The following is a 56,981-nucleotide window of genomic DNA, read 5'->3' on the forward strand; positions in this document are numbered from 1 at the left end:
CGCTTCATAGCTACGACAAATCGTAACCTGGAGTCTCTTGTTAACGCAAAGCAGTTCCGGGAAGATCTTTACTACCGTCTGTGTGTTTTTCCCATTTACTTGCCCCCGCTGCGGGAACGAAAGGAAGATATTCCCCTTCTGGTAAATCACTTTGTCAAGCAAAAGGGATTGCTGCTCGGCAAGCCCTTTGTGGAGGTCCCCGTTGACGTTCTGAGGGCATTCTATAATTACCACTGGCCTGGCAATGTTAGGGAGCTCGAAAACCTTATTGAGTATGCAGTAAGCATTACTACCACACCCTTCATAAGCCTTCAGTCTGTTTTGCACCGCCTCCGTTTTCGAACTGAACTAAACCCTCTTGAGAGCACTGGCAATCTCCGTCAATTGAATGCCAGCCAGGATTCCATCCTGATCCAAGCCCTGGAAAAATACGGGTCTACAGTAGAAGGAAAGAAGAGAGCGGCAAGGGAATTGGGCATAAGCCTTCCAACTCTATATCGAAGGCTTCGGAAAATGCGGGGTAATCCTGGCCAGGAGGCTACGGAGTAAGCGCCTAAGCGCTTCTCACAATTATCACTTTTATCACATTAATTTCTCAAATGATAAAAATTGATTTAAGTTCGGCGGTTGATGGGCGGCTGAACCTTACCGGTAAAAGCTTTCTCCTTTGTTAACAGGGGAAACTCTATGGCATCATTCTTGCTTGCTATGAGTTGTTAGGGGGGGTGAGCTCTATTCCTGAGCCCGGAAGTCTTTTCTGGAGCGAGAGCAAAGAGGCGATCCCTGCTGATGAGCTCAGGAAGCTTGAGTTTTGGAAACTGCGCCAACTGTTGAGCTATGTCACGGAAACTTCTCCGTTCTATCGCCGGATGTGGGATCGAAGCGGTTTTAATCCTGACCAGGTCAGAACGATTGAAGATCTAGCCCGGATCCCCTTAATTACAAAGAATGATCTAAGAAAAAGCCAGGCAGAAGGAGGCAGGTTGGGAGGTCATTGCTGCGCACCCCTTAGCGATGTTGTCCGAGTCCAGGGTACAAGTGGAACAACGGGACAACTCGTATATACGGGCCTGACCAAGCGGGATGCCGAAGTCTGGGCGGAGCTTTTTGCCAGGCACGCGTGGATTGGAGGGTTGCGACCTGGAGACTCCATTATAAACCCGTTCAATTTCGCCTTATCTGTGGGAGGGTTATCCGAGTGTATATCTGCGGAAAAGATGGGTCTCACCGTCATTCCGGTACCTTTTTCCTCGGTATCCATAGAGAAACTGATCCAGATAGTCAAGGATTTGAAGCCAGTTGTTCTGTGCGCTACTCCATCATTGGCAATATTTTTGCAAGAACAGATAGGGGCTTATCTTGGAGTTGAGCCCATTGAGCTGGGTTTTAAAAAGGGCTTCATAACTGGGGAGGTTTTCTCCGAACAGGACCGCAGGAAAATTGAAAATGCATGGGGGATAGATGCACGCAACTACTACGGGCTAACCGAGGTTGCTCCCGACTTAGCTGCTGAATGCCACGAAAAAAGCGGTATGCATTTCGTTGGACAGGGCTATGTACTGTTAGAGCTAATAGATTGGGAAACCGGTTCGCCGAAATCTTTAGAAGATGGAGTAATAGGAGAGCTCGTATTTACTACTCTAGACCGTGAATGTTGTCCGGTAATCCGCTACCGCACGGGGGATGTTGCTCAGGTTTGGACCTCCCCATGCAAGTGCGGCAGAAACACCCCTAGGGTAAAGATCATTGGACGGACTGACGACGTGGTGAAAATTGGCGATATCCAAGTGTTCCCCTCTGCTATTCAAGAAATAGTAGCCTCGTTCGGACCTGAGACTACGGGCGAAATGAGGATAGTTTTAGATAAAAACCCAGTTCATCGGAATACAAGTCGTACTCTGAAAGTTAAGGTTGAATACGGGCAAGGGGTGAGCAAGAACAGGCTACTTGCGTTGGAGAGTGAGATAAGAGAAAAGGTTGAGACGGCATTGGGTTTAGAGACGAGCGTTTTCTTGGTCCCTCCATATTCCCTTCCGCGCTCAAATTTTAAAGGGCGTTACTATGAATGAATTGATTCGACTCGTGAAGTAAGACGGCTGCGTAGAGAAGAGAGAATCGAGAATAGTGGGGTGTGCCGCTGTCACAATAGAAAGCGGTTTTGAAATGTAGTCTGTTTTAGGGTGGAAAGGAGGTATGAAAATAGAACCGATACTGCGGCTTTTCAGTGTATTATGAAAGCTTGATTGGAGGTCATCTGTAAATGAAACTTGAAATGATGGCAGGAAAGGTAACGTGGGACGGGCTGAAGCAAGAGCTAATGGAACTGGCGAAGGAGAAGCTTATCGAACTCATTGACATGTGGGTCAGGAACTATTGGACCAACCAGAACTATTGGATGACGCTGGTGGAGCGGGATTTTGGATTTGACCAGGCAGCGCGGCTTGACGGCGAAGTTTGGGAAAACACTGCCAGAGCTCAGGCCTATCGGTTAAAAAGAATATTAGATCTGGGTAGTGACACTCAGGCGCTAGCGACGGTACTCAAGTTTTGCGCTGCGCAATGGGTAAATGCTGGCTTCGAATGGGAATTCCTGGAGGTCGGGCGTGACAGGCTGGTCATGAGGGTGGGTAAGTGCCCGATGGGAACCTACCGAACCGAAAAGAATCTTCCGCTTCTGCCGTGCAAGTTCGGTTCTCCTCCGCTGTACACTGCGCTGGCCAAGGCAATTAATGACAGCTTTCAGGTCAGGTGCCTTCATGCGCACCCCGACCCACCTAGGGAAGGAGTTATGTGCGAGTGGGAGTTTGTATTGGAAGGAGAAAGCGAGGGGGCAGTGCCGTGAATGACTTAAAGCCTCTATCAGGAGTAAGAGTGTTAGACCTTACATGGGTTTATGCAGGGCCTTTTGCGACCATGCTGCTGCGGGACTTGGGAGCGGATGTGGTAAAGGTTGAAGGTCCTCCTGTTGGTGACTATACCCGTACTTTCCCCCCGATGCGCAATAGTTGGAGCGGGTATTTCTATATGCTGAACAGGGGCAAGAAGTCGGTGGCTCTCAACCTCAAGAACGCGAGGGGCAAGCAGGTATTCCTCGAAATGGTTAAGCATTTCGATGTAGTGGCAGAGAATTTCGTTGCCGGGACAATGGATAGATTGGGTCTTGGTTATGATGCCATCAAGCAGGCAAACCCGAGAATAATCTATGCTTCTATTAGTGGTTTTGGTAGTTTTGGACCATACTCTAATCTTCCTTGTGTAGACCCGGTTGCTCAGGCGATGGGAGGCCTCATGAGCATGACAGGCTACCCCGATATGCCACCGTTGAAGACAGGCCCAGCCATTGCCGATTCGCTTGCTGGACTATACCTGGCGGTTGGAATACTAGCAGCGTTGCGTTCCAGGGAACAAACTGGGGAGGGACATAAGCTCGAGGTCTCGATGATGGACAGCGTTTTCTCGGTGCTTGAAGAAAGCGTTATCAGGGCTAGCATGACAGGGAATGCCCTTCCGGCAAGGGGTAATACTGATCCTCTTGGTGCGCCCTGGGATGCTTTCCCGACGAAAGACGGTAAGTGGCTTATGGTATGCGTGTTGGGGAGCGATAAGTTCGACAAGATCTTTAGGCATATCGGGCGACATGATATAGCAGATAAATACAAGGGGGATGAGGAGGAAATTATAGAGGCGCGCTCGCGAGATTTGTTGCTTATTAATCAGGCATTTGCTGAATGGACAAAGACTCAAGATAGCAGAGAGCTGAGAAACTTCCTTCTCGAGTTAAGAATTCCATGCGGAGAAGTGAAGGATGTGGTAGAGCTGCTAGATGATCCGCACCTGAGGGCAAGGAATATGGTTGTCGATATAGACCATCCCGCCCTGGGTCGGGTGAAGACTTTCAATCTGCCGATTAGGTTCTTCACCAGTAATGTTGGGATATCCCCCCAAGATAAGCCCATGGATCCTGATATTGGCCAACACAGTTACGAAGTCCTCCACGACCTCTTGGGCTTAGAGGACAAGGACATTGAGGTCCTAAGAAGCGAGGGGGCTATCTGGGCTTAGATGTAGAATTTCTGATCGAGAAAGGAGTGTGCCGTATGAGTGGTGAGCCGCGAAACGCCACAGGTGCAAAGAGGGTGCTATCACGGTGGGATCTATTATCGATTGGCCTTGGTGCCGTAGTTGGATGGTCGTGGATCCTCTACGCAGGGTTGTGGTCGTCGACCCCAGGGACGGTTGGCGGAGTAATTGCTTGGGTAGTAGTGGGTTTATTGTGCACACTTGTAGGACTTGTTTACGCTGAACTCTCTTCGGCCTTTCCCAGGGCTGGGGGAGAAGTTGTCTTCGCTTTCGAAGGCCTCGGAGAGAGGGCAATGTTTGCAGCTGCTTGGTGCATTCTGCTCGCCTGGGGATCCCTTCTTCTCTTTGAGACAATAACGTTTCCGATAATACTGGAAGGACTGGGATTCCGCGTTCCCCACGTGGGATACCTATATACCGTTGCAGGTCAACCTGTATTCATCAGTACCTTTCTGATCTCACTTTTGGGAAATGCAGCGTTTGCCTACCTAAACTACATCGGGGTGCGGTTCAGCGCCATTTTCCAAACACTTGCAGTAGCAATTCTTTTCGTTGCAGCTGCATTTTTCTGCCTCAGCGGCATATGCCTGGGCACCCCGGCAAATGCAAAGCCCTTGTTTACCAGCCCAAGTGGCTTTTTTGCAGTACTTCTCATGCTACCCGGATTCATGTCAGGGTTTAACGCCATTCCCCAGGCAGCTGAGGAAACATATGTCCAACCTAGCGTCCTTGGGAAATCCGTGGTATACACTGTTTGGGGATCGGTTCTGTTCTACGCGCTAATCGTGGTTGGGTTATCGTTGGGCGCCCCCCTGGGCATCCGTTCAGGTGAAGGCCTAGTAGTTGTGAAGGCGGTCGACCTCATGTTTGGCGGTTCACCCTACGCGAGGTTTCTCGTACTACTTGCCTCACTCTTGGGGATGCTGACTACGTGGAATGCTGTTTATGTAGCTTGCAGCCGACTGCTGTTTGCGCTGGGAAGGGCAAAGATTATACCGAGTTCTGTGGCAGCGTTACACCCTAAACATGCCACGCCCCACCGTGCAATTCTACTTCTCTTCGGGGTAACTAGTCTCTGCTGCTTACTGGGTACCAGTAAGACTATCTACGTGGGCATAGTGAATGTCTTTTCATTCTTCCTAGTTGTTCTTTGGTTGCTGGTCTCTGTTTCCTTTATTAGATTAAGGTCTGCTCGCCCTGACCTAGAAAGGCCGTACAGGGCACCAGCGGGAAAGGTGGTTGGCTTTGGCGCGGTCTTGTTCTCGGCAGCATACCTTCTAGTATACACGCCTGTCACTCCGTCAGGCCTAGCGCCAGGTGAATGGCTAGCAGTGGCTTTACTTGTGCTCGTAGCCGTGGTTTTGTACTCTCTATGGTATAGAGGAGCAGGTTATCTACCTGCAAGCGAGAGGAAACGGTTCCTTAGTGGGAATTAAATGGTGAGAGAAGCAAGAATATGGTGTTTGGCTGAGATTTGGCAGGTGGGCACTACCATACGTACCTGGACACTATTAAATCATATTGCTGTCAACGCGCTTTATACATAGTACTGGAAGTCTGGAAGTGATTGGCCGATGAATCATTAGCTTGATGACACTGAAGTCTATTCCAAGAGTAAGGCGAATCCTCCTTTTGAAGAGTTAACATGCCCAAATAATTTTAAGGGGGATTCGCATTATTTCTGGGCGTTATTAAGGTTACGGCCCTGTTGCCAAACCCATCGACAAGCCGCGCCAATACACGTATACTGGTACCGTAGATTAGAAAGCGGCTTGAGGTGGCTTAATTTCTCATGATGGACAGGAAAACCCCCTCTAGAAAGCTATTTTACCAGTTTTCGCTGGAAGAACGGGTACCAGAGGATCACTTTTTGCGGCTGGTGGATCAAGCAATTGATTTCCGTTTCGTCTATGACCTGGCCGCACCCTTCTACAGCCACACAGGCGCCCCCTCAATAGATCCGGTGGTGATCTTCAAGATGGCCCTCATCGGCTATTTATACAACATTACCAGCGAGCGAAGGCTGGCCGAAAAGGTACGGCTCAACCTCGCCTTCATGTGGTTTATAGGCTATGACATCGGTGAACGTCCCCCGGACCACAGCATCCTTTCCAAGGCAAGGCGGAGGTTCGGCAAACAGGTTTACGAGCAGTTTTTCTCAAGGGTAGTTGAAGCTTGCCGGAGGGCTGGCCTGATCGAAGGTGATAAAGTCTACCTGGACGCCACCCTGGTACGGGCCAACGCCTCGCTTGATTCATTGACCGAACGGGAGAAACTTTTAGATGCCGGGGAATACGTTGAGCGGTTATGGCAAGATAACCCGGAAGAAGATGACGCCACATTAAAGGCAAGGACGAGCCTTAAGCCTGGCACCGGCGGCCGGCAACCCAAAACCAACGAGAAGTGGGTTAGCACCACCGATCCCGACGCTGCCTTAGGCACCGCATCATCACTGCCGTTTGCACCACCGCCGGTGACTATCCCGAACACAGGATGTTACCTTACCTTGTCGGGCAGCATACCTTCCATGCCCGCAGGAAACCAAAGGAGGTTGTAGCTTTTGCCTCCTATGGAACTCTGGACACCTATAGCTTTCTTGTGGGTCAGGATATGCTTCCTGCTATTCCGAGACGTACCACTTGGAAGCAAACCAGGAAACGCCGCGACCAGCTCGGGTTTGTTTACGACCAGGAGAGGGACATTTACATCTGCCGCCGGGGCAAAAAACTTTACCGGGAAAAGAGCGAGGATGCTTCTTGGGGGATACGCCACCACACCCACGCCTATGCCTACCGGGGCTGCGATCTCAAGGGGGTATGCGCCAAAGGCGAGCGGTGCACCATCAGGTGCAGCGGTAGTGAAGATTTGCTGGGCAAGATACGAAACCACCTTGAAAGCGCGGGCAAAAGAAAATCTTAAGAAACGGAAGTGCTGGGTGGAAACGGTAAATGCCGATCTGAAAAACAATCATAGCCCTTAGCCGGGCTAGATACCGGGGCAACCCGGCCGTGCATATCCAAGCCTTGATGGCCGCCTGTGCTCGTAACGTCTGCCAGCTGGTAAAACACCTTAAAACGTTAACGAAACACCCGCCGACTCTAGCCCAATTGAAACGAGAAGAGCTAAGGATGTGCTTCGTGGGGTAGTGGGAAGGAGGTATAGCAGCCCGTCCATGGGGTAGCCATGCCTTTATTAACTACTGGCACACTAAGAAAAACAGGGTTTGGCAACAGGCCCGCAACCAAAAAGGGGACTACTGTGGTAACGAGGATGTCACTTAACAGCCGCCGTGAGTATCTGAACACCATATGTCAACGCTACCAGCAAGCCTCTTCTCGCAAGGAGAAGTCAGCGATCATCGATGAGGTGGTGCGAGTATTGAACTATCACCGCAAGTATGCCATTCAGGTCTTGAACGGCCCTGTACCGGCAACCAAAGGCCTTGTAGCAAACGGAGCTGGCCCCTTCAGTATCTTGAGGCACTCTCCACCATCCAGACGGTCTGGGAAGCCATGGATTACCCCGGTGCGGAACGCCCCCACCCGGTACTCCTGCCTACCGCTGAACTGCTGGCCTTACATGGCGAACTCACCTTGACGCCAAAGATCCGTTGCCAGCTGGCCAAAATCAGCCGGCCTACCCTGGCCCGGTGGCGTTCGCCCAGGGCTAGCCGTACCTTGCCCCTTCCCAAGGTGAAAAGCCACCTCACCTCCCAAACCCTATCGACCGCTACCAATGGAACGAGGACCGGCCGGAGCCTTGGAGGTGGATTTGGTGGAACATAATGGCGGATCTTCTTTAGGCCACTTCGCCTGCACCCTTACGGCGGTAGATGTGGTTTCTGGCTACAGCCGCCGCCGGGCGGTCCTGGGGCGGTATATTCTGCGAGTTGGAGACTATCTTCGCCGAGTGGCCCTCAGGCGTTTGGGGCCTCCATTCCGATAACGGCAGGGAGGTTATTAACGACCAGCTATCCCGCTACTGTCAGCGTCTTCTGAAGTCCTAAGTTCAGATTAGATGTTTTGCCATAAAGGGAATTTTTTCCTGCAACTAGAGAAACATCCCGAAGTCGTCATCGCGATTTAAGGACCGTTCCATTGTGGTTAGCAATTTGTAGAATTCATACAGATGAAATAGCGGGACCCAGAGAATGCTGCCGCCCTGACCTCAGGTAACTTCGCTTCCTTCCCGGCCCGGAACCCAGTCGGCAGCCATATTCAGGAGTGCGTCCTTCGCGCCCCACAGCCGAGCACCGGGTAGGCGTCCCGCATCCTGGTCAGATTGAGGTAGGCGTCAGGCCCGTCGCCGAAGGCGCCGTCCTTCTTGAGGTAGACCGCGTAGCGGAGCCCGTCGGTGACGATGAGCCTGCTACAGGACCCGCGGGCCGGCTGCTCGGCGTAGGACTGCGTCTGGAGGAATAGGGGAGGCTTTTGACCCCCCCAAAGGGCACCAGTCAGCCAATTTGATTTCTGACCAATCCACGGGTTGCCGCGCTCTCAACGGGCCAGCAACTCCTCAGCAATCTCAATTAGCATTTCCTGGTTCTTGATGTCAGTCAGGCGTCTTATCTTAAACTCGGCTCGGTTGCACCAGTAGTCTCCCACTGAGGGATCGGTCTCAAATACAAGTTCTTCGTTGAAGCGATAACACGGACTACAATTCATTTTCTGCAGAATCTGGTCTGGGAGCAGCTTCAGGATGTGGTGAGGCCATGCGCGGCGGACGTTTAGATCACGGCGAAGGTAATCTTCGTCACGGGGCTGGTAGGCTCCTGTGATAAACAGCAGGGGAAAATAGGGATCAACCCCCAACTCGTTACAGACAGCGTAATAGTCGCGGCTCTTGAAGGCCACTCTACTGTCCTCGTTGACTTTTACCAGCATGAAGGCAAATTTGTACTTCCCGAGATGCTCGAACAAGAAGTTTCCCAGGTGTTGGGAGGCTCCATTATGCCATACGGAGTATCCTTTCTCCCACCAAACGAAAGCGTTGTCTGGGATACGACTCCTCACATATGACACAAAATCATCGAACAATAGACAGCATGTCTTATGAAAGTTATCGACCTCCCGCAGAGCCTGGACCAAGTTCGCACTCACCGAATCTTCCCTCCTTAAATGATACCCAGTTGGGTCTCAAATAGCCTCCTACCTAGGGCTTATAGAAAACTGCCGCGATGGCTTCCACGGCCCCCGGAACTTGCTGTACGTATGTTCTGCAGTATGCTGGGTGTAAACAGCCTGACAACCCTAGATTCAGAGTGTAAAGCCTTTGGTACCATAACCACCGTAACTCTGTGACGATCCCCGACATTGCGGGCTGGGGCCAACCGCTGAACCTCGCGTAGCCCTTGAAACGCAAGTAAGTTTCCAGTAGTTGTAGGATCTTGCATTCTGCCGTCCGCGTGGGATACTTCCCGCTGCGCAGAGCTTCAGCAACAAAATCGTAGACGCTGTGCCAACCCAGCCAGAAAAGGCGCGCCTCGCCACCTGCAGCTCTCGAGCTCGTTTCGAGATCCTTCCGGGGCAGGATGCGGTGGCCCGTAAGGAAAACAACCGCCTTTCTACAGTTGGGGTACTGCTGAGCGAGACTTTCCCAATACCTGTAGAGTTGGTCCACCTCACGGTTTTGGATCACGCCGTCCTCGACTTCCTCGGCACTGCCACTCTTTCCAGAGCGATGCTTGACCTCAATGACAATCGCAGCACAGACGCCGGCTTCGCCCTCCAGCCTTAGAAAAACGTCTGGAATCCCGTACAAGAAACCAGTCTTCCAAAACTCAATGGCTTCAACCCGTGTGCAGGTGCCTATGTGCTTTTCCAAGCATTCGCCATCAATGCTTCTCGCCCTACCGATAAAGCGGATAAACTCTTCGTCCGGCAGTAAAGAGAGCAACCCGATTGCCGTTGATGTTAAAATGTCTTCTTCGAAGCCCAGCCTTCCGGCGATTTCCGCGTAAATCATCTAGTTCCCTCCGTCTTTATCAAAGCTCCTCTCACAGTAGCTTCATCACGGAGCATTCCCCTTAACTAAATGCACACCCTTACCTGTGAAGCAACTACTGCATTAAACCTACCGCGGAGGGCTTAAGCCCACTCGGCAGCCATGTAAAGGAGCGCGTCCTTCGCGCCCCGGCAGTCGAGAACCGGATAGGCGTCCCGCATCCTGGTCAGGTTGAGGTAGGCATCAGGCCTGTTGCCGAAGATACCATCTTTCTTAAGGTACACACCGTACAGCCACCCGTTGGTAACGATGAGCCTGGAGCAGGTCTCTTCTCCCACCAGCCCGGCATGGGTCTTCGCCTCGCTCGAACGCATAACGAGGAAGAATTCGTCGTACGGCTTTACTTCGACCACGGCCGCGAGGTTTCCTTCCTCCCGTGGCAGGGAGGCGAACAGGGCCACGTCTGCGCCCTCCCAGTTCACGGCCGTCTTCTCGGGCGTCCACCCCAGGGCGCGCAGAAGCGGCACCACCAGGTGGGCGGTGGCCTCGACCTCCGAAGGGTAGCGGTTGCGCCCATACCACTGCACCAGCCGAAGCACCTCGCCGACCCGTTCCGGCAGGCGCTCTACCACCGCGCCGTCCACCCCGCGCTTGAGAAGGTACCCTGAAATCTCGTCCAGTTCGAGGTCTCTCGAGGGTGCGGGCAAGTCCCGCAGCGGCCGCCGCCACGCTTCCGGGTCAACGGACAGGCTCTCGAGCCATTCCAGCACGGGTTTTGCGTCCATAACCTGTACGGTATCGCCGGGCCTTAAGGTATGGCGGGCAAAGCGCCGGGGAGCGTCCCCGTACCTCCACAGCCAGCGCACCCGCCTCACATGCCCGTAGTCCCAGCCGTCGATGTCGCGGAACTCCTCGTGCCAGATGTAGCCGCCGGCCACGACCCCCACGCCGTAAACGTCGCTCGTGCCAGCCCGCAGTACGACGATGTCGCCGTCCTGCACCTCCTCGCAGAAGCGGTGCAGGTCGGAAAGTTTGCGTTCGGCGAATTCCCTGGGTAAGCGCAGGGTTTCCAGGGCGGAACGCAGGGGTTCCAGGCAGCCGGGCCACGGCCCTTCCGAGCCCGGGCCGTTCAGGATTACGTCCCACTCCAGGCACAGGTCCGCCCAGTGGCGGTCCTCGTCACCCGCGCTAACATGCCAGATTCTCCTGCCGGAGACGTCCATGAATCGCCCACCTCGCTCAATTATGGATTCTTATGCCCCCGCATGCGTTACGGGCGCAATTGCGACCGCGCCTCCGGGCCGGCGATCCCCAGGTAATTCCTGCCCCCAAAGTCCCGGCCCGCCAGCTACGCCGTCCTGGGTCTGGGTTCCTCGAGCCTCACCCCATACTCGGGCCGCCAGGGCCTCCAGTTTCTGCACGTAGTGGCGCTCGGCGGCGTTGCTGCCGGAAAGGAGCTTGTTGGCCGGGGTGATTTTGGAGAAGTCGCTGGCGTCGATGGCCGCCACCTGATCAAATCTTCATGCACGTCCCTCAGGTCTTTGCCAATCCCCACTTACAGGTCCTCAGCCCTTTCCGCCAGGTCGCGGGTCTTCGGCATCAACTCGTCCACCACCCGCGTGCCGAACTCCAGGTCGCTGATGCGGCGTCATGGCTTCCTGCTGCAGGTCGTCCCAGCGCCTGGAGAGTTTCATCACCTCGACGAGAACGGGCAGTTCAGGTGGAAGAAATCTATAACCGCACTCTATGTGATCAGTAGTGGTTACCAGATTTGGATCCCAACCGTTGCAAATATCTTTTTCATTTGCTCCACGGCCTCGCTCATACCGTATAGATCATTCTCTTTGAGGGCCTGATCCAGCAGATCAATAGGCTTATCCAGGAGGGTGAAAAACTTCTTCCCAGTATCAAAATATTCCCGGTCTCTCGGGTAAACCTTGAAACCATCATTGTTGTAAATATATCTCATCATCTTGTGGTATTCGGAAATGAAGTCCTGGATTTTTTTCCGGTCTTCATTTTTTAAGGGATGGCCGGCGATCATGAGATCTACTGCCCCGCTAATAATACTTATTTGAATTGAGTAACCGTCTATCGCCTGTTGTAAGTACGATCCAAAGCCGTCTGTTTTGATTATCTCCTGTGCTTTCTGCACGTAGGCCTCCCTTTCAGCATTCTCCAGCTTTTGCGCTGATAGAGCCCCTGCTGATGGGTTCGCTTCAACTGCCCGGACAGGCTCCCCCTGGTCTCTGGAACCAGAAGCGTCAGGGACGGTCTTGGCTAGCTTGGATTGGCTGACCGAGGCGTTGTATTCTGCTTCAGTTTGAGGAGGACTATTTGCTGGAGGCAGGATTGCACCGCCTATCACCATAAGTATAAAGCTACCGGCCAGAACTCCCGCTGCTGTCTTTCTGGTATGTATTCGCAGAAACCGCAGCGGCTTGATCAGGCTGATGATTCCGGCCAACATGCCTCCCAAGCCTACAAGAATGAAAAAGCCAGCCATTCTAATTCCCCCTTTTCACCGGGTCAAATTGGCCTGCACTAGGTTACTTCACCCGCCGCAGGTGTGCGGCGTGGCCGGTTCTTTCCGGCGGCTTCTCTGCCGCTTCTACTGCCAGGTCCGCACATTCCTCGACAACAGCTTCCGCGGCTTCCGCAGCATCTTGGCCGGAGTACAGGCCATAGAGGCCCGGGCCGCCGCCTTTTAAGCCTAGGCTTGACACCATTCCCCCCAGGTGCTCTTCCAGAGACAGCCTATCGCCCTGTAACTGCATATAGTAAGGGCCGAAGGAAGGATCGTTTAAAGGTGAGTGGGCGATACGGAGTGACAGCACCAGCAGCCGCAGGCAGTTAGAAGCAAAATGCACTTCGGCCCCGGCCCCGGCCAGGACCAGAGGAAGGAATACGGGGTAGAGAAAGGGAAGCTCCCTGCCCTTCTTCAGGTCGCGGCAGCCGCACCAGGACCGGTGGAGCGGGATAAAGCCATCTTCCGGCAGCCCTTCGCCGGCCGCCATGCTCTTAAGGACCCTGGCCTCCAGCATGCCGGCCAGTTTGGCCGCGGCCGCCGGGCAAACCAGCCGGTCGCCCGCGGCCAGGGCCAGGCCTCGACCGCGCAGCCGGGAGAGGGGTACGAAGGCCGGGCAGTCCCTGAGGAAGCTGCGTAGCCAGGCCAGGAAACTTGCTAATGAGTGGCGGGGCAGGGGCTTGGTTACGACCACGGCATCTTCATTGTTCCTGATGATTAAGGGCAGCATCAGGTACCAGACGGCACATTCCAAGCGCTCCTCCACGGGCGGGTCGTAGAGCAAGGGCATCTGCGCATGCAGGTGGGACATAAGGTCCGGGTCGGCTGCCGCCTCCAGGGCCCAGCGTCCGTGCCACTGCCTCGGGTCGCCTGGCAGGGACTGGCTGGCCAGCCACCGTTCAAAACAGGGCTCCAGGAAGGGCACATGAACCACCCGGGCCGGACGGCTTTCGTACCCTGGCATCTTCCTGAGCTGTCCCTGCCTGAGAAGGAGAAAATCTTTAAAGTCCTCCACGGTGCCACCGAACAACCTCTGGAAGGTCTCCGGGGTATACTCCACCACCGCTACTACGCTTCCGCGGCGGGCTATCGTATGCTCAACGTTCATGGCATCGCCCTCCTTTCCCCGGCCTGCCGGCAGCAGCCGCCAGGTCCTTGCTGGGTAAGGTTCAGTTCCATACCCAGGGCCATGGTAGCAGAGGTAAAGGGACACCCTGGTGTCCCTTTGCGGTGAGGGAGAAAAATCTTTTGATCATGGCTTGGGTCTCTGCCAGGGGCCAAACCTACTTCACCCTCTTCAGGTGACTGTGCCGGCGGGAGGATCCCGGCGGTGTCGGGGTCAACTGCTCTTTGATGGTGGCCGCGAGGCCGCCGGCCATCAAGGCGATCACGAAGCCATCTCCCATCTCCCGGTGGAAGTTGATCCCATGGGCGGCGAAGAAGGATTCCCACCTTTCCACCGGTAGTTCGTCCACATCGGCGGCGTAGGCCCGGGCCATGCCGGTATCCACGTCCTCCGCACCGCCCAGGAGCAGGATGGGCAGTCCGAGGATCTCCGTCCAGGGGTAGAGCCGGCCGGACGGAGGAAGGATGCGGTGGCGGGCGGCGACGGCGAAGTACTCGGGTGTTTCTTTCCCAACCCGGGCGGTAAACCGCTCCACGGCGGGCAAGAGCCGTCTAGCCCGGGCGGCAACCACCAGCCGGTCGCCCGGTACAACGGCCAGGCCCCGCGCCCGCCTGGCGGAAAGGCGCTCGAAGGGCGGGGCGTGGTGCCATACGCCTCTAAAGAGGCTACGCCGGATGTCCTGCAGCAATTTCAGGGGCAGGGGGGCGAGGAGGCACCGTGCTGCGGCGGGTTCGGGCACGGTTACCGGCAGGCACCACACCAGGGTCTCCGCCTTGAGGATCTCCTCGCGGGGGACGAAGTGCTCGAAGGGGTGGCGGGAGCGGATGGCTGCCAGGCGCTCCGGCCGCCGCGCAACCCACACCGCCCACTCGCGGTGGGCGTCGGCGCAGAGGGCACGGCGCGGGTCCTCCTCCACCCAGGCCAGGTAGTCCTCCAGGTCGAACGGTACCCGCACGGGCCAGAACAGGCAAAGGTCGTCGCGCTCCCAGGCCAGCTCCTCCTGCCTGGCCACCAGGAAGTCCCGGTAGTCGTCGGGTGTGCCGCCCCAGAGGCGGAAGAATTCCTCCGGTCCGTAGGTGAGGTAGATGAACCGGTCGCCGTCGCAGGCAAAACCCGCCTTTCTCCTTTCCGGGCCCTTCATGGCAGCTGCCCTCCTTGAGGGTCCAGGCAGGAAGCCCCCGCGCTTTTCCGGTAGAGACCCAGGGTTTCCTCGAGAACGTCCGCCAGTGCCTCCCTCAACCAGCCCGGCTCCAGGACTTCAAGGGAGGCACCCCAGCCCAAGAGCCAGGGGATCATCTCTTCCGCGCCGCTCACCCTGAAGCGCACCTCCAGGCCCCCGCCGGGCAGTTCCGTTACGGTCTGGCTCTCGTGGTACCTGGTGACGCGGAACTTGTGGGCCAGCCCCGGACCCACCCGCAGGCGGACCGTTTCCGGCGGACCCTGATCTTCTTCCGTCCAGACGCCCCACGCGTGGGCATAGGCGTCCCGGAGCGAGAAGCCTTCGGGGATGGTATAGGTGCTGTTTTCGACCAGGTCAAGGCGCTCTATGTGGTCGAGGCGGAAGACCCGCCTCTCCCCGGCGGTTAGGCAGCGGCCCGCCAGGTACCACACCCCGTGCCGGCAAAGGAGGCCGTACGGCTCGACTTCCCGCTCGGTTACCCGCCCGTCGTAGGCGCGGTGGTAGGTGAAGCGGACCCGCTTGGCCAGGCGGATGGCTTGGAGTATCCTTTCCACCAGGCGTGCGTTCCGGTGCGGGCTGGCCGGGCCGTATCCCGACACGTAGACGTAGCGCTCCATCTCCTGCTTCAGCCTCTGCCACTCCGCCATCCGCTGCAGCACGTTTTCGAACACGAGCTTCATCAGCACCTCGAACTGATCCGGCAAGAGGTGCCGCTGTTGCGGGTACAGGCTTAAAGCGAGAAGGAGCGCCAGTCCCGGGTCCAGGCGGGGCGCAGCCAGGTCCCGGGTGAAGACGTAAGTGTGACGGCCGTTCTTTTCCCGGACTTCGATGGCACGGTGCTCCCGCGGGAGGTCTGCTTCGTCCTCGTCCCGGTCGTAGGCTAAAGGATCGAAAAGGAGGTTCAGGCGCCGGATGATACGCCGGATGGTCCTCTCGCTGGGTTCCCGGTCCTTCACTTCCCGGTATGCCTCCTTGAGTTCCTCCATGGTGGCCCCGCCTGCAGGAGTCTTTTCGATCACCGTGAGCAGGACCTTGATAACTGCCTCCGGGTAGTCGCGGTTTGGCGGGTAAGGCATGTTGGGCGACCTCCTTTCCTTGGTAAACCGTACCCAGCCGGGGGATTTTCTCACTTCTTGGCAACCACATCCTACTGCCTTGTCTGGGCCTTCCCTTGCCGAGAATATCACCGGGTGGGGACACTAGTGTGTCCTGTAAAATAAGATCCAAGCCCGACTCTGCACTAGCCATTTCCTGACATAGCACAATTAAGCGGTGGGTCAGCAAGTCCCCCGATGCTGAAGCAGTACCAGTGGTCCGGATATTCGAGAAGCTTCTCTTCCTGCTTCCCCTTCACCAATTCATACCTCTCAAATGATAACTCGCTTCCTCGTTTACCGAATAGCATCTTCTTAAACTCTCCGATGCCCGCTATAGGCGACTTGTTATTGGGTACTCAACTACCTCGTTGATATGAGACTTCAACTGGTCAGTGTCCTTCTAAAAGGAAGGACCTTTACGGAGGGCTTCAAGATCATCAGGTAGAAGTTGCACCGGAATTTGAGGCCTTCACCTTCCTTTTTAATAATTCCATTTGTTTTATTTGCGGTTGAAATTTCGAGGATGTAAACGTTTTTACCTCCCGTCTGCAGCAATTAAATTACTTGTGATGGCATGCCAGTTCGGGGTTATTGATTTTGCCAAGTCCGAAGACTTTTGACCAGTATCCGCAGGAGTTGGGTCTTTCCACCTTTCTTTAGCACCTGCTACTCTCGAGGAGGAACCGGCAGGAGGAACAGGTGGTTGAGGCAGACCAGAAAGAAGAAATAACCCGTAGGACGGCGAGCAGGCCATCTCCGTAGCCAGGAAGGAGATCAAGGATTACATAAACGCCCTGGACCCTTACGAGTTTCAGGACTTGGTGGCGGCCCTCCTGCGTGGAATGGGCTACTACACACCCTTCATCTTGCCCCAGGGCAAAGACGGTGGCTTTGACTCCTGGCCTACCGGGACCCTTTCGGCAGCACCACTCCCAGGATCAAGGTACAGGTTAAGCACCGGAGCCAGAAGGTCACTGTAAAAGAAGTGCGGGAGCTGATGAGTTTGCTTAACAAAGAAGGCGAAATGGGGCTGGTAGTCTCCTCCGGCGGCTTCACCTCCGACGCTGAGGCGGAATCCGCCAGTCCGCCCGTCACCATCCTTTCCGCGCCGGATGCTCCTGCCCTTCAGGCATGGAGAGGAAGGCGCGGTTGATCCTTCCAGAACCTTTTGCTAGACTCGAAGCATGAAACGAACCAACGTCGTCCGCCTTATCCCCGACCAGGAAGCAAGGTCTGTGCTGAGAACCCTTGGCGACCGGTGCGCAGCTTTATGGAACAGCGCCCAGTACCGGATGCGCCAGGCCTTCTTCTCCGGTCTTCCGGTCCCGTCCTATGCCCGGCTGTGCAAGGAGTTCCAGGACCACGACGCCTACAGGGCCCTGCCCTCCGACATGGCGCAGGAGATTCTTAAAAAAGCCAGGCAGTCCTGGAACGCTTTCTTCGCCTGCCTGCGGCTGTACCGGGACGGCAGGCTGGACAGCAGGCCGCGCGTGGCCGGCTACTGGAAGGACCGGAGATCCGGACAGCGGCTTCTCAGGGTTATACCCGTCAAGTCTCCCCGATCTTACTCCCTAACGGCAAATACCCTTTCCGTGACCCTTCCCGCCGACCTGCGCTCGGGCGGCAGGCTGGCCATCCCCACCAGGGGCATCCTCCGGTTCTCCGGGGCACCCAGAACCCTGGAACTCAGCTACGACCCGGCCAGAAGACGCTGGTATGCCTCCCAGGTGGTGGAGATGCCGGAACCCGAGAGAAACCCCAGGCCAACCCAGGCCGCCGGGATCGACCTGGGGGCGAGGACCCTGGTAGCCCTCGCCGTCGAAGGGGTGGAGCGCCAGGTCCTCTTCTCCGGCAGGGAAGTCTGGAAGGACTTCCTCTACTGGACCAGGAAGATCTCGGCCGAGCAGTCCCGGCTGGCCGGGGCCGGGAGGAGGACTTCCTGGAGGCTCAAGCTCCTCTACCGCAGGCGGGCCAGGAGGCTCGCTCACGCCTTCCGGGCCCTGGCGAAGGAACTCGCAAGGACCCTCAGGGCCAGCCGGGTGGGCACGCTCTATCTGGAGGACCTGACCGGCATCCGGAAGGATATGGACTTCGGGCCGGGAAACCTCCTGGTCCACAACTTCTGGGCCTTCCGGATGCTGAGGAAGGCCGTGGAGGCGGCCTGCTTAAGAGCGGGGATAGAAGTGGTCCCCGTGGAGGCAGACGGCACCTCCTCGCGCTGCTCCGCGTGCAGCGGAGCCGTACAGAGGCCGAAAAGGAACAGGGCATACTGCCCGCGCTGCGGCCTGGCGTGGCACGCCGACGCCAACGCCGCCTTGAATATCATGTCTAAGGGCTCCTCGAAGGGGCACGGGGCGAAGGCCAAAGCCCCCGCGCCGGCAGCCCTCCGGTGGAACCGCCACCGCTGGGTCGCCCGCGCCAAACCTGCGGCCGGCATGTCTCGTAAGACAGCGAGCCGCAACCTCGCAGCTTAGCTGCAGGAATCCCCTAGCTTTAGCTGTGGGGAGGAGGAGTCAGATCGAGAAAATGGATTTGAACAGCCTGATTGAGCTGTGGGAAACATACTACGACAAGATGAGCGAAGAAGACAGGGCCTAGATGCCTCTGCGCCGGGTGGCATTTCTGGCGCCGCCCAAGGAGTAATTGAACACCTGAGTCAGTCTCCGTGAGGCGGCCTAGGTGTTTTTCTTACTCGTATACTGGTTTCCCTGTGCCAAGGCTATTAGGCCTGCGTTGGCCCCACGGCTGGAACCGGTAGCGCAGGAAGTCCCAAAAACTGGGCTACCGGCGCCCTAAAGTTGCAAAGGGATTACGGGACCTGATCTCGCGCATTACTCCTTCCTAAGAGCAAGGAGGCTGTTGTCTGGGTTCAGGTTTGGGGACAGCCGAGAATTCGTGCAGCAGCCGGGCTTCCATCTCCGCAATTCTTGCCTCGACCGTCCCCAGGGCGTCCTCGGTGAAGTAGGTAGCTCCGTGCTTTTCCACCAGGACCTTTATCCCTTCGTACTGGGGAAGCTTCATCTCCCTTTCGGGCGGCACCGGGCAGAACACCGGCCGCCCGTACCTCTTGGCAAACAGGGCAGTGTGCATGGTGCCGCTGTTTATGCCGGCCTGGACGGCTATCACGCCCAGGCTGAGCCCGGCCTGGATGCGGTCCCTCCTGATGAAGTCTGCCTTGGTTGCCGGGTTTCCCAGAGGCTTTTCGGAGAGAAGGCAGCCGCCTCGCTCAAGCGCCTCCATCATGAGATGCCGGTTCTCGGCCGGATGGAGCTTATCCAGGGGGCCGCCGAGCACTCCCACGGTGATGCCGCCCGCCTCGATGGCCCCCCGGTGGGCAGCAGTATCAATGCCTTTGGCAAAGCCGCTCACCACCACGTAGCCCTTGGCGGCAAAATAGGAGGCCATCATCGGTGCCCTGGCCCTGCCGGTGGGGGTGGGCTCCCTGGTTCCCACTACGGCTACGTTTCTTGTGCTTTTTAGACACTCGGACCTGCCGCGCACGAAGAGGATAGGGGGGAAGTCCGGTATGAGAGAGAGCAGCCGGGGGTAGCGGGCATCATAGAACGGAACCTCTTCGATGCCCAGCTCCCTGTCCCTGGAGAGCACTTCATGGGCTGACCTATGGGCCTTGTCGAGCGTGGATGGGTCCGTTACAACTGCCATTACATCGGTTCTGCCTCCCGGGGGGATGAGCGTCCTCACCAGCGCAGGACCGGCAGCCCGAAGCGCATCGACGGAATCAAACGCCTTCATAAGCCTGGCTATGGAAACGGGGCCGAGGACTCCCATCTGGAGGAGCGTAACCCCCAGGACCAGCCTGCCGTCGGCAGTTTCCTGCATGCTGCATTCCCTCCCGTAAATAGGCACGGCTATAGTATACAGGCAACGCAAAGGCATTGTCCACGGCGGCAGAACTGCGGTGTGCAGGTGATTCCCCGCTGGCTATGCCTTGCGGCTCGGGCTAGCCGCCCATGATCTCCCAGTATTTCCTGGCCAAGTAATCCCGGGTTTTCTCGGCTTCTTTCCAGCCGCCGAAGAGGATGTGCCAGCGGAGGACGTCCAGGAAGTTGTGGGCCCTGCGGAAAATGCTCTCAAGTCGGTCCTCAAGCTTGATAAGGAGCCTTACCGGCCAGAGGTGCCTTCCGGCCAGGCGGTCGGCAGCCCGGCCTACAAGTCCGGCCAGGCTGGATATCCCGGGATTCAGGAAATTGGCCACCCGGATCCGGGTAACGGTGGTGTGCTTCACCACGTGGTCGGCTACGAACCTGTGCCATTCCTGCTCCCAGGCCAGCTCCCGCAGGCGCCTCTGCTCTTCGGTTTCCGGCTCTTCCTCGTCCACGGACAGCATCTCCTTGACCCGCTCTTCCAGCCGGAGGTCCTGTGCTACCGGGGCCGGGAGGTCTACCCTCTGGAGGAGCTCCATCAGGTAGTCGTCTTCATCCAGGCAGAAGTCCAGCGCCCGGATAAGCTTCTCATACCTCTCGCGGTAATCCTCCTCTTTCTGCCCCAGCGACCGCAGGGCCTGTCTCAGAAACTGATTTCTCTCCCGCAGGCTGGAGTTGTGCTTCTCCAGGACCAGGATCCTTTCCTTCAGGTCATCGACATCACGGTTCATGGCTGTACCCCCTTAAGCGTAGAAGTGGGCAAACCAGCGGGCATTGGGAACCCTGCCAAGCCGGCGGGCAGGTCCCGTTCCCGCAAAAAAGCCCCCCATAAATAGACTCCCCAAAAGCCCTTCAAGCCTTGGGCGCCAGTGGCTCCAGCGATCGCAAACGGCCGCCCCAGTACCCACCCGGGCTGGCAATCCCGGGTGGTTTCACGGTCAAAGGCAGGCAGGGTTCAGCTTCTGATGCTATTGGGCGGATGTGTAGCTGTAGCAACCCATATGCATAACCATAATAAATAAATTTTTCTAGGCGGGCACGTGAACTAGGACGGGGCTTAGGAGCGATAGGCATCGGTGTTACCAATTTATAGTCAGATCCATAATCCTTTCGGTCAGGCGGGCAATTACCGGGCCAGTGCAGGCTGCTGATTGTTGCTATCAAGGACAGCCAGCTTTCTCGGTAGGCCTAGAGGCAGAACTAGGCTCAAAAAGTTTCCCGGCGACCGTCTGTGTCGTTCTGCTGGGTTATAATGGTTCATGTGAGAAGGAAAGTCGGAAGGTTCGGCATTCAACCAGCGGCGGCATTGTAACGATACGGCTGGCCGAAGGGGAGGGAAAAGGAATGGGCCGCAGGAAGAGCAGGAAGCCCCGTGATGAGGTCGTGAATCTGGACGAATGCATAGAAAACGCTGACTGGACAAAGCGAACCTGGGATCTGCATGGGATAAACTCCAAAGAGGACCTGTACCGGTGGCTGGGGGAGGGGCAAGAGGGTTTCGAGGAAAGGCTGGAGAACTTCAAGCGCCTGCCAGTCTATAGGTGGAATAAAGATAAGCCGGGGTTCGAGTGGTTGAAAGATGTCTGACCCGATTCTTCGGAGGTTGCCGGAAACCGGAAGAAGCTGCCCAGCGGGATGAAGAAGTGCTGTTACTGCGCTGAAATCATCAGAGGCGGGGCAGAAGTGTGGTCGAAAAAGTATGGTTGTTTGGCTCTTTATTGGAGGAAGGCTTTACGAAGAGGCCGAGCATTGACTTGTTTGGTCAAAAGCTCGTCCAGCCAGCCAACGTTACTGGCAGGCCTGTCATGAGGTGGAACAGACTGCATCTTCTATCCCGGTAAGCCTGGTACAGTATGAGGTAGCGGCACCAAATCTGAAACAGGAAGTGGCACCAGAGGGGATAAAGCTGTAGTTTTGCCGGCAATAGTTGGGGACGAGGGAGAGCCGGCCAAAAGCAAGGGAGCTTGAAGTTGCCGGAAAGACACAAGTCTCTCAGCGATATCCGTATACAAACCAGGGGTTAAAGTCCGGCTTTGCCGAGATAGACATCACTGCACACCGTCAGGCGGTGCAGCGATTTACTCGGATGCGATGGAATACGATTAATCTCGGTACAGGGTCATCACATCTCGGGAGAGCAGCAGTAAACGCCCTCAGGGTTTCCAAATCCCTGCGAGGAGGGTGCGGAAAGTCGAAAAGAAGTATTGATTTATAGCGACGTCTCGGTAGGAGGTGAGTTGGGATGAATCTGGACAGGCTGAAAGAACAACTGAAGACTTTCGAGGGTAAGTTTGTAGCAGTTACTCTGGCAGTAACGCTTATCATGATGGGGATTGTGGGTTTCTTGGCTCTTACCGAAGACCAGGAAACCACAAAGGCAGGTTTGGTGAACGGTGCTCGTACTTCCGATTCCGAGATTGCGGTTAATTCTCCAAAATCTAAATCGGAACAATACCAGGAAGGAATTAGACTGCTTGAGCAAGGTGAGTGGGAAAAGGCCATTTATGCCTTTGCCGGCCTGAATCACGAAGCTTCTGAAATACTTTACAACTATGCTTGTGCCGAGGATAGCTTTAGCAACGAAAACTATTATAGTGCCGAGGTGTATTTGCAGGAGATCCCCGAGACTTATAAGGGTCCACTGTCAGAGAAAGTCCTGGCCAGGAAACACCAGTTGTTAAGCCAATTACCGGCCTTAAAAAAAGAACAATTAAAGAAGGAATCAGATCTAGAGGTCCTTAGCTGGAAATGGTACAGATCAAGTAACCACTTCGTGGAAGCAGTAGGGGAAGTCAAAAACATTAGCGGTAGGCCGCTGGAGAACGTCACTGCAGTAGTAAGTTTCTATGCTGGCGACGGAACCTTTATTACCTCGTCCCATGCGCTAATTGAGTATAATCCAATTCTTCCTGGTCAGGTGTCTCCATTTCGTGTAATTGAAACGTACAACCCGGAAATGAAAAAAGCAAACCTTCAATTCAAGTTTTTGTTTGGTGGTACGATAGCAAGCTTTCAGCAGTAGGTAATGTCCTAATGGCAGTGTAAGAATTAAGAGGCCCGAGCGAAGTTTGGAACTGGGAAAAACAAATAATTTCAAAAAGGGGCTCAGCCCCTTGAAATAAGGTACCACCAGTAGAGTCCAGTACAGTGGTGTAAAATCAGTGACCTTGCAAGAAGGAAAGGCCACTGCCCCTCTGGTATTGGACAAGTACCCGTACTAACCAAATTGGAAGGATGTACAGTGGCCCAATACCAGATTGTTGCAGACAGCGAGATTCTGCAGCAGTCATTTATGCGAGGTCAGGGTCTTGCGCATCTTGTGAAAGAGATACTGAATCAGGTGCTTGAAGGTCAGGCCACCGAACAGGTAGGAACAAAACCGTATGAACGTACCGAAGAGCGCAAAGGGTACAGTAACGGTCACTCACGCAAGGCCGCTTAAATCACGCGTAGGCGAATTAAGGCTGCAGGTTCCCCGGTCATGGAACGGCAGCTTCTCAACCGACTTGTTTGAACGGTACCAGCGCAGTGAACAGGCGCTTCTTCTGGCTATGATCGAGATGGTCGTCAACGGCGTCTTTACCTGAAAGGTCAGAGCTGTTGCGGAAGAACTGTGTACCCAAGCCGAGGCTAATGCAGGAATACAAATGGAACGGAAAGACATTTAAGCTTAGCGGTCAGCACGTTAAACCTATTATCAGCAGGGTCCCTGCCGCAGGCAAGTCATGGGATGCCAGCAGCGCACCGGCGGCATGGTGGTAATGGCTGCGTAAGCCTCAGGCCTTTAAAACCCGTGGAGAGGGAGATGTACCTTGAGGGAGCAGTACGTCGACTTGGGTAACCCGCAATTCTGGAGGACCTTGAGGGCGGTGCTGAGAGGGTTAGCAGCCGTGAGGAGGCTCCAGCATAAGAAATACCCCAACGAGTTTCCGAAGGAGCTCCGGATCGTCGTAACGAGAAAGCGGGAAGAAGAGAAATACTAAGGACACACTTCCAAGAGCACGAAGGTGGCAGGCCCGGTAAAAAACTACGGCATCCCTGATGCAAACCCCTTCCTAGAACTACAGCCTTGGCTAAAAGATTCGCGGGGGTTTCTTGTCGAGGACAGCCTGTGTCGCCCTCCTCGGATACAATGGAATTAGGCAGAAGTGGGCCCGGCAAGTTACGGCTGCTCTGACGCCGGGCCCGGGGTGGCTTGTGAAAGCACGGGAGGAGGAAGGCCATGGGGAGGAGGAACGGGTTTCTTCAGACGGTACTGTTGTTCCTTGTATGTTTTGTGGTGGCGGTGGTTTTCATCCCGCAGCCGGTTAGAGCTGGGCCCGCGGCAGGAATGTTCTTTTCCGACATTGCCGGCAGCTGGGCCCGGCCCTACATCGAGGACCTCAAACAGTTCGACGCCATCAGCGGCTTCGCCGACGGAACCTTCAGGCCGAACGACAACGTTACCAGGGCTCAGTTCGCCAAGATGCTGGTTTCTGTCACCCAGGCCCGGGACCGGGTGCTGGCCGAAGACCAGAACGCAGCTGTCTACTACCCGGCCATAGACGCGGACGCCGGCGCATGCAGGTTTGCCGACGTGGCCGGCCCAAGCTGGGACTGGGCCCGCCCCTACATCGGCGGGGCGGTCAAGGCCGGGGTGATAAAGGGCTACTCGGATGGGCGCTTCGGCCCCAATGACTGCATAACCCGGGCCCAGCTTGCGGCCATGATCGGAAGGCTTCTTCCCGACAGGGTGGCCAAGCCTCTGGCCATGAGCGACGTGCCTGGCTGGTGCCGCGCCGAAGTGGCGAAAGCAGTGGGAGTGGGCGCGGTCTCCGGCTTCGCCGACGGGACCTTCAGGCCGGACGACTATGCCACCCGGGGCCAGGTGGCCAAGATGCTGGACTGCCTGATGCGGGGATACGACCCGACCAGGCAGAAGGCAGAACCCTCACCTGCACCCCCTTCCGAAAACCTGACTCCGGCCGAGATTGCCGAGCGGTTCGGGCCGGCCGTGGCCTACATCACCACCGCCGACTCGTCCGGCCGGCCGCTGGCCCGGGGATCGGGGTTTGTGGTTGGGGGCAGGAAGGTGGTGACCAATTTCCACGTCATTAAGGATGCCTGGTCAGTTTCTCTCGCCGTAGGCGGCAGGAGCTACCGGGTGACCTCTCTCGCCAACTACGACGAGAAACGCGACATCGCGGTCATCGACCTGCCGGAGAGCGTCCCTGTCTCGGCGGAGCTCGGGGACTCGTCGGCTGTCAGAGCCGGGGACAGCATAGTGGTCATCGGGAATCCCCTGGGCCTGCAGAACACGGTCAGCACCGGAGTGGTGAGCTTCCCCGAACGGCTTATGAATGACGGTCTCAAGTGGCTTCAGATCTCGGCTCCCGTGTCGCCTGGTTCCAGCGGCGGCCCGGTGTTCAACCTGCGGGGGGAGGTCATCGGGGTGGTGACCTGGGGCTATACCCCTGAAGCAAGCGCCCAGAACCTCAACTTTGCCGTGCCTGCCGACAGCGTGAAGCCGATGCTGACCACGAGCCGCCCGGTTGAGCTGTCGGCCCTGTTTCCGGCTGCCCCTCCGGTGTCTTACTCCGGGTTTGCCGGGTACGTTGAGGACACGTACCGATATACGGCCGTCGGCCCCTACACCTTGAGCTTTTACCGGGCAAGCGTGTTCGAGCTCTCTGATGGCACCATCGCTGTGGACCTTGCCGTAAACCTGGAACAGTCCCTTGAGCTGCTTAATGCGGTGAATGGCGGTTACAGGACAGGTGTCGAAGACTGGTTGCTGTCGATCTACTATGAGGCCAAAGCTGCGTTTCAGGAAAGAAACGTTGGGGTAGGTGTGACCTTGATTGATTATTTCTACACCTACCCCACGTTTATTCCACCTGACTGCCTGACCCTGCAGCCGGACGGTACCTGGTTTGCCATCTATCCGGTGGCAATAGCCGGCAATTTCGGAGGCTACCCCCAGGTAGTCTGGTTCCCGGTGGGCTAGAGACCATCTGGGGCCGGGTGCCTGAGCGGAAAGGCCGGCGTGCAATTCTCTATCTCCTGTCCGGGTTAAAGGGGGAAGGAAGGTCAGCCGGCCGTTGACGGGAGGCTGAGAATCGGCGGACGGGACATGATTGGCGTTGAACCGGGCTCCATCGGCATGTTCCCGAGGAGCGGGCCGCAAGTCGAAACTCGGCATGTTTTCGTCAACTACGTACTGGAGGGATCTCGCGGGATGGCAAGAAAGGTTGTCTCGATGGTTTCTGCGTTCCTGCTGTTTGCCTTCCTTCTTCTGGGATGGATGACTCCGGCCTCTGCTGCGGGGCCTGGTCTGCCCGTGGAAGTCGGTTTCCAGGATACGACCGCCCACTGGGCAAAGGCCTACATCTACGACCTCGCGAGCTACGGTGCCATAAGCGGGTTTGCCGACAACACCTTCCGGCCTGAGGCCAACGTCACCCGCGCCCAGTTCGCCAAGATGCTGGTGGCCGCCACCCAGGCGGTGCGGGAGGCGGCTTCCTACCGGGGAAAGGACCCGCTCTTTGCGCCCATCGCGCTTGACGCTGCCTCCGCGACGTTTGCCGACGTCCGGGGAAGCTCCATGGACTGGGCCCGCCCCTACATCGGCGGGGCTGTGAAGGCCGGGGTGATAAAGGGTTACTCGGATGGGCGCTTCGGGCCCAATGACTGTATAACCAGGGCCCAGCTCGCCGCTATGATCGGCAGGCTTCTCCCCGACTCGGCGGCCAAACCCGTAAGCTTCCCCGACGTTCCGTCCTGGTGCCGCAGCGAGGTGGCCAAAGCCGTCGGGGTCGGGGCAGTGTCGGGCTTCGCGGACGGCACCTTCAAACCCGACCAGCACGCCACCCGGGCCCAGGTGGCGAAGGTCATAGACGGGCTGCTTAACGGCATGGACGTCGCGCCCACGGTCGCCGAGGTCCACTTCATCGACGTCGGGGAAGCGGACGCCATTTTTGCCAGGCTCCCCGGAGGGCGCACCATGATGGTCGATGCCGGGAATAACGAGGACGGGGCGTTCCTGGTGGACTACCTCCGCAAGGCCGGAGTCGAGAGGATCGATGCCTTCATCGCCACCCACCCCCACGAGGACCACATCGGGGGCGCCGGTGAAGTGGTCAAAAACTTTCAGGTGGCGCGCGCATACCTCCCCGATGTGACCCACAGCTCCGCAAGCTATCAGGAGTTCCTGAATGCCCTCATGAGCCGCAGCGTGCCGGTGACCAAAGCCGCCTCCGGGGTAACGGTGTTCGATGCGCCGGGGCTCTCGGTCAGGCTCCTTGCCCCCTGCGGAACCGCGTACGAGGACATCAACAACTACTCGGCGGTGGCGAAGGTCCAGGTCCGCGAGACCGCATTTCTCCTTGCCGGGGATGCGGAGGACGTATCGGAAAACGAGATGCTTGCCTCCGGTGCCGACCTTTCCGCTGCGGTGCTGAAGGTCGGCCACCACGGGTCGGAGTCGCCCACCACTCCCGCGTTCCTTGCGGCCGTGAGGCCGAAGTACGCGGTCATTTCGGTCGGTGCCGGGAACAGCTACGGCCATCCGGCGGCGGAGGCTCTCGCCCGGCTTTCTGCGGCGGGCGCTAAGGTCTTCCGCACCGACCGGGACGGCACGGTGGTGTTCACCACGGGTGGCCGGTGGATCTCGGTGGCTAAGTTGCTCGCCGGCAACCCCGACCGGCCGGTAACCGGGCCCCCGGGCGGGACTGAACCTGCGCCTTCAGAAGTAAAAATCACAGGGAAGGACCTTGCAGCCGAGGTGGTGACCGTCACCAATAAGGGGAGCACGGCGGTCAACCTCCAGGGCTGGAAGCTGGTCAGCGAGGCCGGAAACCAGACCTATATCTTCCCGGCAGTTACCCTCCAACCCGGCGCCTCGGTGCGGGTGTGGAGCGGGCCGAACGCCAAGGACAGCCCGCCCACCGACCTGAAGTGGACGACGGCAAACATCTGGAACAAAAGCGGGGACCCGGCGGCGCTCTACGATGCAGCAGGAAGGCTGGTAGATAGGGTGCCGTAGACAGAACAGCAGCCCCGGGGCAGCCGACTGCCCCGGGCGTTCCAAGGGGAAGGCAGTGATAGCTGCTGATGAGCGGGGCAGCAAGGGGGGGCGAAAGTGTGGCGAAAATAATACAGGCATCTGTTACCATAAGCTCTGACGGCGAAGTCGTTACTGTTTTTGCCGAGCCGACTCCGCCCTACTGGACGGCGGATCCTTGTGCCGACTGTCTCGTAGCCGTGCTGCGCGAAACTGACGGGGAGTGCGGAAGGGAGACCGGGAAAATCGCGGGGATTGAGATTATCGGGCTGAAGGATTTCACGCAGTGGGATGAAATCCCGGATCTGCCCGGGCTGTGGCAGATTGGCGGGGCGGAACCGCTGCCTATAAAGGAGCTGCTGAAAAAGATTCAGAGCTCTCTCAGGCCGCGGCCCTAGAGGAGACTGCACCGCGAATCTACCTTGGGCGGCCGGCTACCCGAGCTTGACCAGCACGTCGGGTGGCTCTATACCGAGCTGGTCGTCGCTCACATACCAGTCCTGGATTCCAAGCTCATCCAACCTCCTGAGCAGTGCCGGCCAGGACACCTGGAAGATTTCCTTCAGCCGTCCCAGGTCCCGAGCGATCAGAAGCTCCCCGTGCGGGCTCAGTATGGACACTTCCCGGCGCACCCACTCTTCCGGCATGAGGAAGTTCCGCGCGAACCGGTCCGCTTCCCGGTCTTCCTCGTACCGGGTCTTGGGACGCCTTGAGCCGGGCGGCAGGTGCAGGTAAATGTGACCGAGCTCGTGGGCGGCGGTCCACCGCAGGCGGCCGCCGTTCACTTTCGAGGACAGAACGCTGAAGAATTTGCCCGTCCTCTTGCTGTAGCTTGTCGATCCGTCTACCTCCGTAAGGGGAAAAAACTCTACCTCGGCGCGCTGCTTGAGGCAGGCAAGCGAATCCACCGGGGGTTTCGCGATCCCGAATTCCTCAAGCGCACCCAGCGCGGTCCGTATTATCTCCAGGGTCCGCGGTCGGGGAGCCATCCTGCTATTTCTCCTTGTCGTCTTTCCCGTTGTCGCTCTTATCCAGCTGCTCTGTCCGCTCTACCCACCTCTGAATTAAGTCGGTAATTACCTTTCGATCTTGTTCCGGTATGTGCCTGGCACGGTACAGCGTTTCGATCATTTCCTCTCCCCAGGCCTCGCCTATTTGCTCCACTTTGCGGGGGGACTCTACAAGATACATATTGCTCCGGCCGAGCAGGTAATCAACACTCACGCCCAGTGCATCTGCGAGCCGCTCTGCTGTATCTATTTTTGGTACGCTCAGCTGGCGCTCATACTGGCTGATAAGTGCAGTGCCCAGACCTGTTATCTCGCCGAGCTTCTTCTGGCTCCATCCCTTCATCTTCCGGTGATTCCGTAACCTCTCCGCAAAAACGCGCATTTCTGCGACTTTTTCGTCCCGCTGCGGTGCCATTTATAACCACCACCCACTCTTATGGTTTCCTTAAGGTATTCTACTACATTGTTCCCAAACCTCCACTAGGGAATAAATTTTTCGAGAAAAATTTGCTACGGGGTATTGTATACCTACCCGGAATATGCTATACTAACGCCTGGGTAGTAACGAGAGAGGGAGGGAGACCTTGAGCGGACAAGCACCCGCGAAGCAGCCACCAGACCCGGAAAAGGTAAGGGCAGTGCTCGAAAGGCTGCCGGAAGGTCAGCGGAAGATAGCAGAACTGGTAGTCGAGGGTTTATCGGTCAAAGAGATAGCAGGGAAGCTAAACGTTAAAGCGGGTACTGTAAGGAAGCAGATATGCCGGATAGCAGACAAGCTGCGAGACCAGAAAATTGACAGGAAAAAACGCGGGGCGGAGCCTGCCCTTTTTTCAGCCCTGCGAAAGATACCTCCTGCGGAGCAGTTTCAGTTCTCCTCACAGCAGCAGACCATCATCCAAGCGAGCCGCACCTGCAGCAGCCTGTTGGAGATTAGCAAGAGCACCGGTATCCCCTATGCTAACGTGTATACCCAGGCAAAAAGGATTCGCCGCATTGTCGAAGCCAAGAAAAAGGACGTTGCTTTCCGCCAGTCCATCGGCCCCGGCCAGCGCCGCCTGCCCGAGATGACGGCCGAGGAACTACTCAAACAACTCCGGCAGGACCCGGGGCGGGTCGCAATCCTCTTCAGGCGGTACGCCTGCGCGGAAAAGGGAGACCCCGAGTTCGAGGTCGCCCTCCTGACCGCTGGAGCAGACCGGGACCGGCTCTGGCGCCAGCGCGGCAAGCTCCAGAAGATCATGGCCGTGCAGGGAAAGGACACTTACATGGCAATGAAGCTCACCCAGGAACAAGCGCGGGAGATACGCGACTGCCTGGAGTATATGAAAAAACACCCGGTCCTGGTGGACCCGGTGGAGAAGACCGTGACGTACATACTGACGCGCTCGGAGGCCGCGAGGCTCGGGCTCGAAGCCACCTCGGAGTGGAGCAAGAAGGTAAGGCAGGAGGCCAGAAGGCTCGCGGGATAGCAAACCTAAGAAAGTAGAAAGGAAGGCCGCTGGGAAAAGCCCGGCGGCCTTTCTTGCTCCAAAGCCTGGACAAGAAAGGGGGCAGTAACAGGTGAAGAGGTTGCTCGTACAGGGGGCAACGACAGCAGATGAGCCCTGGGAGTCCAGGGTTAGGGTTAGACACGCGGCCCTTATTCTGGCGAAGGGAGCCATACGGGCCGAGAAAGCAGAAGAAGTGAGCGAGGGGCGAAGGGAAATAAGCGCCGATGTAGAAGCTAGGAAATCGAGCAGAAAGAGGTGAGATCTTGGTTAAGAAGCGCACCGGGCCCGTCACGGCCGGAGTATACATACGGCAGTCGGTGGAGAAAAGGGACAGTTGTTCGCTGGAAATGCAGGAGCGTGCCTGCCGCGAGCTGTGCGAGACCCGGGGCTGGGACGTGAAGATTTACCGCGACAGCGGGCTGTCAGGAAAGGACACCGACCGTCCTGCGCTCCAGCGGCTCATACGCGACGTGAAGAACGGCGCGATCCAGATGGTAGTGGTCTACAAGCTCGACCGCATCTCCAGGAGTCTCCTGGACCTGCTGAACCTGCTCCATCTGTTCAGCGAGCACGGGGTTGGGATCCGATCCATAACAGAGACGATGGACACCACAAGCCCTGCTGGCCGGGCCATGGTCGGCATCATCGGCTCGTTTGCCCAGTTTGAGCGCGAGATGATCCGCGACCGGGTCCGGGATAACATGCTAGACCGGGCCAAAAACGGGATCTGGAACGGCGGGGTGCTGCCTTACGGCTACGATAGGCGAAAAACAGTTGTCTGTGTGAATGGCCGGGAAAAAACCGTAACCGAGCTGGTCCGGTCAGAAGAGGAAGCCGAAAACGTCCTCCGGTTCTTCGAGTGGTTCCTTGAGCCCCAGGGAGCAATCCGAAAGACTGCCAACCTCGCCAACGCCCACGGCATACGCACAAAAGGCGGAAGTCCGTGGGGAACCACGTCCATGGGACGCCTGTTGAGGAATCCGACCGTGTGCATTGCCGACAGAGACGCGCTGGAGTACTTCACGAAAATCGGCGCTCAGATAGTCTCCCCTCCGTCGGATTTCGATGGGGTCCATGGGATCCTGCCGTACAACCGCCGCGAAGGAGTCAGGAAGACCTCCAGGCCGCGGGATGTATCCGACTGGATCATTTCAGTGGGAACCCACCTGGGCATAGTCCCGGGAAAGGTGTTTGTGGCTGCCCAGAAGAAACTGGAAGCAAGAAAACCGCCCCGTGCCGGCACCGGGTCGAAGGGCCTCCTGGCCTGGCTTGTAAAGTGCGGGTACTGCGGGAAGGCCATGAGTTTCGGCTGGTCGAGAAAAAAGGGGCGTGAGAAGGAATACAGGTACTATTCTTGCTACGGTCGGCGCGACAGACTTGCTTGCACCAACCGGCCCGTCAGAGCCGATGAGCTGGAAGAGAAGGTCCTGGATTTGATAAGAAAGGTGTGCTCCGACAGGGAGTTCCTGAACACCTGCCTGGAAGTGGCCCGCCAGGAGATCGCCAGTCAGGCAGGACCGTTGCAGGAGGAGGAGAGGAGGCTTAAGAAAAAGGCAGCCGGGCTGGAGAACCAGGAAAGGCGGCTGGTTGACGCTTTGGCCAGAGGAAACCTGCCGGTGGATCTGGTCGAAGAGAAGATCGCTGCGCTTCGGCAGGAGATAAGAGCGGCCAGAGCCAGGCTGGAGGAGATCCGGGACGAGCTTGAGGCCGTCGGGATCCGGGACCTTGATGCAGAGGCTGTATATGCGAGGCTGCGCAGTTTCAACGAGGTCTTTGATAACCTGGATTTTGAGGAGAAGAGAGCTTTAATCCGTGACCTCGTGGAAAAAGTGGTGGTAACCGACGACCGGGTAGTGGTCCACCTGTACTACATGCCGCAATCTCTGGCCAATGGCGCACCTGCCTCAGTCCTTGCTGAAGCCGGGTGAGTTAGTAGTTTAGAACCGCACGGTTGCCTATGCGGCTACTTGGGCAGCAAGGTTAGAGACTGTTCCTGTACCCCATTGCAAATCCAGCAGTACTGGAAACGAGTATCTGGCCCATTGCTGGATCGCATTGATATGTACATTGAAGTACCATGGATCGACTACCAGGAGTTCACTTCCCTGTCTGAACCAGAAAGCTCGCTGAGCATACGGTCCCGAGTGGAGGAGGCAAGAAAGAAGCAAAGGGAACGGTATGAAAAGGTAGGAGTGCAGTCGAATGCTGACCTGCCGTCCAGGCTGTTGTCTCGTTACTGTCGGCTGGGGCCGGGAGCCAGGGAGTTGATGCGCCAGGCGTTCAGTAGCTTGGGCCTTTCTCTCCGGGGCCACGATCGAGTCTTGCGAGTGGCAAGGACTATAGCTGATCTCGATAACAGCGAGCTAGTCCAAGAGGATCATTTGGCTGAAGCGCTTCAATATCGAAGCCTAGATCGAAGGGCCTGGCAGGTAAGTTAGATTTGCAAAAATTACGGCTGCAGGAATAAATCTCCAATCGCTGGCCAATGCTATTGCAGAGATGAATTGATTTGCTTATACTGTTAATGCGTTGGCTGGGAGGCATGGGGAGAGCAAAGTAGCTGGTCGGCGGCGGTAAAGAACTAAAATATTTGCCGATATATCTTATAGTACGTGTAGTACGTGTTATCGACATGCTGAGGAGGTTTCGATTATGCAAACATTGTTGGAAAAGACTCGAGCTCTTAACCGATTGCTGCAAAAAACCGCAGGATTGCCGGTAGAGTTTGACGAAATGGCTAAGGTTTTGAGCGAAATGATTCAGTGCAACTGTTACATTGTTGGCAAGCATGGAAAGATACTAGGATATGCATTCGGCGAAGGTTTTGCCTGCGAAGTTATGGAAGACATTGTATACCGCTCTGAGCGTTTCCCAGCCGAATACAATGAGGAGCTCCTTAAAATCAATGAAACCCAGGCCAACTTTAGCCAGATATCCAACGCTTGTGTTTTCAACAAGGAAGAAACCTGCGCGTTTAGCAACAAGTTGACCACCATTGTGCCTGTGGTTGGAGGTGGTCAGAGGCTCGGTACTCTAGTATTGGCTAGGTTTAATGAGCAGTTTACCCCTGAAGATTTAGTTTTAGCTGAGTACGGTGCTACCATTGTGGCTATGGAGATCATGCGGTCTAAGGCAGAAAAGATTGAGGAAGAAGCCCGCAAAAAGGCAGCCGTGCATGTGGCTTTAAATACCCTTTCATACTCCGAGTTGGAGGCGGTTAGCCACATATTCGAGGAGCTAGAAGGTAACGAAGGTGTATTGGTCGCTAGCAAAATTGCTGACCGGGCTGGTATTACCCGCTCAGTTATCGTAAACGCCCTGCGCAAATTTGAGAGTGCTGGGGTAATCGAATCCAAGTCGCTAGGTATGAAAGGGACTTACATCAGGGTATTAAACGATTATTTGCTGGAAGAACTACAAAGGCTCCGCCAATAGGCCCAGGGCGAAAAATGACGCCGGTGGGTTGCAGATTTGGGCTAGTCGGCTAGCATCGGCGGTTAGTTGGGGATTATTGCGCCAGATTCCCAACTTTGCTATACTGATCAAGGCTCATTACGCACCCTATTGGACCATACAGCGGTGCCCAAAGGGTCCTGTACTGGGATGATGAGAGGGGCGGCTAAACCATAAGGAGGAGTATCATGTCAATCATTACCATGAAACAGCTTTTGGAAGCTGGGGTTCACTTTGGCCATCAGACTCGCCGTTGGAACCCCAAAATGGCGCGGTATATCTTTACGGAGCGCAATGGCATTTACATTATTGACCTGCAGAAGACAGTAAAAAGGGTAGAAATTGCTTATGAAGTTGTTAGGGAAACAGTGAGGGCAGGAAAAAGTGTCCTGTTTGTCGGTACCAAGAAGCAGGCCCAAGAATCCATCAGGGAAGAAGCTGAACGCTGCGGGCAATTTTATGTTAACCGCCGGTGGCTAGGGGGTACGCTGACTAATTTCCAAACCATCCGCAAGCGTATTGAGCGACTCAACCAATTAGAAACCATGGAACAAGAAGGAACCCTGGCCATGTTTCCCAAGAAAGAAGCAGCCGCATTGCTGGCGGAGAAGGCCAAGCTAGAAAAGTTTCTCGGCGGAATCAAAGGCATGCGAGAGCTTCCGGGGATTGTTTTTATTGTCGATCCGCGCAAGGAAAAGATAGCTGTCGCTGAGGCCCGCCGCCTGGATATACCTATCATTGCCATTGTTGACACCAATTGTGATCCGGATGAAATTGACTATGTTATCCCCGGAAATGATGATGCTATCCGAGCGGTTAGGTTGTTGTCGAGCAAGATCGCTGATGCTGCTCTGGAAGGGTTACAAGAACGAGCTGCCGATGAGGCGGACCAACTGGAATCGAGCGATGAAAAGTCAAAAGTGGCGTCTGCCTCAGATGTTGACGAAGGGATGGATAACGTTGATCTCGGCTGAACAGGTCAAAGAGCTTAGAGCGAAAACTGGTGCTGGAATGATGGATTGTAAACAGGCACTAGTTGAAGCTGGTGGTGACTTTAACAAGGCAGTAGATATACTTCGAGAAAAGGGCATTGCGGCTGCAGCTAAGAAGGCGGGGAGGGCAACCGGCCAGGGCCTGGTTGAAGCATACGTTCACGGAAACCGCATTGGCGTGCTAGTTGAGGTAAACTGCGAAACTGACTTTGTGGCTAATACCAAGGAATTCCGAAACTTATGCCATGACCTGGCCATGCAGATAGCAGCGGCAAGGCCGAGTTATGTTCGGCGCGAGGAAGTGCCGGAAGAAGTGGTAGCGCATGAGCGGGAAGTATTAAGAAATCAGGCGCTAAGAGAAGGGAAACCCGAGAAAATAGTGGATAAGATTGTTGAGGGACGGCTAAACAAGTTTTTCGAAGAAGCCTGCCTTGAAGAACAACCCTTCATTAAAGACCCCAATAAAAAGGTTTCTCAGGTCGTAAAAGAAGCCATCGCACTTCTGGGCGAGAATATAGTTATCAGGCGCTTCGCCAGGTTGCAGCTGGGCGAGGAGTAGTAGAGACCGGGGAGCGTGTGGAGGTTTTATAACCTAAATGACCAAGCCCAAGTATCGACGTGTGGTTTTGAAGCTTAGTGGTGAAGCGTTAGCTGGGCAGCAAGGGTACGGTATTGACCAGGAAGTTTTGGAATCTATCGCTAGGCAGATCAAGGAGGCCAAAGGACTCGGAACTGAGATTGCGGTAGTTGTAGGTGGAGGCAATATCTGGCGTGGAGTTTCTGCCAGCGCCCAAGGCATGGACAGAGCAACTGCAGATTACATGGGGATGCTGGCAACGGTAATGAATGGCTTGGCACTTCAGGATGCGCTGGAAAGATACGGAGTAGACACGCGGGTACAGACTGCCATAGAAATGAGGCAAGTGGCAGAACCCTATATCAGAAGAAAGGCTATACGCCACCTGGAGAAGGGACGGGTGGTGATCTTTGCTGGCGGCACCGGCAACCCTTACTTTTCCACTGACACCACGGCTGCCTTGAGGGCAGCGGAAATAGAAGCTGAAGTTATATTAATGGCTAAGCGCGTGGATGGTGTATATGACTCCGATCCTCTGAAGAACCCTAACGCGCGGATGTACCGGGAGCTAACTTATATTGAAGTTTTAAATCAGGGCCTAGGAGTAATGGATGCAACCGCGACTTCCTTGTGCATGGATAATGGCATTCCCCTGATTGTGTTTAACATAAATGAGGAAGGTAATATTCTCAGAGCCATCTGGGGAGAAAAAATTGGAACGCACGTGGGGGGTAAAAATGGCCACACAGGAGCTAATCCAGGAAGCAGAACAGCGGATGCAGAAGGCTACTGACGTCATGCGCCGCGAGCTTAGCAGTATGCGCGCCGGACGGGCTACGCCGGCCCTACTAGACCGAGTGCAGGTGCTGTACTATGGGGTTCCCACTCCTATTAACCAAGTGGCAACGATCAGCGCGCCCGAAGCTAGATTGCTGGTAATCCAGCCATGGGATAGGAACGTCCTGGGGGATATCGAAAAGGCGATTTTGAAATCTGATTTGGGCTTAACTCCCAACAACGATGGCCAGGTGATCAGGATTAGTATTCCTCAGCTTACCAAAGAAAGGCGGACCGAACTGGTCAAGGTGGTGCGCAAGAAAGTCGAGGATTGCCGAGTCGCCATCCGCAACATTCGGCGCGAAACCAACGAACAGACTAAAGCCATGCTGAAAGCTGGGGAGATTTCTGAGGACGAACAGCGCCGCCTCCAGGATCAAATTCAAAAACTGACCGATCGGTTTATTGGTATTGTAGACAAGATCGGCGAAAACAAAGTTGCGGAGATTATGGAGGTTTAATTGAAGAACGGCCCTATTGCCTTGACAACTGTAGGTCTGCCCGTGGAAGAGAGCCTCCGTAGGTTAGCCAGTGCTGGGATAGCGGCTCGGATCAATCTAACCATGCCGCCGGAAGGAGCTCACCGGCAAGCTGGGCGGAGGGTAGGGTTGCGCGGCTGGGTAATTCGCGAGACTGATGCGGGGCAGCTCGAACGGTTGGCTCCAGTGAGAGTTGTTCTAGTCGCTAGTTTGGTGTACAAGCAGGCTGAGCTGCAGCAAGCCCCCTCCTAAGAGGGGGCTTAGATGTAGATCTGGGGAAGGAGATGCTGGGACTAATAGTGCTTGGTCGCCTATTTCGCCGCCGGAACCAAGGTGATGGCCAGAAATTATGGGATTTGGTCGATCCGGCAAAGTTGCCGGAACATGTGGCCGTAATTATGGACGGCAATGGGAGGTGGGCTGAGCGTCGCGGCTTTCCCAGGTCCGTCGGCCACCGCGCCGGCGTTGAAGCGCTGAGGAAAATTGTGGAAGCCAGTTGCAACTTAGGAATTCCATACTTGACCGTGTATGCCTTCTCCACTGAGAACTGGAAGCGACCTCGAGAAGAAGTTGATTTCTTGATGCGGCTCTTGCTCGAATATCTGGGACGGGAGCTGGAAGAACTTAGGCGCAAAGGTATCCGGCTTTGGGTTTTAGGCGATGCCGAGAGGCTGCCGGCTGAAGTTCAGCTGCGGGTGAGGGAGGCCATTGAGCGTACTAGGGATAACCATGGCATGCAACTCAATGTGGCTATAAATTACGGGGGTCGGTGGGAAATCACCCATGCGGCTAAGGAGCTGTTGAGACGGTGTCTGGCGGGCGAGATCAGCCCCGAGGAAGTGACCGAGGACGTATTTGCTGATCACCTGTTGACCAAGGGGATACCTGATCCTGACCTTCTAATCCGTACGGCTGGAGAGCTGAGGTTAAGCAATTTCCTCCTTTGGCAAGTTGCCTACTCTGAGTTTTGGTCAACCTCAACGCTTTGGCCGGATTTTGGCGAGGAAGAGTTCATGCAAGCAATTATTGCTTACCAAAACCGGCAGCGGCGATTTGGGGCCATTTCGCCCTAATGGGAGACACGTTTTATGCTGAAACAGAGGGTCATAACAGCAATGGTGGGTATTCCCGTGGTGGTAGCCGTTAGTTACTGGGGCGGGATAGTGTTCCATCTGGCCATAACTTTAGTCCAGCTGGTTGGTCTGCACGAGTTTTTTAATTTTGCCACGCCGCCCGTACGCTCCAAATATGTCAGGGTTATTTTTAGTATTGCTCTTTTCGCTTACAGTGTTTTCTCTGTTGGACATGAAGCTCAGCTGAAGCTGTTTTTCTTTACTTTGTTGCTTATCCCATTCCTCTTTGGAGTGGAGGATTGGGGAGGCTTGACTTCGGCATTTTGGGGGATTGCTTATGTGGGCCTATTAAGCTTTTTAGTAGCCCTGCGGGAGTTGCCTCAAGGTTTTGAGATGGTGATGTGGGTATTTGGTACCATGTGGGCTAATGATACAGCTGCCTACTTTATCGGAAAAAAATGGGGGCACAGAAAACTAGTTCCCAAGATAAGCCCCAATAAGTCTTGGGCTGGCGCTCTAGCAGGATGTGCTGTTGGTGTTGCCGTAGCTATGCTTTTAAACTATTTTTTTCAATTATTTCAGCTGGGACAGATGCTGTTGGCCGCTTTTATCGTTGTAATAGCCGGGCAGTGGGGAGATATCATTGAATCAGCCATTAAGAGAAATGCTGGCGTAAAAGATAGTGGGAGAATATTGCCTGGCCACGGAGGAGTACTGGATCGCTTTGATGGCCTAATAATAGCCTCTCCAGCCATATACTGGTATGTAAGCTGGCTCATTAGGTCCTGAATTAGGTCCTGAGGTGAGGTTATGAAGGAAAAATATTGGCGGGCACTGGTGATTACCGGCATAACCCTTGGAATTCTGACGTCCATTCACTTGACTTATTATTACGTTGGTCCAGCTCTTATTAGGACCTTTAGCTTTTTGCTCCGAATTCTTGTTCCGGTAGTGCTGGCGGTAGCCCTGGCAGCCATGCTGGAGCCGGTAGTCAGCTTCTTGCAACGACAAGTCAAGCTCTCCCGTGGCTGGGCAGCCCTAATTAGCATAGTTTTGCTGGTGCTGGTATTGGGTGGTTTATCATTTATAGCCGTATCCAAGTTAGTTGATGAACTAGGAATTCTACTCTATAGCTTGCCGAACTACGCTGCTTTGTTAAATCAAAATCTGGACCGTCTTCTGGAGTGGTTCAATGGAATAAGCATTGCTGTCAACTTTCCTAATACCATCCAGGAGAGCATTCTTGCTAACCTAGATAAACTTACTTCTTTAGCCGGGAATTACCTTTCTCAAGCCATGAACTATTTGGTGGCTAGCGTTTCCTGGATACCCAATTTCTTGGCTGCTAGCATTTTTCTACTTTTGGCCACCTTTTTCTTCATTAGGGACAAACAGCTGATATTTACTTGGGCTGGCAAGCTTTTCAATGAAAAACAGTCGCGCAAGCTAGAGGAAGTGTATGAGCACCTGGCCAGCATCCTTTTTGGCTACCTGAAGGCTTTCGCCATCCTGGTAATAATAACTACCCTTCTGATTATCCTTGGGCTGAGTATCTTGGGTATTAAGTATGCAGTGCTGGGCGGGATCTTGGCCGGCATCGCCGATATACTCCCTATTGTCGGGCCTGGGCTAGTACTGGTTCCCTGGGGGACATGGTACCTACTTACTGGAGACATGCGGCTTGGCGTATCAATCCTTGTCCTTTATGCTGCAGTGTCGGTTATTCGTCAATTGATCCAGCCCAAGGTCATCGGCGAGAATATCGGGTTACACCCCCTTTTGACCTTGGTTTCAATGTTTGTGGGCTTTGAAGTCATAGGCGCATGGGGTTTGATCCTGGGGCCCATTGTAGTAGTGGTTGCACTGGCTCTGTACCGGTTAGGTATGTTGGGCACCCGGCGCGACGGGCGCCAATAGGGATGATGGGAAAATGGGCTTAGCGCTCTTCGGATCAACAGGATCAATTGGCAGGCAGGTCTTGGAAGTAGTTGATAGCCTAGACGAGAGAGTAACTATAGTTGCCTTGGTGTCAGGTGGTGCCAATTTAGGCCTATTGGCTGAACAAATTAGGAAATACCGCCCTCGCTATGTAGGAATAGCCAAGGATTGCGTTGCGGAGTTAAAGCAGCTCCTGGGCGATTTTCAGTCCGGCCAACTAGTGTGTGGAGCTGACGAATTAGAAGAGTTGGCCCGGCTGCGGGAAACCTCCTTAGTAGTGAATGCAGTAACTGGGGCCGTGGGCTTAAGGTATTCATTGGCTGCCTTGCGGGCGGGAAAGCGGTTGGCGTTGGCCAACAAGGAAAGCTTAGTAATCGGAGGGCACTTAGTGAGGAGCTATGTTGGCGGCGGTGGGGAGACAATGATAATACCTGTTGATAGCGAGCATTCTGCCATTTTTCGTTGCCTGGAGTCAAGCGTCTTGCCGCTTGAGAAACTTATCCTTACCGCCTCTGGGGGGCCGTTCTGGCGGTGGTCTACTGAGCAGCTGGCGAGCGTGACTCCAGATATGGCGCTAACTAATCCTAACTGGACCATGGGACCACGAGTAACCGTAGATTCCGCTACCATGGTTAACAAAGGTTTAGAAGTAATCGAAGCCCATTGGCTGTTTAATGTGCCCTATGAACAGATTGGAGTCTTAGTACATGAGCAGAGCATCGTTCATTCCATGGTTCAGTTTAGTGATGGCAGTATTTTGGCGCAGCTGGCGGTGCCGGACATGAGGATTCCCATCCAGTATGCTCTCACTTGGCCAGAAGGGTCTGCGACCAATTGGCCACGGGTTGATTGGTCCCAGGTACCTAACCTCAGCTTTGCTCCGCCTGATTATGACAGGTTTCCTGGGTTAAAGCTAGGTTACCAGGCTGGCCTGAGTGGTGGTAGCATGCCTGCCGTATACAATGCTGCCGATGAAATGGCAGTCAGGCTTTTCCTCGAAGGCAGGATCGGCTTTCAGGACATGGCTCGACTAATCGAGCTGGCCATGGAAAAGCATGAAGTGATCAAAGAGCCCAGTTTCGATGAGATAGTGCTGGTGGACCAAGAAACAAGGGAAATGGTGACCCGCGAAGCATCGAGGTTCTCGCGATAGTCGACTGGGCTAGAACGGAGGCACAAGGTGTTTACGTTATTAATAGCGCTGGCCGTGTTTGCGGTTCTCATACTGGCCCACGAGCTAGGCCACTTTCTAGTGGCTAAACTAGTAGGCATCAAAGTCTTGGAGTTTAGCCTAGGGATGGGACCAGCCGTTTGGCAGCGGAGAAAGGGCGAAACCCTGTATTCGATAAGGGCTATCCCTATCGGCGGCTTTAATCGTATGGCTGGTACCGAAGGGGAAGAGGAAGATGATCCGCGAGGTTTTAACAAGAAGACTGTAGCTCAGCGAATGGCAGTAATTGGTGCGGGGTCAGGGATGAATTTTGTTTTAGCCTTTGTTCTATTTTTGGTAATTTTTATGGTCTTAGGCCTTCCATCAACAGAACCGATAGTTGGCCATGTCTCTCCTAATAGCCCAGCTGAAATGGCTGGTATCCAACCTGGGGACCGGATCTTGATGGTCGACCAGACTGAAGTTGGCGGCTGGAGCGACTTGGTGCAGAAGATTTATAGCAGCCCTGGTATCAAGCTAGATCTTAAGCTTTTAAGGGGAAGCCAGGTCTTGGATGTTCAAGTGGTTCCCAGGGTTGACGATCAGACCCAGGTCGGCATGATTGGCATCGGGCCCCGGTGGGTGAGGCAGGGGTTCTGGGATTCCATCGTTTTAGGGGTTAAGGAAACGGTCCAGATTACCTCGATTTTTATCGTAAGCATAGTTCAGATGATAACCGGCAAGGCGGAGCCGGAATTAGCTGGACCGGTAGGTATTGTGCAGATGGTAGGGCAGGCGGCTCGTTACGGCATGTTTAACCTTCTAAGTTTTACTGGTATCCTAAGCCTTAACTTGGCTATCATTAACTTGTTTCCCATTCCTGCCCTGGATGGCAGCCGATTAGTTTTCCTGGGAATCGAAGGGATCTCTGGCCGGCCCATTGATCGCAGGAAAGAGAACCTTATTCACCTGATTGGCTTTGCGCTCTTAATCGTTCTGATGGTTATAATCACTTATCAAGACTTGCTCAAGATCTTTGGCTAGGGGTAGAACCAGTTGCGGAGAAGATCTATTCCCATCAGACTTGGAAACAAAGTGATTGGCGGGAATGCCCCTGTCTTGGTGCAATCAATGACCAATACCAGAACCGATGACGTAGCTACCACCATTAATCAGATTCACGAACTGGAGAAGGTAGGGTGTGAAGCGGTTCGGGTAGCGGTGCCTAATCTCGAGGCTGCCCATGCGTTACCGAGTATTAAGTCGGCTATCGGAATTCCCTTGATTGCCGATGTTCATTTTCGGGTCGAATTGGCTTTGGCTGCCATCGAGGCTGGAGTTGACGGTCTGCGAATTAATCCCGGTAATATTGGCTCTATTGAGCGGGTCAGGACCATTGTGGAGGCAGCCAAGAAGACCAATACTGTTATTCGCATTGGCGTTAATGCTGGGTCCTTAGAGAAGGACCTACTAGAAAAATACGGACAGCCGTGCGCTGAGGCCATGGTGGAAAGTGCTATAAGGTATGTCCGCCTATTTGAACGATGGAATTTCAAGAACCTCAAAATATCGCTTAAGGCTTCTGATGTGCATACCACAGTAACTAGTTATCGGCTTCTGGCGGAAAAGGTCCCGTATCCTTTGCACTTGGGCATTACCGAAGCTGGAACTCTTCTCTATGGAGCGGTCAAATCGGCCATCGGACTGGGTATTCTACTGGCCGAGGGTATAGGTGATACTATTCGCGTCTCCCTGGCCGGGGATCCAGTCCCAGAGGTTCGGGTTGCCTATATGATCTTAAGAGCTTTAAACCTTCGCCATCGAGGCATCGAGATTATTGCCTGTCCTACCTGCGGGCGTTGCCATATGGATGTTGCTCAGATTGCTGCTAAGTTGGAAGAACAACTAGCCGAAGTCTCTTGCCCCCTGACTGTAGCCGTAATGGGTTGCGAAGTCAATGGCCCCGGAGAGGCTCGCCAAGCCGATATCGGAGTCGCGGGAGGAAAGGAAATTGCAGTTATTTTCCAGAAAGGAAAGATCGTGGGGCGGGTACGAAAAGACCAAGTCATAACTGCTATGACAGAGAAGGTCAAGCAGCTCTGCAAGGAGGAAAGTAGGTTTGAAAGCAAGTGAACTAATGGCACCAACCTTGCGGGAGGTATCAGCAGATGCTGAAACTATCAGTCAGCAGCTTCTATTACGGGGCGGTTTTGTCCGCCGAGTCATGTCTGGAGTTTATACTTACCTCCCCTTGGGGTGGCGAGTAGTGCGGAAGATTGAGGCTATCGTTCGCCGAGAAATGGATCGGGCCGGGGCACAAGAAATTATGCTTCCCATTCTACAGCCAGCTGAGGTCTGGCGGGAAACCGGCAGGTGGGATGTGTATGGCGAGGAGATGTTTCGTCTAAAGGATCGCCGCAATCGGGATCTGTGCCTAGGGCCTACCCATGAGGAATTGATAACTGATTTGGCTCGGCGGGAGATAAAATCGTATCGGCAATTGCCGGTGATGCTCTACCAAGTGCAGAACAAGTACCGCGACGAATTGCGTCCTCGGGCGGGGCTAATAAGAGGCCGAGAATTTATTATGAAAGATCTATATTCCTTTGACCGGGATACCGCGGGGTTAGAAGTAAGCTACCGTAAAATGCTTGAGGCTTACCAGAGGGTATTTACCAGCTGCGGTTTGACTTTCCGCGTGGTGGAGGCCGATCCCGGGGCAATTGGGGGACACCGGTCACACGAGGTAGTGGCCCTAGTTGATTCCGGCGAAGCTGAGGTTGCATACTGTGATCGTTGTAGTTATGCTGCCAACTTGGAGACTGCTACCTCGGGGTCCACTCCTAAATCTTGGCCTGGGGTTAACCAAGGCGGAAAACCAAAGTTGGTTTCTACCCCTGGCGTCAAGTCCATAGAGGAAGTGTCTGATTTTTTGGGGGTGCCTTCCTGGCAAACCGTCAAGACCTTACTTTTTATAGCTGACGGGGAGCCGGTGGCCGCATTGGTTCGAGGTGACCGGCATGTCAGCGAATTCAAACTCCGGAGAGTCCTTGGCGCTGCTACCTTGGCTATGGCATCGGACCAAGAGACGGAAAGGTTGGTGAGGACCAAGCCTGGTTATCTGGGACCAGTTGGGCTCAATGGGATCAAAGTTATTGCGGATGCAGAGGTTCCGGCTCTCAGAAGTGTGGTAGTTGGAGCCAACCAGGAAGGATTCCACTTGGTCAATGTTGACCCAGGAGAGGATTTTATCTGGGATGAGGTCGCTGATATTCGCATAGTTCAGGCCGGCGATCCCTGCCCGCAGTGCGGTGGCCCCTTGGCTACGGTACGGGGCATTGAGGTTGGACACCTGTTCCAGCTGGGAACTAAATATACGAGCGCCTTAGGAGCCGTGTACACTGATGAAGCTGGTCGGGAGCAGCTTTTGGTGATGGGTTCTTACGGGATAGGGATCGGTAGGACTATGGCCGCTGTGGTGGAGCAACATCATGATGCTAACGGGATTATTTGGCCAGTGAATCTGGCACCTTTCCAAGTGGTAATTGTTACTACCAACCAACGCGCTCAGGCCCAAGTTGAGATTGCCAAGGAGCTTTATTTCCGTTTGAGTAAATTGGGCTGGGAGGTAGTTTGGGACGACCGGGATGAGCGGGCTGGAATTAAATTTGCTGATGCCGACCTCATTGGTTATCCAATTCGGGTGACAGTGGGGAAAAAAGTGGAGCAGGGGCAGGTTGATATTAAGTTAAGGAGCGAGAAGTCCGATACGTCCTGGTCGTGGGAAAGTGCTGTTGGGTATATAGATGGACTGTTACAGGATTCCCTTAAAGCCCTGAGTAGTTAAGCGGTACTATCTGGATACATATTGGGCTGGGCAATTTGGGACAGTAAAAGGCGGTGAGGTAGTCAGGAGATCTCAAAAGGGGTTACTTTATGAACGGAGCCCAAAGATTGCTTTTTGTCTCAGTGTTAGTGTGCTGGTTGGTTGTTGGTTGGGCGTGGGCGAGCGGTGACTTGGTGTGGGCAACAACCAACCCTATCTTCCAAGGTAAGGCCAATCATAAGTCCATAGCTCTTACCTTCAATGTGGATTGGGGACAGGAGTATTTACCGCAAATCTTGGATGTGCTAAAGGAACAAAGGGTTCGGGCGACTTTCTTCATCACCGGCCGATGGGGTGAACAGTTTCCTGAGCTAGTCAGGCGCACCGCTAGCGAGGGGCATCAAATTGGCAACCATGGCTACTTGCACCTTCATGTTAATCAAGCTACAGAGGCCCAAATTGTCTCTGACTTACGGCGTAGCCAGGCCGTGCTGGAGTCGATAGTGGGCAGGATCAGCCCCTTCTACGCCCCGCCTTACGGTGAATGTGAGCCTCATGTCGTTAAGGCGGCAGAGAGTATTGGGTACCGAACCGTCCTATGGACCATTGATACTGTGGACTGGAGGGAAGGAGCCAAGGCCAGTGAAATCATAAGCAAAGTAACCTCCCGGGCTCAGAATGGCGCCATAGTCTTGGCTCACCCGACTGCAGTCATGGCCGAGACCTTACCAGGCTTGATTGCAAAACTTAAAACCAGCGGTTACGACCTAGTAACTTTGTCCGAGATCGTAAGCTAGTTGTTTCAACCACTTTAAGATTGCGCTCAGGTGATTATTCTGTTTAGATGGATGGCCTTCCTAATATTGTTATCCCTTTTTTCAGTTTGGAGCACCCCTGCTTACGCAGGGACCGTTGACGGCCTTAACTTAAGTTCCGACTCCTATCTATTGATGGAGGCCGGGTCAGGGCAGGTTCTTCTCGGGCATAATGTCTTCAGCCCTCGCCACCCGGCTAGTACCACCAAGATTGTAACTGCCATTCTGATATGTGATTATGAAGAATGTCTACCTGAGATAGCTTTAGTTAACCGGGCAGCGGCTTTCTGTGCCGGATCAAGTATGGGGTTGAATCCTAACGAAAGAATAACTGTTCAGTCTTTGTTGTTTGGAGCCATGCTGCCTTCAGGTAACGATGCTGCTACTGCTTTGGCCTACCATATGGCCGGTGGCGAAGAATGGTTTGCCTGGATGATGAACCGCAAAGCTAGGTTGCTGGGAGCTGCTGATGCCTACTTCTGTAACCCTCATGGGCTCACTTGCTCGCGCCACCTGGCTTCGGCGTACGATTTGGCCACGATTACGCGGTACGCTCTTCAAAACCCGCATTTCCGCAATGCCGTAACGCGTAAGAGCAAAGTAGTTGCTTCTGTAGATGGAAGTCGAATTCACTACCTAGTCAACACCAATCGGCTACTATGGGAATGGCCGGATATAAGTGGAGTCAAGACGGGAACTACAGCTACGGCTGGAAAATGTCTGGTAGCATCGGCTGCTCGCTATCCTCGCGAGCTGATTGCGGTTGTCCTTAGGAGCGCTGACCGGTTCAACGATGCTCGAGAGCTCTTGCAATTAGGATTTGCTCAGTTTGATAGTATAAGCATCGGTACGGATACTCTGATTCAAGACTCTATCGGTGTGACTCAGGACAGAGCACTGGCAGCATTGAGGCCATTTTACTGGGCCTTTCCCATTTCCGAAGCCAAGGCGATAGAGAGAAGATTTCACTATCGACAGCGAAGGCTGGAGATCTTCTTCCGAGGGCGAATGCTGGATACGATTCCATTAGCCCCCAATCGGTTGAGGGTCAAATAAGGGCTAGCATAAGGAGGTAAGGTATGCATAACCGAGTAGTCCTTGACAACGGAATTAGAATCTTGTGCGAAGAGATCAAATCAGTACAGTCAGTTGCCATTGGCATATGGGTAGCTGCTGGCTCGCGATATGAGAAAGAAGAGGAGCAAGGAATATCTCATTTCCTTGAGCATATGTTCTTCAAAGGTACCCACAAACGTTCAGCTTTTGATATTGCCCAGAGTTTGGAATCAGTCGGAGGGCAACTCAATGCGTTTACGACTAAAGAATATACTTGTTACTACGCCCGGGTACTTAAGGAGCACTATCCACTAGCGGTGGACGTGCTCTTCGATATGCTCTTAAATTCCAAGTTCGATCCCGAAGACATTAGTAAGGAACAAAAAGTGATTCTTGAAGAGATCAACATGTACGAGGATTCTCCTGACGAGACTGTTCACGATCTTTTCGCCCAAGCCATATGGGATGGTCACCCGCTGGGGCGGCCAGTTCTGGGTTCCAAGGATTCAGTATCGCATATAAGCAGGGAGGACCTGCTGGCTTACATCGAAAGGTGCTACCAACCCTCGAGATTGATAATTTCTGTAGCTGGCGACACCACACCCGAAGAAACGTTGTCGCTTCTAGTACCCAGAGTAGAAGCTCTGGCTCCTCGCCTTCACGACTCCCATTCTGAGAGGCCCCAATCTCAAGGCCAGGTCAAAATAGTAAAAAAACCGACCGAACAAGTACAGATATGCTTAGGGGTTCCCGCCTTTTCTTTAAATGATGAGCGAATCTATGCCTTACAGGTCCTTAACAATGTTCTTGGCGGAGGAATTAGTTCTCGCCTATTCCAAGCTATCCGTGAAAACCGGGGTCTTGCCTACACGGTTTACTCTTATCATTCTGGGTATAGCGATTCTGGACTATTGGCCGTTTATGCTGGCACTAGCCCCCAAAGCGCTGTGGATGTGATTACTATGGCCCTAGACCAGATTAAAGACATCAAAGTCGACAGCATTAGCGATTCGGAACTCAAGCGAGCTAAGGACCAGATTCGGGGCAGTCTAATCCTTGGGCAGGAAAGTGTTACCAATCACATGAGCAGGCTGGGCCGAACCGAGTTGACTCATGGGCGGGTCATAACTGTCGAGGAGGTTATAGACCGGATACACTCAGTAAGTCTCGAGGATGTGGCCCAAGTAGCCCAGGAAGTTTTTGTTCCCGATCTTCTTTCGTTGGCTTGTATAGGCCCCATTAAGGATGAAGATGCAGGGCAAATGCAAGCTTTAGTCAAGGACGCCCCAATCTAAATCTTCTATGACTATGATAATTAGGATAAAAGGTGCCCTAGCAACCTTGACGAATACTTACATTGGTAACCGCAATTAAAACAGAATGGAGTGAACCGCCATGAGCAATGTACTTTACGACCTACTTTCTAACGTACCTATTCCTCCAGTTATCAAGATTAGGCAGCATTTTCCTGCTCAGCGTATAACCGATGTCCCTCAGGCGGTTAGAGAACAGCTGCAGCGCCCTGAGGTGCTATCAACGCTCAAACCGGGGCAACGAATCGCAGTTACCGTAGGCAGCCGAGGCATAGCCAAGTTGCCCGAGATTGTGGGGACGGTGGTGCAGTTTTTGAAGGATCAGGGTACCTCCCCCTTCATTATTCCCTGTATGGGCAGCCACGGTGGAGCCACCGCCCAAGGGCAAAGAGAGGTACTTGCCGGTCTGGGCATAACCGAAGATACTATGGGCGTGCCTATTCGGGCTAGCATGGAAACGGTAGAAATTGGCGTGACTACTAAGGGAATACCGGTCTACGTTGATAAGTTCGCCCATGAAGCAGATGGGATAGTGGTAATAAACCGGGTTAAGCCGCATACAGCTTTCCGCGGCCGTTATGAGAGCGGTCTCATGAAGATGCTTACCATTGGTCTAGGAAAACAACACGGGGCAGAAATCTGTCATGCAGCGGGTTTTAAATATATGCACGAAAATATGCCGGCTGCGGCAATGGTTATACTGGCCAAGGAACCAATTCTGTTTGGAGTGGCTACAGTAGAAAACGCTTACGATGAACCAATGTTGATTCGAGCCCTGACCAAAGAAGAGATTCCTGATCAAGAACCAGGGCTTTTAGAATTGGCCCGCGAAAATATGCCCCGCCTTCCTTTTGAACATATGGATGTCCTCATAGTCGACGAGATAGGAAAAAATATCAGCGGGGATGGTATGGATCCAAACGTAACCGGACGTTATGCTTCTCCCTACGCGTCAGGGGGGCCGGAAGTTGAAAAGATTGTGGTTTTGGATATAACCGATGAATCCCACGGGAACGGCAATGGTCTGGGCATGGCCGACTTTACTACCCAGCGGGCGTATAGGAAGTTTGATTTTCTTATGACTTATCCCAATGCTATTACTTCCACTCTAGCTAATACTGTTCGGGTTCCTATGGTTCTGGACAGCGACAGGCTGGCTATTCAGGCCGCTATCAAGACCTGTAACCGCTTAAACCATAGCCAAGTGGAGATGGTGAGAATCAAGAACACGTTGAAAGTATCAGAGATGCTGATTTCACCACCGCTTGTGGAGCCGGTTAAACAGTTACCCGACGTAGAAATTGTCTCCGGACCACAGCTGCTCGAGTTTGATGCCCAAAGCAATCTGTTGTAAGGGTTGCGGCTGCAAAACAGTTTACCTTTGCGCATGCACAGGTTTTGAGGCATTGCTTTTTCCTAAAGCATGCTTACGACCAAGCTGACGTACTCGTGGGGTTGGGAATATTGCGGCCATTGTAGAGGGTCATACCTTATGTCTGGGCCAATCTGCTTTTTAGCAGCTGCTTGTCCCAAGACGAAGGAAGAGAGGTGAGCAGACGGAAGGCCACGAGCCTCTCGGCCCAGCCGAAAGAGTCTTCATTATTCTAGCTACCAAGCGAACTTCTTCAGCGACATTCTGAAGGAGGAGAAGTGTCAAACCTGTTTACTATTGGCTACTCTGAACAAGTTGCGGGCTTGTGCGCTTCAGGCGGTTAGAAATATCGGTTGCCGTCTGCAGAAGATCATCTACCATCGCGGGGAGATTCTCATTCCGAAGCCTGGCTTTAGGAATAGTCATACTTATTGCGGCTACGCTTTCGCCTTGCGCATTCTGTATTGGGGCACCGATGCAGAACAGCCCCTCCTGAAATTCCTCGTCATCTATGGCATAGCCATTCTGCCTTACTTTCTCCAGTTCTGCCTTAATCTCCTTGATGGATGTTTTGGTCTTTCGCGTGCATGCCGGTAGCCTCTTCGAAATAATTCTCTCTGCCACCTCAGGCTGCATGTAGGCTAACAAGGCTTTTCCCAGTGAGGTGCAGTGGGGTGGAAATCTGGTTCCAACATCAAAATGGGGGCGCAAGATATGGCTGGAATCAATTTTGGTGATGTAAATAATGCTTTGACCCTGAAGATAAGCCAGGTTCACAGTTTCATTGTACTTCTTGACGAGCTTCTCCATATAGTACTTGGCTTCTTCTACCCAATGGAAGCTTTCCAGCATGGCCTTGCCGACACGGTACAGTCCAAAGCCGAGTCTATACTTATTGGTTCTTGGATTCTGTACCAAGTAGTCCTTTAATTCTAGGGTGTTCACTATCCTTTGCACTGTGCTTGGAGGAATACCAGTTCTTGCGCTCAGCTCATGAATTCCCAGTTCTGTGTTACTGGTGAGGAATTGCTCCAGGACCAAGAGCGTCTTTAGCGTGGATTTTATGTGCAGGCGGCCGTCGTCCATTGAGCACGCTCCCTTCTCAAGAGTTGCTCGTTCTACATCGCGGTATGCCCACCGGTGAGAATAGTATACCACTCCTGCGCGGAGATCCAGAGAAAGTTTCTGGGTTTTTAGCAGGAATTCCGCTGAGGGTGGCGAACATCAACACATAAATGGAACATATGATACCGCATCGCGGAATACACTGAATGGGGACGTGATTTTAAAGAAGGGGCGAGAGTCTGGGTAAATATGTCTTCAATGAAAGGGGTTATTGAGCCGGCAAATAGCCAGGAAGAAGCAGGCGGAGAGCCTGGTTAGAAAGGGAGTCCTGTGTAGAAGTTAGCCAGGTGCATTGCCAAAGATATTGCCGCGCTGACAAGACAAGACCACGGACGGAGGTGTATCTGATTGATTGAGATCAGGATCCACGGCAGAGGCGGTCAAGGCTCGGTAGTGACAGCGGAAATGCTGGCCATAGCTGCGTTCAAGGCTGGCAGATACAGCCAAGCTTTTCCATATCTGGGAGGTGGCGGAGAGCGAAGGGGAGCACCGGTCCAGGCCTTTTGCAGGATAGACGATAAGCCCATTCAACTAAAGTGCCAGATTAAAACGCCCGATTACCTGATAGTCCAGGATGTCAGCCTGTTTGAGGTGGTGGACATATTTGAGGGTTTAAAGGCGGGGGGCACGGTTTTAATTAACAGCACCAAAAGTGCCGAGGAGCTGGGCATTGCCACCAAGCAATTCAAGATATATCATTTTCCAGCCACCCAGGTAGCCCTGGAAACCCTGAAGCGGCCGGTAATGAATACGGCTATGTTGGGCGCTTTTGCTGCCCTCACCGGTCTTGCCGATCCGGACTCTTTGCGCTATGCAATCCGGCGGAAATTCCCTGACGAGATTGGCTCACGCAATGTTCTTGCGATGGAAAAAGCTTTCGAGCTTGCCCGGCAGAGTTTCGAGGGGGGTGTGGCTGGTGTCGCTTAATATCGGGGGCATCACCGAGGCAGGGCTGTCGAAAGGAAACAGGACCGGGGACTGGCGCTACTTCCTGCCGGTTGTCGACAGTAATAAATGCAATGGGTGCGGGACCTGTGAATTGTTTTGTCCGGACAGCAGCATTGAGATAAAGGAGAAAACGTGCGTAATTAACGTCCTTTACTGCAAGGGCTGCGGGATATGCGCTAGAGAATGCCCTCGATCCGCCATAACCATGCAGGCCGAAAGGGGTGCTTGAGTTGAACGATAAGGTGGAGAGCCGAGAAATCATGCAAGGCTCTGTTGCCATTGCCGAGACTGTACGTGCTGCTAAACCAGGAGTAATTGCCGCCTATCCCATCACTCCGCAAACCCACATTGTGGAGCACCTGGCGCGTTTGGTGGCCGCCGGCAGGTTGAAGAGCCAGTACATCACCGTCGATTCCGAGTTCTCGGCGGCATCGGTGCTCTGGGGTGCGGCCGCTGCCGGGGTGAGAAGCTACACCGCTTCCGCTTCCCAGGGGCTGCTCTTGATGACCGAGGTGATTTTCAACATGGCCGGGACCAGGCTTCCGGCGGTGTTCACCGCGGTTAATCGCTCCATCTCTCCCCCCATTAACATTCAGGTTGACCACCAGGATGCGATGACCGTGCGCGACTCCGGGATAATCCAGCTGTACGTAGAAAGCATTCAGGAGGCGGTGGACACTCACATTCAGGCCTTCAAAATTGCCGAAGACCGCGAGGTCTTGCTTCCAGCCATGGTTTGCATGGATGGTTGGATCTTAAGCCACGCTTACGAGCCGGTTACCCTCTGGAAAGAGGAAGCGGTGCAGGAATTCCTACCTCCCTTTGATCCGGTCTTCAAGGCCGATCCCCAAAATCCGGTGACCTTCGGAGCTCTGACCGACCCTGATAAAATCACGGAGTTCAAGTTCATGGTGCACGATGCCCTGATCAGGAGCAAGGAGAAGATCAGGAGGGTGGCCAGGGAATTCCAGGAGACGTTCGGCAATTACTACGGCGACCTCATCGAGGAAACCTACACTGAGGATGCCGATGTTATCCTGGTGGCCATGGGGTCCGTGGTCGGTACCATCAAGGTGGCCCTGGAGAGGATGCGCCAGGAAGGAAAGAAAGTGGGCCTGGTCAAGGTGAGGTCCTTTAGGCCTTTCCCGGACCAGGAATTAAGATCGGCTCTCTCCAAGGCCAAGCTGGTTTTAGTGCTAGATCGGAGCTTCTCCTGCAGTTCCGGGGGTATCCTGGGCGGGGAGATAAAATCCTGTCTATATGGCCAGGCTGGTCCTTTGGTGATGGACTACGCCATCGGCATCGGCGGGCGGGAAATCTTTCCGGAAACCGTAATCGATTTGGTTAACCAGAGCGAACTCTTGGCTGAAAAGGGCCAGATCCCTTCGAGCACGGTTTTCTACGGCCTCAACCAGGCGCTGTTATAGGAGGTTGGTCGATATGGAAGCACAAGCCCAAGCAAATTACTTGGCTCCTGGCCACAACGCCTGCCCGGGCTGCGGGGTGGCTATCGGGACAAGGCTTATTCTTAGGGCGGCCGGAAGAGATACCATTGTAGTCAGCCCCACCGGCTGTCTGGAAACGTTTACTTCCACCTACGGCCTTTCGGCCTGGGAGCTGCCCTGGGTCCATCCCCTTTTTGAAAATGCGCCCGCGGTGGCCAGCGGCATTGAGGCGGCACTGAAATACAAGGGCAATGACCACACCCACGTGGTAGTCATCGGCGGCGATGGGGCCACCTTTGACATCGGCTTCGGCTCCCTTTCCGGGATGCTGGAAAGGGAACACGATATCCTCTACGTCTGTTACGACAACGAAGCCTACATGAATACCGGCATCCAAAGGAGTGCGGCCACGCCCTACGGAGCGGTCACCAATACCACCCCCCTGGGCGAGCTGTCGCGCGGCGAGGCCCACTGGAAAAAGGACATGGTGGAGATAGTTCGCTCCCATAATATCCCTTATGTGGCCAGCGCTACCATTGGCTATCCTCATGATCTGATGAAAAAGGTAAAAAAGGGGATGCTGGTTAAGGGACCGGCCTACATTCATGTGATTACTCCTTGTAACCTGGGATGGGGGATTGACCCCGAGGAGACTGTGGCCTTAAGCCGCATGATTGTAAACACCGGCCTCTTCCCGCTGGTGGAGTACGAAAACGGCCGGCTCACCAGCGTGAGGAAGCTCAAGCAGGTGCTTCCGGTGGAAGAATACTTGAAGAAGCAGAAAAGGTTTGCCCACTTGTTTGAGGACGAGAATGCGGAAATGATCAAGGCCATCCAGACCTTCGCCGAGGCCAATATCCAAAAGTATGGTCTGGCCGGTGAGGAGCTATAGGAGGATAATGGTGCCATGGCCCCACCGCCAGAACTACGGCGGCTGTAAAGGGGGCCTAGCCGACATCATCATCGGTGCCACCTATGCCCTGGCCGAGGCCAACGGGGTGGCCAAGGCCTCCCACATCCGGGACAAGCTGGCGGAGATGATCCACCTTACCGAGACCATGTACCAGGGTTCCATCGCCTGCTCCGCCGAAGGCCATAAGCTCTCCTGCGGATCCTACTTCGTGGATCCGCTTCTGGCCAACGTCACCAAGCAGAACGTCACCCGTCACGTTTATGAGATTGCCCGCCTCTCCCACGACCTGGCCGGGGGCCTGATTGCCACCCTGCCCTCGGAGAAGGACTTTGAGCACCCCGAAATCGGCCCCTACCTGAAGAAGTACTTCCGGGGCAAGGCCGACTTTAGTACCGAGTACCGGGTCCGGATTGCCCGGCTCTTAGAGAACATGACCGGGGGCACCGCCCTGGTGGAGAGCATGCACGGGGCCGGCTCCCCCCAGGCCCAGAAAATTATGATGCTTCGCCAGGGAAACCTGGAGCAGAAGAAGCGCTGGGCCTTGGAGCTGGCCGGACTCCGGGCTGACCAGGGTTAGATGGCGGCAACGGGAGACCAGATAGCCGACAAAGGGCTGGGTGCGCATGTGAGTGCTTGTGAAACCTAATCGTTCTTAGAGACGGAGAATCTAGGTAGTGGGGCGGTTGCCGTCGGCCATTGCCGCATCCCAGGTCTTTCGCTCTTCAAGCTCCTCCTGCCAGGCTTGGGGATTGTTTCTTACTTCCGCGAAAGCCCGGTTGGCCTCCTCCAGGAAGAGCTTGCACCGGTTTCCTCCAGTGCCTTGTCAACAATCTCCTGCATCGTTTCTCCGCGCCGTTCGGAGAGGTCTTTCGGGGTGCGCCATGCCGCTTTGCTCACCCCAACTATGGTCAACTTGTCACCTGACTGCAAATCTTACATTTTAAGCTTACGCAAGAACAAGCCTGTTTGCAGCCTTGGCTTCCTTTCTTTCCTGCAAGAGGCCTGCTTAAGAGGCTGGCGAAGAATGCGGTTGCGAGCCCGGACGGACTTCAGCCGTGGCGATGGGGCCGCTCCTGCCTCTTGTAGCACACGGCTACAGGGAATATATTATCACCAGGTAAAACAAAACAAGGAGGTAAAACCATGTTGCGGGTTACGATTTCAGAAAAGGGTCAAATCGTTATCCCGGTCGCCCTCCGGAAGCGCTACGGGCTGTCTCCTGGCGACAAATTGGCTGTGGAAGATAAGAACTGCGAGATTGTGCTCCGCCCCCTGCCGCGTCATCCGTTGCTTAACCTGAGGGGCAAATACAAAGCAGCCGGAAACGACTCCTTAACTGCCGAATTGCTTTGCCAGCGGCAGGCAGAAAGAGCCCTGGAGAAGGAGAGGTCATGAGTCAGCCAAGTTACGTCCTTGATACCTATGCGCTCTTGGCTCTGGTCGAAGATGAACCTGGCGCCGAAACTGTAGCCGGCATCCTGGCCGAGCCTCAAAATATAGGGAAAGTCCTGATAAGCATGATGAACCTGGGCGAAGCCTACTATATTCTCCTACGGCGGAGGGGCAGGGCCGCTGCCGATGAGCTTGTCGAAGAAGCGTTTGCCGACGAAGCTCTGACTGTAGTTGACCTCCCCTGGGAACGCGTGAGGAGGGCGGCGGAGATCAAGTCAGAAGGCGGCTTGTCCTATGCGGATTCGTTTGTCCTGGCGCTGGCGGCCGAGGTGCGGGGACCGATCGTGACCGGCGACCTGGAAATTAGAACTGTGGCTTCCCGGATGGGAATCGCTGTAATCTGGATTGGTCCTGGCGATTGAGGGTTTAGCGAATTCGCCTCCCCGGTCGTAGAGCCCAGGATCCGCGGTGGCGGGATGGTCCCATATGCCAGTGATTCAGGTCGCCGGAAACGGACGTTGACGGTGACAGCAAAGAAACGCCTAGAGTATCACCATCTGCACGAGCAGAGAATGGCGCCAGGGCAGGTGACTGCTTGACAGTTCGAAAACGTTGGATTACTATCAACAATATAAGCCTAGATGGTCTAGGTATTGGTATTATCACTGGCAGCTAGCGCTTGATGTGCGGGAAACTAAACGTCGTGAGAAGATAAAAAGCTGAGGAGGCTATTTAAAATGGCCAGGAGAAAACTGGAAATCGAATTGCTTTATCTGGATCTAGACGTCTGTCAAAGGTGCCAGGGAACGGACAGGAACATGGAAGAAGCCATAGCTGAGGTTTCCCAGATCCTCGAGGCCACAGGTACAGAGATAGAAGTAAAGAAAACTCACGTTGAGACCGAGGAACAGGCCCGGCAACTGGGTTTTATCAGTTCCCCCACCATCCGCATTAACGGTCGAGATATCCAGCTTGATGTCAAGGAAACCCGGTGCGAATCATGCGGCGATCTTTGCGGGGAAGAGGTTGATTGCCGCATTTGGACTTACCAAGGAAAGGAATACACCGTCCCTCCTAAAGCCATGATTATCGAGGCTATACTCCGGGAGGTTTATGGAAGCCCACAAGAAATGCAAGAGCCAAAAGAGCCAGCGCATGATATACCGGAGAATCTCAAGCGATTCTTTGCCGCTAAGCAGAAGAAGCAAGCGCAGGCCGACCGGGCAGTATACTCGGCCACCAGTTGTTGCCTGAGTAAAGACTTTTGCTCGCCCGGCGGATGTTGTGGTTAGCTCTAAAAGCAAGCTGTTTGCCTAAGGGAGTAGTGAATGCCAGATATGGACTTAACTAATCGCGAGTATTGGAACGGACTGATCAAGATGAGCCTCTCCAAGTTTTTTATCCTTCGAGTCCTTTATGCCCAGCCCATGCACGGCTATGAGATAGCGCGTACGGTGGCTGAGGTGACCCGGGGTTGCTGCACTCCCACGGAAGGAACCATTTACCCGGTGCTGCGGGAATTCGAGGAAGGAGGCTATGTCACCGCTAGCTCAGAAGTAGTAAACGGCCGGGAACGCAAGATTTATGCCCTCACCCCTTTGGGCCGAAAGGCCTTTGAGGTGGCCATGGAGGCCTGGCAGGAGGTTACCACCTATATCCTAGAAGCGGTAGAGGCGCGCCAAGGGGCAGAAATCTAAATTTTTTGCTCCTATACATTGCCCATCTATGTATTAAAGAAATGGAGAGGAGCTTGAACCATGGGCATTAACTCACTACAGCAGAGCTTACATTTTTTTGTCACAATAATGGCTGAACTGGCAGCCCTATTCATTGGCATCAGTTTTCTGGTGGAGCTGCTTCGCCAGTTCATTCCAGAGGCCACCGTCCGCCGAGCACTCA

The 56,981-nt window shown here is 54.5% G+C and carries 61 protein-coding genes and 1 pseudogene (1 of these 62 running past the window's edge); 49 read left to right on the top strand and 13 right to left on the bottom strand.

What is annotated here, in order from left to right; all coding sequences use genetic code 11:
- The 7 genes from H5U02_01375 to H5U02_01405 form a co-directional block, all read left to right on the top strand.
- The coding region (locus H5U02_01375) for a sigma 54-interacting transcriptional regulator (protein ID MBC7341101.1) at positions 1–549 on the top strand (549 nt) is incomplete at its 5' end.
- Between the two features lie 176 nt (positions 550–725).
- Entirely contained in the window at positions 726–2,069 is a 1,344-nt protein-coding gene (locus H5U02_01380) for an AMP-binding protein (protein MBC7341102.1), read from the top strand.
- 191 nt (positions 2,070–2,260) lie between these two features.
- Positions 2,261–2,842, top strand: a complete 582-nt coding sequence (locus tag H5U02_01385; protein MBC7341103.1) for a hypothetical protein — start codon at positions 2,261–2,263, stop codon at positions 2,840–2,842.
- A complete protein-coding gene (locus H5U02_01390) occupies positions 2,839–4,062 on the top strand; it encodes a CoA transferase (protein MBC7341104.1) in 1,224 nt (407 codons plus the stop codon). Before H5U02_01385 ends, H5U02_01390 begins: the two co-directional genes overlap by 4 nt.
- Before the next feature lie 35 nt (positions 4,063–4,097).
- A complete protein-coding gene (locus H5U02_01395) occupies positions 4,098–5,516 on the top strand; it encodes an amino acid permease (GenBank protein ID MBC7341105.1) in 1,419 nt (472 codons plus the stop codon).
- Positions 5,517–5,872: 356 nt separating this feature from the next.
- On the top strand, positions 5,873–6,637 hold the full coding sequence (locus H5U02_01400) for a transposase (GenBank protein MBC7341106.1): 765 nt from the start codon (positions 5,873–5,875) through the stop codon (positions 6,635–6,637).
- A gap of 53 nt (positions 6,638–6,690) precedes the next feature.
- The gene (locus tag H5U02_01405) at positions 6,691–6,999 is read left to right on the top strand and encodes a hypothetical protein (protein ID MBC7341107.1); all 309 of its coding nucleotides are present in this window, start codon (positions 6,691–6,693) and stop codon (positions 6,997–6,999) included.
- A 598-nt stretch (positions 7,000–7,597) separates the two neighbouring features.
- On the opposite strand, the gene H5U02_01410 is transcribed toward H5U02_01405, so the two are convergent.
- Complete coding sequence (locus H5U02_01410) at positions 7,598–7,771, bottom strand: hypothetical protein (GenBank protein ID MBC7341108.1); 174 nt, start codon at positions 7,769–7,771, stop codon at positions 7,598–7,600.
- A gap of 83 nt (positions 7,772–7,854) precedes the next feature.
- Here H5U02_01410 and H5U02_01415 point away from each other — a divergent pair, with 83 nt between their 5' ends.
- Positions 7,855–8,025: a hypothetical protein gene (locus H5U02_01415; protein ID MBC7341109.1), complete on the top strand. Its 171-nt coding sequence runs from the start codon at positions 7,855–7,857 to the stop codon at positions 8,023–8,025.
- A 551-nt stretch (positions 8,026–8,576) separates the two neighbouring features.
- Here the strand turns inward: H5U02_01415 and H5U02_01420 are convergent.
- The 7 genes from H5U02_01420 to H5U02_01450 all read right to left on the bottom strand — a co-directional run bounded on the left by H5U02_01420 (position 8,577) and on the right by H5U02_01450 (position 15,932).
- Positions 8,577–9,179, bottom strand: coding sequence for a hypothetical protein (locus H5U02_01420; protein MBC7341110.1), 603 nt, complete (start codon positions 9,177–9,179; stop codon positions 8,577–8,579).
- 52 nt (positions 9,180–9,231) lie between these two features.
- Positions 9,232–10,044, bottom strand: coding sequence for a hypothetical protein (locus H5U02_01425; GenBank protein MBC7341111.1), 813 nt, complete (start codon positions 10,042–10,044; stop codon positions 9,232–9,234).
- 122 nt (positions 10,045–10,166) lie between these two features.
- On the bottom strand, positions 10,167–11,246 hold the full coding sequence (locus H5U02_01430) for a hypothetical protein (protein ID MBC7341112.1): 1,080 nt from the start codon (positions 11,244–11,246) through the stop codon (positions 10,167–10,169).
- A 539-nt stretch (positions 11,247–11,785) separates the two neighbouring features.
- Entirely contained in the window at positions 11,786–12,529 is a 744-nt protein-coding gene (locus H5U02_01435) for a hypothetical protein (GenBank protein MBC7341113.1), read from the bottom strand.
- A gap of 43 nt (positions 12,530–12,572) precedes the next feature.
- Positions 12,573–13,658: a hypothetical protein gene (locus H5U02_01440; protein MBC7341114.1), complete on the bottom strand. Its 1,086-nt coding sequence runs from the start codon at positions 13,656–13,658 to the stop codon at positions 12,573–12,575.
- A gap of 175 nt (positions 13,659–13,833) precedes the next feature.
- Positions 13,834–14,817 (bottom strand): hypothetical protein, encoded by a 984-nt coding sequence (locus H5U02_01445; protein ID MBC7341115.1) that lies wholly within the window; start codon positions 14,815–14,817, stop codon positions 13,834–13,836.
- Entirely contained in the window at positions 14,814–15,932 is a 1,119-nt protein-coding gene (locus H5U02_01450; protein MBC7341116.1) for a WYL domain-containing protein, read from the bottom strand. The genes H5U02_01445 and H5U02_01450 overlap by 4 nt, the downstream gene beginning before the upstream one ends.
- Positions 15,933–16,795: 863 nt before the next feature.
- Here H5U02_01450 and H5U02_01455 point away from each other — a divergent pair.
- A pseudogene (locus tag H5U02_01455) lies at positions 16,796–17,106 on the top strand (restriction endonuclease).
- Between the two features lie 31 nt (positions 17,107–17,137).
- Positions 17,138–18,427 (top strand): transposase, encoded by a 1,290-nt coding sequence (locus H5U02_01460; protein MBC7341117.1) that lies wholly within the window; start codon positions 17,138–17,140, stop codon positions 18,425–18,427.
- 367 nt (positions 18,428–18,794) lie between these two features.
- On the opposite strand, the gene H5U02_01465 is transcribed toward H5U02_01460, so the two are convergent.
- The gene (locus tag H5U02_01465; GenBank protein MBC7341118.1) at positions 18,795–19,793 is read right to left on the bottom strand and encodes a DNA-protecting protein DprA; all 999 of its coding nucleotides are present in this window, start codon (positions 19,791–19,793) and stop codon (positions 18,795–18,797) included.
- 121 nt (positions 19,794–19,914) lie between these two features.
- Positions 19,915–20,568 carry a hypothetical protein gene (locus H5U02_01470; GenBank protein MBC7341119.1) on the bottom strand — a complete coding sequence of 218 codons (654 nt, stop codon included), beginning with the start codon at positions 20,566–20,568 and terminating at the stop codon, positions 19,915–19,917.
- Between the two features lie 613 nt (positions 20,569–21,181).
- On the opposite strand from H5U02_01470, the gene H5U02_01475 reads away from it, so the two are divergent.
- The 8 genes from H5U02_01475 to H5U02_01510 all read left to right on the top strand — a co-directional run bounded on the left by H5U02_01475 (position 21,182) and on the right by H5U02_01510 (position 28,276).
- A complete protein-coding gene (locus tag H5U02_01475; protein ID MBC7341120.1) occupies positions 21,182–21,424 on the top strand; it encodes a hypothetical protein in 243 nt (80 codons plus the stop codon).
- 655 nt (positions 21,425–22,079) lie between these two features.
- Positions 22,080–22,859, top strand: coding sequence for a hypothetical protein (locus tag H5U02_01480; protein MBC7341121.1), 780 nt, complete (start codon positions 22,080–22,082; stop codon positions 22,857–22,859).
- A 219-nt stretch (positions 22,860–23,078) separates the two neighbouring features.
- Positions 23,079–23,279: a transposase gene (locus H5U02_01485; GenBank protein ID MBC7341122.1), complete on the top strand. Its 201-nt coding sequence runs from the start codon at positions 23,079–23,081 to the stop codon at positions 23,277–23,279.
- On the top strand, positions 23,221–23,424 hold the full coding sequence (locus H5U02_01490; protein ID MBC7341123.1) for a transposase: 204 nt from the start codon (positions 23,221–23,223) through the stop codon (positions 23,422–23,424). Before H5U02_01485 ends, H5U02_01490 begins: the two co-directional genes overlap by 59 nt.
- A 225-nt stretch (positions 23,425–23,649) precedes the next feature.
- A complete protein-coding gene (locus H5U02_01495; GenBank protein ID MBC7341124.1) occupies positions 23,650–23,820 on the top strand; it encodes a hypothetical protein in 171 nt (56 codons plus the stop codon).
- Between the two features lie 239 nt (positions 23,821–24,059).
- Positions 24,060–25,823, top strand: a complete 1,764-nt coding sequence (locus H5U02_01500; protein MBC7341125.1) for an S-layer homology domain-containing protein — start codon at positions 24,060–24,062, stop codon at positions 25,821–25,823.
- Between the two features lie 231 nt (positions 25,824–26,054).
- On the top strand, positions 26,055–27,860 hold the full coding sequence (locus H5U02_01505) for an S-layer homology domain-containing protein (GenBank protein MBC7341126.1): 1,806 nt from the start codon (positions 26,055–26,057) through the stop codon (positions 27,858–27,860).
- Between the two features lie 98 nt (positions 27,861–27,958).
- A complete protein-coding gene (locus tag H5U02_01510) occupies positions 27,959–28,276 on the top strand; it encodes a hypothetical protein (GenBank protein MBC7341127.1) in 318 nt (105 codons plus the stop codon).
- A gap of 36 nt (positions 28,277–28,312) precedes the next feature.
- Here H5U02_01510 and H5U02_01515 read toward each other — a convergent pair whose 3' ends face one another.
- Both H5U02_01515 and H5U02_01520 read right to left on the bottom strand, forming a co-directional pair.
- Complete coding sequence (locus tag H5U02_01515; GenBank protein ID MBC7341128.1) at positions 28,313–28,867, bottom strand: ImmA/IrrE family metallo-endopeptidase; 555 nt, start codon at positions 28,865–28,867, stop codon at positions 28,313–28,315.
- A gap of 4 nt (positions 28,868–28,871) precedes the next feature.
- Positions 28,872–29,303 (bottom strand): helix-turn-helix transcriptional regulator, encoded by a 432-nt coding sequence (locus H5U02_01520; protein ID MBC7341129.1) that lies wholly within the window; start codon positions 29,301–29,303, stop codon positions 28,872–28,874.
- 169 nt (positions 29,304–29,472) lie between these two features.
- On the opposite strand from H5U02_01520, the gene H5U02_01525 reads away from it, so the two are divergent.
- From H5U02_01525 to H5U02_01625, 21 genes are all read left to right on the top strand, one after another.
- Positions 29,473–30,357 carry a response regulator transcription factor gene (locus tag H5U02_01525; GenBank protein ID MBC7341130.1) on the top strand — a complete coding sequence of 295 codons (885 nt, stop codon included), beginning with the start codon at positions 29,473–29,475 and terminating at the stop codon, positions 30,355–30,357.
- Between the two features lie 91 nt (positions 30,358–30,448).
- Positions 30,449–30,637 (top strand): hypothetical protein, encoded by a 189-nt coding sequence (locus tag H5U02_01530; protein MBC7341131.1) that lies wholly within the window; start codon positions 30,449–30,451, stop codon positions 30,635–30,637.
- A gap of 4 nt (positions 30,638–30,641) precedes the next feature.
- Entirely contained in the window at positions 30,642–32,306 is a 1,665-nt protein-coding gene (locus H5U02_01535) for a recombinase family protein (protein ID MBC7341132.1), read from the top strand.
- 39 nt (positions 32,307–32,345) lie between these two features.
- Positions 32,346–32,816, top strand: coding sequence for an ATP-binding protein (locus H5U02_01540; GenBank protein ID MBC7341133.1), 471 nt, complete (start codon positions 32,346–32,348; stop codon positions 32,814–32,816).
- 214 nt (positions 32,817–33,030) lie between these two features.
- Positions 33,031–33,813 (top strand): GTP-sensing pleiotropic transcriptional regulator CodY, encoded by a 783-nt coding sequence (gene codY / locus H5U02_01545; protein MBC7341134.1) that lies wholly within the window; start codon positions 33,031–33,033, stop codon positions 33,811–33,813.
- 206 nt (positions 33,814–34,019) lie between these two features.
- On the top strand, positions 34,020–34,805 hold the full coding sequence (rpsB, locus tag H5U02_01550) for a 30S ribosomal protein S2 (GenBank protein ID MBC7341135.1): 786 nt from the start codon (positions 34,020–34,022) through the stop codon (positions 34,803–34,805).
- Positions 34,792–35,382 carry a translation elongation factor Ts gene (gene tsf, locus H5U02_01555; GenBank protein MBC7341136.1) on the top strand — a complete coding sequence of 197 codons (591 nt, stop codon included), beginning with the start codon at positions 34,792–34,794 and terminating at the stop codon, positions 35,380–35,382. The genes rpsB and tsf overlap by 14 nt, the downstream gene beginning before the upstream one ends.
- Before the next feature lie 37 nt (positions 35,383–35,419).
- Positions 35,420–36,193: a UMP kinase gene (locus H5U02_01560; GenBank protein MBC7341137.1), complete on the top strand. Its 774-nt coding sequence runs from the start codon at positions 35,420–35,422 to the stop codon at positions 36,191–36,193.
- Complete coding sequence (gene frr / locus H5U02_01565) at positions 36,138–36,698, top strand: ribosome recycling factor (protein MBC7341138.1); 561 nt, start codon at positions 36,138–36,140, stop codon at positions 36,696–36,698. The genes H5U02_01560 and frr overlap by 56 nt, the downstream gene beginning before the upstream one ends.
- On the top strand, positions 36,699–36,968 hold the full coding sequence (locus tag H5U02_01570; protein MBC7341139.1) for a hypothetical protein: 270 nt from the start codon (positions 36,699–36,701) through the stop codon (positions 36,966–36,968).
- A gap of 32 nt (positions 36,969–37,000) precedes the next feature.
- Positions 37,001–37,789 (top strand): isoprenyl transferase, encoded by a 789-nt coding sequence (locus tag H5U02_01575; protein ID MBC7341140.1) that lies wholly within the window; start codon positions 37,001–37,003, stop codon positions 37,787–37,789.
- 15 nt (positions 37,790–37,804) lie between these two features.
- Positions 37,805–38,578, top strand: coding sequence for a phosphatidate cytidylyltransferase (locus H5U02_01580; GenBank protein MBC7341141.1), 774 nt, complete (start codon positions 37,805–37,807; stop codon positions 38,576–38,578).
- A gap of 21 nt (positions 38,579–38,599) precedes the next feature.
- Entirely contained in the window at positions 38,600–39,706 is a 1,107-nt protein-coding gene (ytvI, locus tag H5U02_01585) for a sporulation integral membrane protein YtvI (protein ID MBC7341142.1), read from the top strand.
- 13 nt (positions 39,707–39,719) lie between these two features.
- On the top strand, positions 39,720–40,880 hold the full coding sequence (locus H5U02_01590; protein MBC7341143.1) for a 1-deoxy-D-xylulose-5-phosphate reductoisomerase: 1,161 nt from the start codon (positions 39,720–39,722) through the stop codon (positions 40,878–40,880).
- A 27-nt stretch (positions 40,881–40,907) separates the two neighbouring features.
- Positions 40,908–41,921 (top strand): RIP metalloprotease RseP, encoded by a 1,014-nt coding sequence (gene rseP / locus H5U02_01595; GenBank protein MBC7341144.1) that lies wholly within the window; start codon positions 40,908–40,910, stop codon positions 41,919–41,921.
- Between the two features lie 12 nt (positions 41,922–41,933).
- Complete coding sequence (gene ispG, locus H5U02_01600) at positions 41,934–43,010, top strand: flavodoxin-dependent (E)-4-hydroxy-3-methylbut-2-enyl-diphosphate synthase (protein MBC7341145.1); 1,077 nt, start codon at positions 41,934–41,936, stop codon at positions 43,008–43,010.
- Positions 42,997–44,724, top strand: a complete 1,728-nt coding sequence (locus H5U02_01605) for a proline--tRNA ligase (protein MBC7341146.1) — start codon at positions 42,997–42,999, stop codon at positions 44,722–44,724. Before ispG ends, H5U02_01605 begins: the two co-directional genes overlap by 14 nt.
- An 89-nt stretch (positions 44,725–44,813) precedes the next feature.
- Positions 44,814–45,500 (top strand): polysaccharide deacetylase family protein, encoded by a 687-nt coding sequence (locus H5U02_01610; protein MBC7341147.1) that lies wholly within the window; start codon positions 44,814–44,816, stop codon positions 45,498–45,500.
- A 51-nt stretch (positions 45,501–45,551) separates the two neighbouring features.
- Positions 45,552–46,574, top strand: coding sequence for a D-alanyl-D-alanine carboxypeptidase (locus H5U02_01615; protein MBC7341148.1), 1,023 nt, complete (start codon positions 45,552–45,554; stop codon positions 46,572–46,574).
- A gap of 23 nt (positions 46,575–46,597) precedes the next feature.
- A complete protein-coding gene (locus H5U02_01620; protein ID MBC7341149.1) occupies positions 46,598–47,869 on the top strand; it encodes an insulinase family protein in 1,272 nt (423 codons plus the stop codon).
- 100 nt (positions 47,870–47,969) lie between these two features.
- Positions 47,970–49,241 carry a DUF2088 domain-containing protein gene (locus H5U02_01625; protein ID MBC7341150.1) on the top strand — a complete coding sequence of 424 codons (1,272 nt, stop codon included), beginning with the start codon at positions 47,970–47,972 and terminating at the stop codon, positions 49,239–49,241.
- A 312-nt stretch (positions 49,242–49,553) separates the two neighbouring features.
- On the opposite strand, the gene H5U02_01630 is transcribed toward H5U02_01625, so the two are convergent.
- A complete protein-coding gene (locus H5U02_01630) occupies positions 49,554–50,345 on the bottom strand; it encodes an IclR family transcriptional regulator (GenBank protein ID MBC7341151.1) in 792 nt (263 codons plus the stop codon).
- Positions 50,346–50,732: 387 nt separating this feature from the next.
- Here H5U02_01630 and H5U02_01635 point away from each other — a divergent pair, with 387 nt between their 5' ends.
- From H5U02_01635 to H5U02_01680, 10 genes are all read left to right on the top strand, one after another.
- Positions 50,733–51,311 carry a pyruvate ferredoxin oxidoreductase subunit gamma gene (locus H5U02_01635; protein ID MBC7341152.1) on the top strand — a complete coding sequence of 193 codons (579 nt, stop codon included), beginning with the start codon at positions 50,733–50,735 and terminating at the stop codon, positions 51,309–51,311.
- Positions 51,238–51,561, top strand: a complete 324-nt coding sequence (locus H5U02_01640; protein MBC7341153.1) for a 4Fe-4S binding protein — start codon at positions 51,238–51,240, stop codon at positions 51,559–51,561. The genes H5U02_01635 and H5U02_01640 overlap by 74 nt, the downstream gene beginning before the upstream one ends.
- A gap of 31 nt (positions 51,562–51,592) precedes the next feature.
- Positions 51,593–52,759, top strand: a complete 1,167-nt coding sequence (porA, locus tag H5U02_01645; GenBank protein ID MBC7341154.1) for a pyruvate ferredoxin oxidoreductase — start codon at positions 51,593–51,595, stop codon at positions 52,757–52,759.
- Between the two features lie 13 nt (positions 52,760–52,772).
- A complete protein-coding gene (locus tag H5U02_01650) occupies positions 52,773–53,669 on the top strand; it encodes a hypothetical protein (GenBank protein MBC7341155.1) in 897 nt (298 codons plus the stop codon).
- Positions 53,644–54,267: a hypothetical protein gene (locus H5U02_01655; GenBank protein ID MBC7341156.1), complete on the top strand. Its 624-nt coding sequence runs from the start codon at positions 53,644–53,646 to the stop codon at positions 54,265–54,267. The genes H5U02_01650 and H5U02_01655 overlap by 26 nt, the downstream gene beginning before the upstream one ends.
- A 566-nt stretch (positions 54,268–54,833) precedes the next feature.
- Entirely contained in the window at positions 54,834–55,085 is a 252-nt protein-coding gene (locus tag H5U02_01660; GenBank protein MBC7341157.1) for an AbrB/MazE/SpoVT family DNA-binding domain-containing protein, read from the top strand.
- Positions 55,082–55,504 (top strand): type II toxin-antitoxin system VapC family toxin, encoded by a 423-nt coding sequence (locus H5U02_01665; GenBank protein ID MBC7341158.1) that lies wholly within the window; start codon positions 55,082–55,084, stop codon positions 55,502–55,504. Before H5U02_01660 ends, H5U02_01665 begins: the two co-directional genes overlap by 4 nt.
- 315 nt (positions 55,505–55,819) lie before the next feature.
- On the top strand, positions 55,820–56,374 hold the full coding sequence (locus tag H5U02_01670; protein ID MBC7341159.1) for a DUF2703 domain-containing protein: 555 nt from the start codon (positions 55,820–55,822) through the stop codon (positions 56,372–56,374).
- 87 nt (positions 56,375–56,461) lie between these two features.
- A complete protein-coding gene (locus H5U02_01675; protein MBC7341160.1) occupies positions 56,462–56,779 on the top strand; it encodes a PadR family transcriptional regulator in 318 nt (105 codons plus the stop codon).
- Positions 56,780–56,839: 60 nt separating this feature from the next.
- Positions 56,840–56,981, top strand: the 5' end (the start) of a protein-coding gene (locus H5U02_01680; protein ID MBC7341161.1) for a permease. The gene runs 755 nt beyond the window's last position; 142 of the gene's 897 nt are visible here — the first part of the coding sequence; the start codon lies at positions 56,840–56,842; the stop codon falls past the right edge of the window.

This window comes from Clostridia bacterium (genome assembly GCA_014360065.1).
In the GTDB taxonomy this organism is placed as follows: Bacteria; Bacillota; DSM-521; order Neomoorellales; family JACIYF01; genus JACIYF01.

Bases quoted from the DNA above. Each gene is read 5' to 3' on its own strand.
- H5U02_01395 (MBC7341105.1), top strand. From the start codon at position 4,098: ATGAGTGGTGAGCCGCGAAACGCCACAGGTGCAAAGAGGGTGCTATCA.
- H5U02_01515 (MBC7341128.1), bottom strand. From the start codon at position 28,867: ATGGCTCCCCGACCGCGGACCCTGGAGATAATACGGACCGCGCTGGGT.
- H5U02_01425 (MBC7341111.1), bottom strand. From the start codon at position 10,044: ATGATTTACGCGGAAATCGCCGGAAGGCTGGGCTTCGAAGAAGACATT.
- ytvI (MBC7341142.1), top strand. From the start codon at position 38,600: ATGAAGGAAAAATATTGGCGGGCACTGGTGATTACCGGCATAACCCTT.
- H5U02_01520 (MBC7341129.1), bottom strand. From the start codon at position 29,303: ATGGCACCGCAGCGGGACGAAAAAGTCGCAGAAATGCGCGTTTTTGCG.
- H5U02_01610 (MBC7341147.1), top strand. From the start codon at position 44,814: ATGAACGGAGCCCAAAGATTGCTTTTTGTCTCAGTGTTAGTGTGCTGG.
- H5U02_01670 (MBC7341159.1), top strand. From the start codon at position 55,820: ATGGCCAGGAGAAAACTGGAAATCGAATTGCTTTATCTGGATCTAGAC.
- H5U02_01675 (MBC7341160.1), top strand. From the start codon at position 56,462: ATGAGCCTCTCCAAGTTTTTTATCCTTCGAGTCCTTTATGCCCAGCCC.
- H5U02_01405 (MBC7341107.1), top strand. From the start codon at position 6,691: ATGCTTCCTGCTATTCCGAGACGTACCACTTGGAAGCAAACCAGGAAA.
- H5U02_01430 (MBC7341112.1), bottom strand. From the start codon at position 11,246: ATGGACGTCTCCGGCAGGAGAATCTGGCATGTTAGCGCGGGTGACGAG.
- H5U02_01620 (MBC7341149.1), top strand. From the start codon at position 46,598: ATGCATAACCGAGTAGTCCTTGACAACGGAATTAGAATCTTGTGCGAA.
- H5U02_01575 (MBC7341140.1), top strand. From the start codon at position 37,001: ATGCTGGGACTAATAGTGCTTGGTCGCCTATTTCGCCGCCGGAACCAA.
- H5U02_01590 (MBC7341143.1), top strand. From the start codon at position 39,720: ATGGGCTTAGCGCTCTTCGGATCAACAGGATCAATTGGCAGGCAGGTC.
- codY (MBC7341134.1), top strand. From the start codon at position 33,031: ATGCAAACATTGTTGGAAAAGACTCGAGCTCTTAACCGATTGCTGCAA.
- H5U02_01665 (MBC7341158.1), top strand. From the start codon at position 55,082: ATGAGTCAGCCAAGTTACGTCCTTGATACCTATGCGCTCTTGGCTCTG.
- H5U02_01500 (MBC7341125.1), top strand. From the start codon at position 24,060: ATGGGGAGGAGGAACGGGTTTCTTCAGACGGTACTGTTGTTCCTTGTA.
- H5U02_01650 (MBC7341155.1), top strand. From the start codon at position 52,773: ATGGAAGCACAAGCCCAAGCAAATTACTTGGCTCCTGGCCACAACGCC.
- H5U02_01440 (MBC7341114.1), bottom strand. From the start codon at position 13,658: ATGAACGTTGAGCATACGATAGCCCGCCGCGGAAGCGTAGTAGCGGTG.
- rpsB (MBC7341135.1), top strand. From the start codon at position 34,020: ATGTCAATCATTACCATGAAACAGCTTTTGGAAGCTGGGGTTCACTTT.
- H5U02_01475 (MBC7341120.1), top strand. From the start codon at position 21,182: ATGGGCCGCAGGAAGAGCAGGAAGCCCCGTGATGAGGTCGTGAATCTG.
- H5U02_01385 (MBC7341103.1), top strand. From the start codon at position 2,261: ATGAAACTTGAAATGATGGCAGGAAAGGTAACGTGGGACGGGCTGAAG.
- H5U02_01445 (MBC7341115.1), bottom strand. From the start codon at position 14,817: ATGAAGGGCCCGGAAAGGAGAAAGGCGGGTTTTGCCTGCGACGGCGAC.
- H5U02_01660 (MBC7341157.1), top strand. From the start codon at position 54,834: ATGTTGCGGGTTACGATTTCAGAAAAGGGTCAAATCGTTATCCCGGTC.
- H5U02_01630 (MBC7341151.1), bottom strand. From the start codon at position 50,345: ATGGACGACGGCCGCCTGCACATAAAATCCACGCTAAAGACGCTCTTG.
- H5U02_01470 (MBC7341119.1), bottom strand. From the start codon at position 20,568: ATGAACCGTGATGTCGATGACCTGAAGGAAAGGATCCTGGTCCTGGAG.
- H5U02_01460 (MBC7341117.1), top strand. From the start codon at position 17,138: ATGAAACGAACCAACGTCGTCCGCCTTATCCCCGACCAGGAAGCAAGG.
- H5U02_01655 (MBC7341156.1), top strand. From the start codon at position 53,644: ATGGTCTGGCCGGTGAGGAGCTATAGGAGGATAATGGTGCCATGGCCC.
- frr (MBC7341138.1), top strand. From the start codon at position 36,138: ATGGCCACACAGGAGCTAATCCAGGAAGCAGAACAGCGGATGCAGAAG.
- H5U02_01580 (MBC7341141.1), top strand. From the start codon at position 37,805: ATGCTGAAACAGAGGGTCATAACAGCAATGGTGGGTATTCCCGTGGTG.
- H5U02_01640 (MBC7341153.1), top strand. From the start codon at position 51,238: ATGTTCTTGCGATGGAAAAAGCTTTCGAGCTTGCCCGGCAGAGTTTCG.
- H5U02_01465 (MBC7341118.1), bottom strand. From the start codon at position 19,793: ATGCAGGAAACTGCCGACGGCAGGCTGGTCCTGGGGGTTACGCTCCTC.
- H5U02_01490 (MBC7341123.1), top strand. From the start codon at position 23,221: ATGAACGTACCGAAGAGCGCAAAGGGTACAGTAACGGTCACTCACGCA.
- H5U02_01450 (MBC7341116.1), bottom strand. From the start codon at position 15,932: ATGCCTTACCCGCCAAACCGCGACTACCCGGAGGCAGTTATCAAGGTC.
- H5U02_01400 (MBC7341106.1), top strand. From the start codon at position 5,873: ATGATGGACAGGAAAACCCCCTCTAGAAAGCTATTTTACCAGTTTTCG.
- H5U02_01505 (MBC7341126.1), top strand. From the start codon at position 26,055: ATGGCAAGAAAGGTTGTCTCGATGGTTTCTGCGTTCCTGCTGTTTGCC.
- H5U02_01560 (MBC7341137.1), top strand. From the start codon at position 35,420: ATGACCAAGCCCAAGTATCGACGTGTGGTTTTGAAGCTTAGTGGTGAA.
- H5U02_01435 (MBC7341113.1), bottom strand. From the start codon at position 12,529: ATGGCTGGCTTTTTCATTCTTGTAGGCTTGGGAGGCATGTTGGCCGGA.
- porA (MBC7341154.1), top strand. From the start codon at position 51,593: ATGCAAGGCTCTGTTGCCATTGCCGAGACTGTACGTGCTGCTAAACCA.
- H5U02_01480 (MBC7341121.1), top strand. From the start codon at position 22,080: ATGAATCTGGACAGGCTGAAAGAACAACTGAAGACTTTCGAGGGTAAG.
- H5U02_01615 (MBC7341148.1), top strand. From the start codon at position 45,552: ATGGCCTTCCTAATATTGTTATCCCTTTTTTCAGTTTGGAGCACCCCT.
- H5U02_01625 (MBC7341150.1), top strand. From the start codon at position 47,970: ATGAGCAATGTACTTTACGACCTACTTTCTAACGTACCTATTCCTCCA.